At 73.2% G+C, this 56,649-nt stretch carries 49 protein-coding genes (2 of these 49 running past the window's edge); 22 read left to right on the top strand and 27 right to left on the bottom strand.

Annotated elements, in window-relative coordinates:
- The 3 genes from ACIPXM_RS28695 to ACIPXM_RS28685 all read right to left on the bottom strand — a co-directional run.
- Nucleotides 1-1,294: the 5' portion of a CDP-glycerol glycerophosphotransferase family protein gene (locus ACIPXM_RS28695; protein ID WP_401661202.1), read on the bottom strand. 2,453 nt of this gene lie to the left of the window's left edge; the window shows 1,294 of its 3,747 coding nt (coding positions 1-1,294); it begins with the start codon at nt 1,292-1,294; its stop codon lies off the left edge, out of view.
- A 239-nt stretch (nt 1,295-1,533) separates the two neighbouring features.
- Nucleotides 1,534-2,268 carry a response regulator gene (locus ACIPXM_RS28690; protein WP_401661199.1) on the bottom strand — a complete coding sequence of 245 codons (735 nt, stop codon included), beginning with the start codon at nt 2,266-2,268 and terminating at the stop codon, nt 1,534-1,536.
- Nucleotides 2,268-3,425, bottom strand: a complete 1,158-nt coding sequence (locus ACIPXM_RS28685) for a sensor histidine kinase (protein WP_401661197.1) — start codon at nt 3,423-3,425, stop codon at nt 2,268-2,270. The genes ACIPXM_RS28690 and ACIPXM_RS28685 overlap by 1 nt, the downstream gene beginning before the upstream one ends.
- A gap of 258 nt (nt 3,426-3,683) precedes the next feature.
- On the opposite strand from ACIPXM_RS28685, the gene ACIPXM_RS28680 reads away from it, so the two are divergent.
- On the top strand, nt 3,684-5,261 hold the full coding sequence (locus tag ACIPXM_RS28680) for an alpha/beta hydrolase (protein WP_401661194.1): 1,578 nt from the start codon (nt 3,684-3,686) through the stop codon (nt 5,259-5,261).
- Nucleotides 5,262-5,345: 84 nt separating this feature from the next.
- Here ACIPXM_RS28680 and ACIPXM_RS28675 read toward each other — a convergent pair whose 3' ends face one another.
- From ACIPXM_RS28675 to ACIPXM_RS28665, 3 genes are all read right to left on the bottom strand, one after another.
- Nucleotides 5,346-6,380: an NAD-dependent epimerase/dehydratase family protein gene (locus ACIPXM_RS28675; RefSeq protein WP_401661191.1), complete on the bottom strand. Its 1,035-nt coding sequence runs from the start codon at nt 6,378-6,380 to the stop codon at nt 5,346-5,348.
- A gap of 127 nt (nt 6,381-6,507) precedes the next feature.
- Nucleotides 6,508-7,371, bottom strand: a complete 864-nt coding sequence (locus tag ACIPXM_RS28670) for an inositol monophosphatase family protein (protein WP_401661188.1) — start codon at nt 7,369-7,371, stop codon at nt 6,508-6,510.
- Between the two features lie 23 nt (nt 7,372-7,394).
- Nucleotides 7,395-8,114: a lysophospholipid acyltransferase family protein gene (locus ACIPXM_RS28665; protein WP_401661186.1), complete on the bottom strand. Its 720-nt coding sequence runs from the start codon at nt 8,112-8,114 to the stop codon at nt 7,395-7,397.
- A 125-nt stretch (nt 8,115-8,239) separates the two neighbouring features.
- On the opposite strand from ACIPXM_RS28665, the gene ACIPXM_RS28660 reads away from it, so the two are divergent.
- A complete protein-coding gene (locus ACIPXM_RS28660) occupies nt 8,240-9,280 on the top strand; it encodes a DUF3048 domain-containing protein (RefSeq protein ID WP_401661183.1) in 1,041 nt (346 codons plus the stop codon).
- Between the two features lie 48 nt (nt 9,281-9,328).
- On the opposite strand, the gene ACIPXM_RS28655 is transcribed toward ACIPXM_RS28660, so the two are convergent.
- From ACIPXM_RS28655 to ACIPXM_RS28635, 5 genes are all read right to left on the bottom strand, one after another.
- Nucleotides 9,329-9,541 (bottom strand): hypothetical protein, encoded by a 213-nt coding sequence (locus tag ACIPXM_RS28655; protein ID WP_401661457.1) that lies wholly within the window; start codon nt 9,539-9,541, stop codon nt 9,329-9,331.
- 105 nt (nt 9,542-9,646) lie between these two features.
- The gene (locus ACIPXM_RS28650) at nt 9,647-10,597 is read right to left on the bottom strand and encodes a cytochrome c oxidase assembly protein (RefSeq protein ID WP_401661180.1); all 951 of its coding nucleotides are present in this window, start codon (nt 10,595-10,597) and stop codon (nt 9,647-9,649) included.
- 113 nt (nt 10,598-10,710) lie between these two features.
- Nucleotides 10,711-11,739 (bottom strand): 6-phosphofructokinase, encoded by a 1,029-nt coding sequence (locus ACIPXM_RS28645; RefSeq protein WP_401661177.1) that lies wholly within the window; start codon nt 11,737-11,739, stop codon nt 10,711-10,713.
- Nucleotides 11,740-11,966: 227 nt separating this feature from the next.
- Complete coding sequence (locus tag ACIPXM_RS28640; protein ID WP_401661175.1) at nt 11,967-12,695, bottom strand: type 1 glutamine amidotransferase; 729 nt, start codon at nt 12,693-12,695, stop codon at nt 11,967-11,969.
- 34 nt (nt 12,696-12,729) lie between these two features.
- Nucleotides 12,730-13,977 (bottom strand): MurT ligase domain-containing protein, encoded by a 1,248-nt coding sequence (locus ACIPXM_RS28635; protein ID WP_401661172.1) that lies wholly within the window; start codon nt 13,975-13,977, stop codon nt 12,730-12,732.
- Between the two features lie 114 nt (nt 13,978-14,091).
- Here ACIPXM_RS28635 and def point away from each other — a divergent pair, with 114 nt between their 5' ends.
- Nucleotides 14,092-14,652, top strand: coding sequence for a peptide deformylase (gene def / locus ACIPXM_RS28630; RefSeq protein ID WP_401661170.1), 561 nt, complete (start codon nt 14,092-14,094; stop codon nt 14,650-14,652).
- Between the two features lie 35 nt (nt 14,653-14,687).
- Here def and ACIPXM_RS28625 read toward each other — a convergent pair whose 3' ends face one another.
- Nucleotides 14,688-15,338 carry a TetR family transcriptional regulator gene (locus tag ACIPXM_RS28625; RefSeq protein WP_401661167.1) on the bottom strand — a complete coding sequence of 217 codons (651 nt, stop codon included), beginning with the start codon at nt 15,336-15,338 and terminating at the stop codon, nt 14,688-14,690.
- A gap of 163 nt (nt 15,339-15,501) precedes the next feature.
- Between ACIPXM_RS28625 and ACIPXM_RS28620 the strand changes: the two genes are divergently transcribed.
- Nucleotides 15,502-16,737, top strand: coding sequence for an acyl-CoA dehydrogenase family protein (locus ACIPXM_RS28620; RefSeq protein WP_401661164.1), 1,236 nt, complete (start codon nt 15,502-15,504; stop codon nt 16,735-16,737).
- A 116-nt stretch (nt 16,738-16,853) separates the two neighbouring features.
- Nucleotides 16,854-18,251, top strand: coding sequence for a cytochrome P450 (locus ACIPXM_RS28615; RefSeq protein WP_401661162.1), 1,398 nt, complete (start codon nt 16,854-16,856; stop codon nt 18,249-18,251).
- A gap of 72 nt (nt 18,252-18,323) precedes the next feature.
- Here ACIPXM_RS28615 and ACIPXM_RS28610 read toward each other — a convergent pair whose 3' ends face one another.
- Both ACIPXM_RS28610 and ACIPXM_RS28605 read right to left on the bottom strand, forming a co-directional pair.
- Nucleotides 18,324-19,106 (bottom strand): putative protein N(5)-glutamine methyltransferase, encoded by a 783-nt coding sequence (locus ACIPXM_RS28610; protein ID WP_401661159.1) that lies wholly within the window; start codon nt 19,104-19,106, stop codon nt 18,324-18,326.
- The gene (locus tag ACIPXM_RS28605) at nt 19,099-19,581 is read right to left on the bottom strand and encodes a glutathione peroxidase (protein ID WP_401661157.1); all 483 of its coding nucleotides are present in this window, start codon (nt 19,579-19,581) and stop codon (nt 19,099-19,101) included. Before ACIPXM_RS28605 ends, ACIPXM_RS28610 begins: the two co-directional genes overlap by 8 nt.
- A 38-nt stretch (nt 19,582-19,619) precedes the next feature.
- Between ACIPXM_RS28605 and ACIPXM_RS28600 the strand changes: the two genes are divergently transcribed.
- Entirely contained in the window at nt 19,620-19,850 is a 231-nt protein-coding gene (locus ACIPXM_RS28600) for a DUF6011 domain-containing protein (protein ID WP_401661154.1), read from the top strand.
- Here ACIPXM_RS28600 and ACIPXM_RS28595 read toward each other — a convergent pair.
- Together ACIPXM_RS28595 and ACIPXM_RS28590 are read right to left on the bottom strand one after the other, a co-directional pair.
- Nucleotides 19,847-20,710: an acyl-CoA thioesterase gene (locus ACIPXM_RS28595; RefSeq protein ID WP_401661152.1), complete on the bottom strand. Its 864-nt coding sequence runs from the start codon at nt 20,708-20,710 to the stop codon at nt 19,847-19,849. The two genes, ACIPXM_RS28600 and ACIPXM_RS28595, sit on opposite strands and share 4 nt — an antisense overlap.
- Nucleotides 20,711-20,773: 63 nt before the next feature.
- Complete coding sequence (locus ACIPXM_RS28590) at nt 20,774-23,347, bottom strand: DEAD/DEAH box helicase (protein WP_401661150.1); 2,574 nt, start codon at nt 23,345-23,347, stop codon at nt 20,774-20,776.
- Between the two features lie 95 nt (nt 23,348-23,442).
- Between ACIPXM_RS28590 and ACIPXM_RS28585 the strand changes: the two genes are divergently transcribed.
- A complete protein-coding gene (locus ACIPXM_RS28585; protein ID WP_401661148.1) occupies nt 23,443-24,234 on the top strand; it encodes a metal-dependent hydrolase in 792 nt (263 codons plus the stop codon).
- 83 nt (nt 24,235-24,317) lie between these two features.
- Here the strand turns inward: ACIPXM_RS28585 and ACIPXM_RS28580 are convergent, their stop codons facing one another.
- Nucleotides 24,318-26,099 carry an ABC transporter ATP-binding protein gene (locus tag ACIPXM_RS28580; RefSeq protein ID WP_401661147.1) on the bottom strand — a complete coding sequence of 594 codons (1,782 nt, stop codon included), beginning with the start codon at nt 26,097-26,099 and terminating at the stop codon, nt 24,318-24,320.
- Nucleotides 26,096-28,084, bottom strand: a complete 1,989-nt coding sequence (locus ACIPXM_RS28575; protein ID WP_401661144.1) for an ABC transporter transmembrane domain-containing protein — start codon at nt 28,082-28,084, stop codon at nt 26,096-26,098. Before ACIPXM_RS28575 ends, ACIPXM_RS28580 begins: the two co-directional genes overlap by 4 nt.
- A 230-nt stretch (nt 28,085-28,314) precedes the next feature.
- Here ACIPXM_RS28575 and ACIPXM_RS28570 point away from each other — a divergent pair, with 230 nt between their 5' ends.
- Entirely contained in the window at nt 28,315-29,244 is a 930-nt protein-coding gene (locus ACIPXM_RS28570; RefSeq protein ID WP_401661141.1) for a hypothetical protein, read from the top strand.
- A gap of 64 nt (nt 29,245-29,308) precedes the next feature.
- Here ACIPXM_RS28570 and ACIPXM_RS28565 read toward each other — a convergent pair whose 3' ends face one another.
- Nucleotides 29,309-32,233 carry an FAD-binding and (Fe-S)-binding domain-containing protein gene (locus tag ACIPXM_RS28565; protein WP_401661139.1) on the bottom strand — a complete coding sequence of 975 codons (2,925 nt, stop codon included), beginning with the start codon at nt 32,231-32,233 and terminating at the stop codon, nt 29,309-29,311.
- Between the two features lie 64 nt (nt 32,234-32,297).
- Entirely contained in the window at nt 32,298-32,768 is a 471-nt protein-coding gene (locus ACIPXM_RS28560) for a MarR family winged helix-turn-helix transcriptional regulator (protein WP_401661137.1), read from the bottom strand.
- Between the two features lie 232 nt (nt 32,769-33,000).
- Here ACIPXM_RS28560 and ACIPXM_RS28555 point away from each other — a divergent pair, with 232 nt between their 5' ends.
- Together ACIPXM_RS28555 and mltG are read left to right on the top strand one after the other, a co-directional pair.
- Nucleotides 33,001-34,836: an ABC transporter ATP-binding protein gene (locus tag ACIPXM_RS28555; protein WP_401661135.1), complete on the top strand. Its 1,836-nt coding sequence runs from the start codon at nt 33,001-33,003 to the stop codon at nt 34,834-34,836.
- Between the two features lie 323 nt (nt 34,837-35,159).
- On the top strand, nt 35,160-36,029 hold the full coding sequence (gene mltG / locus ACIPXM_RS28550) for an endolytic transglycosylase MltG (RefSeq protein ID WP_401661132.1): 870 nt from the start codon (nt 35,160-35,162) through the stop codon (nt 36,027-36,029).
- Here mltG and ACIPXM_RS28545 read toward each other — a convergent pair.
- Nucleotides 35,992-37,104, bottom strand: coding sequence for an FAD-dependent oxidoreductase (locus ACIPXM_RS28545; RefSeq protein ID WP_401661129.1), 1,113 nt, complete (start codon nt 37,102-37,104; stop codon nt 35,992-35,994). The two genes, mltG and ACIPXM_RS28545, sit on opposite strands and share 38 nt — an antisense overlap.
- Before the next feature lie 99 nt (nt 37,105-37,203).
- On the opposite strand from ACIPXM_RS28545, the gene ACIPXM_RS28540 reads away from it, so the two are divergent.
- Complete coding sequence (locus ACIPXM_RS28540) at nt 37,204-37,620, top strand: YjbQ family protein (RefSeq protein ID WP_401661126.1); 417 nt, start codon at nt 37,204-37,206, stop codon at nt 37,618-37,620.
- Between the two features lie 216 nt (nt 37,621-37,836).
- Nucleotides 37,837-38,307, top strand: a complete 471-nt coding sequence (locus ACIPXM_RS28535; RefSeq protein ID WP_401661123.1) for a DedA family protein — start codon at nt 37,837-37,839, stop codon at nt 38,305-38,307.
- A gap of 81 nt (nt 38,308-38,388) precedes the next feature.
- Here ACIPXM_RS28535 and ACIPXM_RS28530 read toward each other — a convergent pair whose 3' ends face one another.
- The 4 genes from ACIPXM_RS28530 to ACIPXM_RS28515 all read right to left on the bottom strand — a co-directional run bounded on the left by ACIPXM_RS28530 (nt 38,389) and on the right by ACIPXM_RS28515 (nt 42,903).
- The gene (locus tag ACIPXM_RS28530) at nt 38,389-40,035 is read right to left on the bottom strand and encodes a DEAD/DEAH box helicase (protein ID WP_401661120.1); all 1,647 of its coding nucleotides are present in this window, start codon (nt 40,033-40,035) and stop codon (nt 38,389-38,391) included.
- An 88-nt stretch (nt 40,036-40,123) separates the two neighbouring features.
- On the bottom strand, nt 40,124-40,327 hold the full coding sequence (locus ACIPXM_RS28525; RefSeq protein WP_007502648.1) for a cold-shock protein: 204 nt from the start codon (nt 40,325-40,327) through the stop codon (nt 40,124-40,126).
- A 210-nt stretch (nt 40,328-40,537) separates the two neighbouring features.
- Entirely contained in the window at nt 40,538-41,566 is a 1,029-nt protein-coding gene (locus ACIPXM_RS28520; RefSeq protein WP_401661441.1) for a TolB family protein, read from the bottom strand.
- A 14-nt stretch (nt 41,567-41,580) separates the two neighbouring features.
- Nucleotides 41,581-42,903, bottom strand: coding sequence for an MFS transporter (locus ACIPXM_RS28515; RefSeq protein ID WP_401661117.1), 1,323 nt, complete (start codon nt 42,901-42,903; stop codon nt 41,581-41,583).
- Nucleotides 42,904-43,520: 617 nt separating this feature from the next.
- Between ACIPXM_RS28515 and ACIPXM_RS28510 the strand changes: the two genes are divergently transcribed.
- From ACIPXM_RS28510 to ACIPXM_RS28470, 9 genes are all read left to right on the top strand, one after another.
- On the top strand, nt 43,521-44,747 hold the full coding sequence (locus ACIPXM_RS28510) for a hypothetical protein (protein ID WP_401661115.1): 1,227 nt from the start codon (nt 43,521-43,523) through the stop codon (nt 44,745-44,747).
- Nucleotides 44,744-45,535, top strand: coding sequence for a WecB/TagA/CpsF family glycosyltransferase (locus tag ACIPXM_RS28505; RefSeq protein ID WP_401661112.1), 792 nt, complete (start codon nt 44,744-44,746; stop codon nt 45,533-45,535). The genes ACIPXM_RS28510 and ACIPXM_RS28505 overlap by 4 nt, the downstream gene beginning before the upstream one ends.
- A complete protein-coding gene (locus tag ACIPXM_RS28500; RefSeq protein ID WP_401661109.1) occupies nt 45,535-46,791 on the top strand; it encodes a nucleotide sugar dehydrogenase in 1,257 nt (418 codons plus the stop codon). Before ACIPXM_RS28505 ends, ACIPXM_RS28500 begins: the two co-directional genes overlap by 1 nt.
- 4 nt (nt 46,792-46,795) lie before the next feature.
- Complete coding sequence (gene wecB, locus ACIPXM_RS28495; RefSeq protein ID WP_401661107.1) at nt 46,796-47,917, top strand: non-hydrolyzing UDP-N-acetylglucosamine 2-epimerase; 1,122 nt, start codon at nt 46,796-46,798, stop codon at nt 47,915-47,917.
- Nucleotides 47,918-48,066: 149 nt separating this feature from the next.
- Nucleotides 48,067-48,981, top strand: coding sequence for a chain length determinant protein (locus tag ACIPXM_RS28490; protein ID WP_401661104.1), 915 nt, complete (start codon nt 48,067-48,069; stop codon nt 48,979-48,981).
- Nucleotides 48,982-48,996: 15 nt separating this feature from the next.
- On the top strand, nt 48,997-50,577 hold the full coding sequence (locus ACIPXM_RS28485; RefSeq protein ID WP_401661101.1) for a lipopolysaccharide biosynthesis protein: 1,581 nt from the start codon (nt 48,997-48,999) through the stop codon (nt 50,575-50,577).
- Nucleotides 50,578-50,623: 46 nt separating this feature from the next.
- Entirely contained in the window at nt 50,624-51,760 is a 1,137-nt protein-coding gene (locus tag ACIPXM_RS28480; protein ID WP_401661098.1) for a hypothetical protein, read from the top strand.
- 134 nt (nt 51,761-51,894) lie between these two features.
- Nucleotides 51,895-52,557 carry a class I SAM-dependent methyltransferase gene (locus ACIPXM_RS28475; protein ID WP_401661095.1) on the top strand — a complete coding sequence of 221 codons (663 nt, stop codon included), beginning with the start codon at nt 51,895-51,897 and terminating at the stop codon, nt 52,555-52,557.
- 12 nt (nt 52,558-52,569) lie between these two features.
- On the top strand, nt 52,570-53,361 hold the full coding sequence (locus tag ACIPXM_RS28470; RefSeq protein WP_401661093.1) for a glycosyltransferase family 2 protein: 792 nt from the start codon (nt 52,570-52,572) through the stop codon (nt 53,359-53,361).
- On the opposite strand, the gene ACIPXM_RS28465 is transcribed toward ACIPXM_RS28470, so the two are convergent.
- Both ACIPXM_RS28465 and ACIPXM_RS28460 read right to left on the bottom strand, forming a co-directional pair.
- Nucleotides 53,340-54,275 (bottom strand): glycosyltransferase family 2 protein, encoded by a 936-nt coding sequence (locus ACIPXM_RS28465; RefSeq protein WP_401661438.1) that lies wholly within the window; start codon nt 54,273-54,275, stop codon nt 53,340-53,342. The genes ACIPXM_RS28470 and ACIPXM_RS28465 overlap by 22 nt on opposite strands.
- A 41-nt stretch (nt 54,276-54,316) precedes the next feature.
- Nucleotides 54,317-56,344: an O-antigen ligase family protein gene (locus ACIPXM_RS28460; RefSeq protein WP_401661090.1), complete on the bottom strand. Its 2,028-nt coding sequence runs from the start codon at nt 56,342-56,344 to the stop codon at nt 54,317-54,319.
- Between the two features lie 68 nt (nt 56,345-56,412).
- On the opposite strand from ACIPXM_RS28460, the gene ACIPXM_RS28455 reads away from it, so the two are divergent.
- Nucleotides 56,413-56,649: the beginning of a Wzz/FepE/Etk N-terminal domain-containing protein gene (locus tag ACIPXM_RS28455; RefSeq protein WP_401661087.1), read on the top strand. Its footprint extends 474 nt past the window's final position; the window shows 237 of its 711 coding nt (coding positions 1-237); its start codon is at nt 56,413-56,415; its stop codon lies beyond the right edge, outside the window.

Below are 56,649 nucleotides of genomic sequence, written 5' to 3'. Positions count from 1 at the left end.
CCGGGGCGTACGTCGTCCTGGCCCGCTGCACCATGATCCGCGAGGACAGCTTCTTGTTGCGGAGCGCGACCGCCTTGACGGTGTGCCGCCGCTTCGAGACGTCCAGATTGCGGATGTACGCGCGGCCCGAGAGCCGCAGTTTTCCGTCCTCCCAGACCGCCGAGGTCAGCGAACCGCGCATCGAGAACTCCTCGCGCAGCCGGGAGGCGTCGCGCGGGACCCCGACCGAGCGGTCGCCCAGGTAGGGGTGGTCGAGGTGACGGCGGAACCGGCGGCGGACCGGCACAGGACCGCGGTTGTCCCGCTCCCACCGGACCAGGTCGAGGAGTTCGGCCAGCTTGCCCGCCCGTACCAGGTGCCACTTGACGCGATCGGCGGCGCGCAGCCCGTCGATCACGTCCGGCGCCGCCTCGTCGACGAACGCGTTGGCCTGCGCCATGAACAGGGCACGGCACTCGTCGTCCGCCTCCGGCAGGGCCTTGAGGTGGATCATGAGGTCGGAGCCGAGCACCGCCCGGTCGTAGCGGCGCTTGTGGTCGGCGTACTCGGCCCCCTGCCCGCCGAGGAACCGGCTCACCTCGCGCACCGCGGTGAAGCGGTCGCGCACATTGGTCAGCGAGTGGTTGAGCTGGGTGATGGACGGGGCGGCGCCCCCGTCCCGGCGGCGCCAGAAGTAGACCGGGGTGGCGACCACGTCCACCGCCTCCGCGCGGTGGTGGGCGTAGAGGTTGACCCAGATGTCCTCGTAGAGCACGCCCTCCGGGTAGCTGATCCGGTGCCGGTCCCAGAAGGACCGCCGGAACACCTTGTTCCACACCGTCCTGTCGTAGATCAGGTCGTGCTTGCGGGTGATGTGGGTGCGCCGCCGGTCACGGCGCAGCACGGGGTGGTGGAGGTCCGAGGCCCACGACGTGTGCGAGTTCATCATCCGGACGTTCCCGGAGGCGAAGTCGGATCCGGTCTCCCTGAGCGTGCCGATCAGGAGCTCGTAGGCGTGGTCCGGGACGAGGTCGTCGCCGTCCGCGAACGCGAGGAACTCGGCGTCCGGGTCCGCCGCGCGCAGCCCGGTGTTCCGGGCGTGGCCGGGACCGTGCGCCTGCTGCCGGACGAGCCGGAAGCGCGGGTCCTCGCGGCAGAACTCGGCCGCGAGCCGCGCGCTGCCGTCGGTCGAGCCGTCGTCGACGAGGACGGCCTCGAAGTCCTCGAAGCTCTGCGCCGCGAGGGACTCCAGACAGGCGGTGAGGTACTGCTCCACGTTCTGGAACGGCACGACGATGCTGAGCTGCGGGGACATCGGGTCAGGCTCCTTCGACCCCCTGGTCGCTTCGGGGCGGCGCCTGTGCGGGCCGCCGTCAGGGGCACCGTCTCGACGTTAGGGAGCCGGAAGCCGACCGTGTGTGGACGGATGTCGACGCGGTGTGGACCGGAAGCGTCAACGGGTCCCGGGGCGTGCGGCCCGTCCGGGCGGGTCGTACGGCCCCGCCCGGAGGGCCGGACGTCCCGGATCGGACATCCGCGCGAAGCCGGCGGCGGTCAGCCGTCGCCGAGTCCGGCCCGGTGCGCGTAGAGCGCCGCCTGTGCCCGGTTGTCCAGGTCCAGCTTGGCGAGCAGCCGTGACACGTACGTCCGTACGGTGGTCTCGGCGAGGTGGAGTTCGGCCGCGATGTCCCGGTTGGACCTGCCCTGCCCGAGCCGGACCAGGATCTCCCGCTCCCGGGCGCTCAGCGAGGCGGTGGCGGTGGTGGCGGAGCCGGGACCGGGCGGCGCGGGAGCGGCCGTGTAGGCGCGTTCGATGAGGGCGCGCATGAGCTCGGGCGCCAGGACCGGGTCACCCTCGTGGACGGTGCGGACGGCCGAGATCAACTGGGCCGGTCTGCTGCCCTTGAGCAGGAAGCCGTCCGCGCCCGCCCGCATCGCCCGCTCCAGGTTCCGCTCGTCCCCGAAGGTGGTCACGACGAGGATCCGGGGCCGCGGGGTGAGGGCGCGCAGCCGGGGGATCGCGGCGTGCCCGTCGGCGCGCGGCATGTGGAGGTCGAGGATCACGACGTCGGGGAGCAGGGCGCGCGCCACGGCCACGGCCTCGTTGCCGTCCGCGGCCTCCCCGGCCACCACGATGTCGTCCGCCGAACCGAGGATCACGGAGAGCCCCGCCCGTACGAGCTGTTCGTCGTCGGCCAGCAGTACCCGGATCCGAACGGCCGGGACGGTGGCGGAGGGGCCGGTCGGGCCGGTCGGGCGGGCCGGGTCTGCCGGGTCGCTCGGGTGCATCACGCGTCCTTGGGGAGATCGGCCTCGACGAGGAAACCGCCGTCGTGGGTGGGGCCGAAACGCACGGTGCCGCCGAGGAGGCGGGCCCGCTCCTGCAGGCCCGCGAGTCCGAGGCCGGTGCCGGGGACGAGCCGGTCGGCGGGCCGCGCCGGGGGATCGTTGCGCACCCGCAGGCGCAGCCGCTCGCCGTCCACCCGCACGCGCACCTCGACGGCGGCGCCGGGCGCGTACTTGACCGCGTTCGTCACGGCCTCCTGGGCGATCCGGTAGGCGGCGAGCCGCGTTCCCCGCCCGGCCCGCGCGAGGGTGTCGGCGGCCCCGGTGGCATCCACCGCCGTACCCAACGCCGCCACCCTGTCGACCAGTTCGCGCAGGTCGGCGCTGGCGGCCGTCGACGGATCGGGCTGCTCACCGGACGCGCCCTCACGGAGCACCGCGTACCACGCCCGGATGTCGTCCAGGGTGCTCTGGGCCGTGTCCTGCAGGTCGACCGCGGCCCGCCGGGTCTCCTCGTCCCTGGCGCTCACCTCCAGAGCGCCCGCCCGCAGCATCATCAGCGTCACGCCGTGTGCCACCGTGTCGTGCAACTCCCGCTGAATCAGGGCACGTTCGCGGGCGGCGGCCTGGTCGGCCCGCAGTTCCGCGTTGCGCAGCAGCAGGTCACGTCGGCCGGCCGTCGTGTGCAGGGCGTTGCCGAGGAGGCCGGGCAGCCAGACCACGGTCGCGACAAGGAGCGGGACGTCGATCGGCAGGAGTCCGCCCGCCAGCCGGTTCACGAGCACCAGGCCCGCGCTCGCCCCCACGAGCCAGGGCACCCAGCCCCGTGCGGAGTTCCGGGTGACGATGAGGCAGGCGTAGGCCAGTACGGCGCTGTTCGCGGAGACGAAGGTCGCGGCCAGGGCGAGCGGGATGAGCAGCGGACGCGGCACGCGCAGGGTGGCGACCAGCGCGATGGCCGCCAGTTGGACCACCAGGTCGAACGGCACGGGGAGGGGTGCCGGGTCCGCCTCAGGACCCCAGCGGCTGAGAGCCGCGAGGACCGCCCATCCGGCCATGACGAGCCCGAGTCCCCGGGTCACCGCGGTCTGCCGGTCCGACGGCGGGAAGACCCGGACCCGGAGGTCCCGGTAGCGGGACCTGGAACCGAGTGTGATCACATTCAGCATCATATAGATCGATATGTCTGTTCAGGGTGATTCATTCCGCCGGTCACGCACCCCGGCCCGCGTCGGACCATGTCGCGCGCACCCACCGGGGGTTCACCGCTGAGCGGTACTCAGGTCACCGGTTATTGGTTCGGTAAAGAAACACGTGTACGCCCTTTTACCCGTGGCCCCGTTGACGAAAGGATCCCCCGGACAGTCCACGCCTTGGCGCTGCCACGGGGGCGGCGCCCACTTTGGGGGAGGGACCACTTGCGACGTACAGCGGTGTTCGGCTCGGCCGGCACTCTGATAACGGGCACGCTGATAGCCACGGCGCTCGCCACTCCGGCGGCGAGCGCCCACAGCCGACACGACCGGGACGACGAGGCCCGTGGCGCGGCGGTGGCCGCCGCCCGGGCCGAGAAGGCCGGGATCGACTGGCAGGACTGCCCCGCCGACTGGGGGCTCGAGAAGCCCATCCAGTGCGGCTGGGTCACCGTCCCGGTCGACTACGCCCGTCCGTACGGCAAGCAGATCAAGATCGCCGTCGACCGCGCCCTGGCCACCGGCACGCCCGCCGAGAAGCAGGGCTCGCTCGTCTACAACCCCGGCGGCCCCGGCGGCTCCGGGCTCCGCTTCCCGCGCCGGGTGACCACCGGCAACAAGATCTGGGCGAACGCGGCCAAGGCGTACGACTTCGTGGGCTTCGACCCGCGCGGCGTCGGCCACTCCGCGCCCATCTCCTGCGTCGACCCGACCGACTTCGTGCGCGGGCCGAAGCTCGACCCGGTGCCGGACACCGAGGCCGACAAGCGCGCCCAGCGCAAGCTGGCCGCCGAGTACGCCGCGGGCTGCGCCGAGAAGAGCGGCGACCTGCTGCCCTACATGACGACCCGCAACACCGCCCGCGACCTCGACGTCGTCCGGGCCGCGCTCGGCGAGAAGAAGCTCAACTTCGTCGGCGTCTCCTACGGCACCTACCTCGGCGCCGTCTACGGCACCCTGTACCCGGACCACGTCCGCCGCATGGTGGTCGACAGCGTGGTCAACCCGGCGAAGAGCAACATCTGGTACCAGGCCAACCTGGAGCAGGACATCGCCTTCGAGGGCCGCCTCAAGGACTGGATGAACTGGGTCGCCGAGCACGACGACACCTACCACCTGGGCAAGACCTACGGTGAGGTCAACCAGCAGTGGGTGACCCTGCGCGCCGCCGCCAAGAAGAACCCCCTCGGTGGCAAGGTCGGCCCGGCCGAGCTCATCGGCTTCTTCCAGAGCGCCCCGTACTACGACTCCTCGTGGGCCCCGGTCGCCGAGGCGTGGAGCGCCTACGCCGCCGGTGACCCGCAGCCGCTGATCGACGGCGCCGCCGCCGACCTCACCGACACGGCGGGCAACATCGCGTCGGAGAACGGCAACGCCGTCTACACCGCCGTCGAGTGCGCCGACGCGCCCTGGCCGACGGACTGGAAGACCTGGAACCGGGACAACTCCCGGCTCCACGAGAAGTACCCGTTCATGACCTGGGCCAACGCCTGGATGAACCTGCCCTGCGCCACCTGGTCCGCGCCGCGCCAGCGGCCGACCGAGGTGAAGACGGGCAAGGGCCTCCCGCCGGTGCTCATCGTCCAGTCCGAGCGGGACGCGGCGACGCCGTACGCGGGCGCCGTCGAGCTGCACAAGCGCTTCAAGGGTTCGCGTCTGATCACCGAGAAGAACGCCGGTTCGCACGGTGTCACCAACCTGGCGAACTCCTGCATCAACCCCAAGGTGGAGACCTACCTGCTCACCGGCAAGGTCGACAGCCGTGACGTGACGTGCGAGCCGCACGCCGCGCCGCAGCCGTAACACCCCGCAGCACCCGCACAACGGCACAGGGAGGGGCGGTCGCCGCACGGCGACCGCCCCTTCGCGCGTCGGCGCGTCCGTGGGTCAGCGCGCCGCCAGCCAGGCGTCCTCGGCCGCGTAGTCGAAGAAGTCCACCCCGTACCGCACCAGACCGGGGAAGGCGTCCCGCCAGTCCCGCTCCGCCACCGTCGCCGCCAGGAACTCGATCGTGCCGGGCAGCGACTCCGCGTACCCGACCACCGCCCGGTAGCCCAGCTCCCGCTCCGCCGCCGTCATGTCGCAGACCATCGGGCGGGGCGTCGTCCACGGCGTGTAGCCGACCATGTCGTCCCCGGGCGGCCCGTCGAACAGGACCGTCTCGCTGGTCACGCCCATCGCCGCGTCGATCGCCGCGCCGATCTCGGCCACCGAAGGCGCCTGCGGATCGGCCGCGTTGAGCACCCGGGTCCCGGGCCGCGCGGCGGCGAGCCGGACCAGCTCCGCCAGATTGTCGACATGGACGGGGTGGAACACCGACCGCCCGCCCTCCGCCAGGATCCGCACAGGCCGCCCGTCCAGGGCCCGCTTCACGAACCACAGCTCGCGCGGACCGGGACTGTACGGGCCGTGCACGGCCGTCGCCCGCAGCAGGGTGGTCGGCAGGGACTCGCCCGCCGCCACCAACTCCCGTTCGAGCGCCACCTTGCGGGTGCTGTACGAGCTGTCACCGGGTGCCACCGTGCCGAGGGTCTCCGGGATCGGCAGCGGATAGTCCGGGAAGCCGTCCGGCTCGTCCTGGGTGTCGAAGTTACGGCCCTGGGCGTCCTGGTACACGGCGGCACTGGAGATCACCACCGCCGACCCGATCCGGTCCGCCAGGCCCCGCAACTGCCGTCCGTGGCCCTCGTGGTACGCCACGACGTCCACCAGCACATCGGTGCCCGCCCCGAGCGCGCGGCCGAGCGCCCCCTCCTCGTCACGGTCCACCGCCACCGACCGGACCTCCACCGGCCATGCCTCGTCCCGGCCGCCCCGGCGCGAGGCGGCGGTCACCTCCCAGCCGTCCGCGACGAGCGCCCGCACGGCCGCCCGCCCCACCTGTCCCGTAGCTCCCAGCACGAACGCGTTTCCCTTGGTCATGGCCGAGACGCTACGGGCCGGACGCCGGGCCGCCCAGAGCCGTTCGCCCTGCGCGGATCCGCTCAGGGCGTGTCCGCCGGTGGCTGAATCCGTTCCTGCCCCCCGGGCCCCGGCCGTCAGCCGCCGCTCACCCCCGGCGCGACCGGATCAGCTCCATCAGCTTCGCGTGCGTCGCCGCGTCCGCCGCGACCACCAGGCCCTCGCCGCCGCCCTCAGGTCCGAGCGGGGCGCCGTCGATCCCGGTCACCACGCACCCGGCCGCCCGGCACAGCGCGATCCCGGCGGCGAAGTGCACACTGCCCGTCAGATCGCCGCCGTCGGTGACGTAGGCGGCCCGCTTCCCCGCCGCCACCCAGGCCACCGCGAGCGTCGTCGACACCACCCGGGGCCGGAACCCGGCCACGAAGCCGGGGTGGGCCAGCAGGTCGACGGCCCGGAACCCGGGCGCGTGCGGGAACGGCGGATCGAGGTTCACGTCCACCAGCGCGCTGTCCGCCGTCGGCGCCAGCGGGGTGTCCGCCCCGGCCCGCCGCACCCAGGCGCCGCCGCCGTCGGTGTGGAACACCTCGTCCTCGAACGGGTCGGCCACCGCCGCCGCCCCGCCGCGCAGGGCCACGTTGACCGCCACCAGCCTGCTGCCCACCGCGAAGTTGAGCGTCCCGCAGAGCGGATCGACCAGCCAGGTCCGGCCCGCGTCGGCCGCGCCCCGCCGCCCGCCCTCCTCGCCGTGCACCGCGTCGCCGGGCCGGGCCGCCCGCAGCACCGCGAGGATCGCCTCCTCGGCCGCCACGTCGGCATCGGTGGCGAAGTCCCCCGCGCCCTTGTCGATCCGGGCCGTCACCCGCCCGTACCGGGCCCGCACCGCCCGCGCCCCGGCCAGCGCGGCGGTGACCGCCACCGCCGAGTCAGAGTCCGAGTCCGACTCCGAGGCCACGCGCCCGTCCGTACCGGTCAGTTCGTCGAGCGGCTCCGCACCGCTGATGTCGATCATGACGGGCACCCTACCGAGGGGCCCTACCGGGCGGCCGGGCCGTCCCCGCCCCCGCCGCGCCGGGCCGCCGCCTCCGCCGCCTTCACCTCGGCCGCGTACGCGTCCACGTACTCCTGCCCGGACAGCCGCATGATCGCGTACATGATCTCGTCGGTGACCGCCCGCACCACCGCCTTCTCGCCCGCCATGCCGTCGTAGCGGGAGAAGTCGAGCGGCTCGCCGAACCGCACGGTGACCCGCCGCACCCGGGGCACCACCCGCCCCGGCGGCTGGATCTCGAAGGTGCCGACCATCGCGCACGGCACCACCGGCACGCCCGCCCGCAGCGCCATCACCGCGACCCCGACCTTCCCCTTGTAGAGGCGGCCGTCGTGCGAGCGGGTGCCCTCCGGATAGATGCCGAGGAGCTCGCCGCGCCCGAGCACGCCCAGACCCTCCCGGATCGCGGCCTGCCCGGCCTCCTTGCCCGACCGGTCCACCGGGATCTGGCCCGCGCTGCGGAAGAACGCCGCCGTCAGCCGTCCCTTGAGGCCGGGCCCGGTGAAGTACTCCTGCTTCGCCAGGAAGGTGATCCGGCGGCTCAGCACCACCGGCATCAGGAAATGGTCCGAGAACGAGAGGTGGTTCCCGGCCACGATCGCCGCACCCTCCTCGGGGATGTGCTCCACCCCCGCCACCCGCGGCCGGAACAGCAGCCTGAGCAGCGGACCGAGGAGCACGTACTTCAGCACCTGGTAGAACAACCGACTACCCCCGTCCCTCGCACGAACAGAGCCACGCGGGAGCCCCCGCGAAGTTCCGCGAAGTCCCGCGCACCCTTTGTAACCAAGGCGGGGCGCGTGGTCCACTGGTGGGGAGGAGCGGGACCATGACAGGCGCGCGCGGGCACAGGCGTCCCGGCGCAGCCGCCACCGCCGTACTGTGCGCCGTGACGGCCGCCGGTCTGTACGGCTGCTCCGGCCCGGGCCCGTCGGAGCCCTCGCCGCACTCGACGCCCACCCCCGCGCCCGCCACCCCGCTCCCGACCGCGCCTGCGGCCGGTGTCTCCCCGCTCACCGGACTGCCCGCGCGCCCCGCCCCGGTGCTCGCGGTGAAGATCGACAACGTGCCCGCGGCCCGCCCGCACACCGGACTGACCGCCGCCGACCTCGTCTACGTCGAGCAGGTCGAGTCCGGCCAGACCCGGCTGATGGCCGTCTACTCCTCCCGGCTGCCGGACAGCGTCGGACCGGTGCGCAGCGCCCGCGAGTCCGACCTCGAACTCCTGCGGCAGTTCGACGCGCCCGTGCTGGCCTTCTCCGGTGCCCAGAGCGCCCTGACACCGATCCTGGAGGCCGCGCCGCCGCACCTGGTCGACGAGGGCGGCACCCCCGCCGCCTTCCGCCGCGACCCGGGCCGGTCCGCCCCGCACAACCTGTATCTGCGCCCCGGGGCCGCGCTCGCCGCCGCGCCCGGCGCGAGCCTGGTCAAGGACATCGGCTTCCGGTTCGGCCCGCTGCCACCGACCGCCGGCACCGGCACCGCCACCGGACCGGACGACGGCACCCCGGTCAACAGCCGCACCGTCCGCTTCCCGGCCGCCCGCTACACCTTCACCTGGGCACCCGCCGACCGCGCCTGGCACGTCACCATGGACGGCCGCCCCGACGGGCCGCTCGCCCCGGCCACCGTGGTGGTCCAGCACGTCACGATCCGGCCCTCGCGCTTCCACGACGTGCTCGGCGCCGTCTCCCCGTACACCGAGACCGTCGGCTCCGGCACCGCCGAGGTGCTGCGCGACGGGCGCGCCCACCCGGCCCGCTGGAGCAGACCGGACGCGAACGCGGGCACCGTCTTCACCACCCCGGCGGGCGCGCCGCTGACCTTCGCGCCGGGACAGGTCTGGGTGCTGCTCACCGGGACGCCATGACGGTACGGGCCGGGGCCCGCCGCCGCGAGCAGGACCGTACGGCAGGCGCTACGGCTGTGGCCCCGGGCGGCGCGGCCGTACCGGACGCCTGACCTGCTCGGCGCCCGCGTCCGCCGCGGCCATGCCGAGGGTGGCCACCCCCAGCACCATCCAGCCGAACCAGAGCCAGCCGCTGCTGCCGAGCGCCACCGTGTACGTGGTGGTCAGCACCAGGGCCGCGAAAGTGATCGCACCCATGGTCTTCGTGGGACCGGACATCATCGCTCCGCCCTCCTCCCCGACCATGGTCACCCCGGGGAGGGGGCGCGCGCCAGACTTCGGACGCCCCGGGCGTGCGCCGCCCTCGGGAGCTCCTGCCGCCGGAAGCTACTGCCCGCGGGCCTGGAGCGAGGCGAGGTAGGCGTTGTACGCCTCCAGCTCCTTGTCGCCGTCCCGGTCCGCGGCCCGGTCCTTGCGGACCGCCTGCCGCTGCTCGGAGTGGTACCACTGGTAGACCAGCGCGATCAGCACAAGGACCGACGGGATCTCGCTGAACGCCCACGCGATGCCGCCCGCCGCGTGCTGGTCGTCGAGCGGATTGATGCCGAGGGACGCGGGCGGATTGGCGTACACCTTCACCAGCGGCTCGCTCGCCATCATCATCGCGATGCCGAAGAAGGCGTGGAACGGCATCCCGGCGAACAGCTCCAGCATCCGCATCACATAGCCGGGCCGGTGCGGGCCCGGGTCGACGCCCATGATCGGCCAGAAGAAGACCAGGCCGACCGCGAGGAAGTGCAGCATCATCGCGATGTGGCCGGTCCGCGATCCCATCAGGAAGTCGAAGAGCGGCGTGAAGTAGAGCCCGTAGAGGCTCGCGATGAACATCGAGAGGGTGAACGCCGGATGCGTGACGATCCGCATGTACCGGCTGTGCAGCAGCTTCAGGAGCAGCTCGCGCGGCCCGAGCGAACCCCGCCCGGCCACCGGCAGCGCCCGCAGCGCCAGCGTCACCGGCGCGCCGAGCAGCAGCAGGATCGGCGACAGCATCGAGATGATCATGTGCTGCACCATGTGCACGCTGAACATGACCATGCCGTAGTCGTTGAGCTTGGTGCACATCACCAGGGCGATCGAGAGCACGCCCACCGTGAAGAACACCGTCCGGCTCACCGGCCAGGAGTCCCCGCGCCGCCGCAGCCGCGCCACGCCCCACCCGTACAGGCCGAGCGCGGCGACACAGCCGATCAGGAAGAACAGGTCGGGGGAGAACTCCAGCCCCCGCCCCAGCGTGAACGGCGGCAGATCCATGTTCATGCCGTGCCCGCTGTGATCCATGCGTCTACTCCTGCGGCCCGATTCGCGCTTCTTGTCCGCACCAGACTAGAACCGCCCCCGTTCGCGTTCGCGACCGGGGGCGGTTCCAGGGGCTTCCGGGACGCCGTCGGACCTCAGAGGACGTTCTCGGCCTCGGCGTAGCGGTCCGCCGGGACCGTCTTCAGCTGCTCGACCGCCTCGGCCAGCGGGACCAGTTCGATGTCGGTGCCGCGCAGCGCGGTCAGCATCCCGAAGTCGCCCCGGTGCGCCGCCTCCACCGCGTGCCAGCCGAAGCGGGTGGCGAGCACCCGGTCGTACGCGGTCGGCGTGCCGCCGCGCTGGACGTGCCCCAGGATCACCGGGCGTGCCTCCTTGCCGAGGCGCCGCTCCAGCTCGACGGAGAGCTGGTTGGCCACGCCGGTGAAGCGCTCGTGGCCGTAGATGTCGGTGCCCGCGGTCTTGAAGTCGAAGGTGGTGCCCTCGCGCGGCTTGGCGCCCTCGGCGACCACCACGATCGCGAAGCGCTTGCCGTCCTCGAAGCGGGCGCCGACCCGGGCGGTCAGCTCGTCGATGTCGAAGGGCCGCTCCGGCACCACGATGGCGTGCGCGCCGGCCGCCATGCCGGAGTGCAGCGCGATCCAGCCGGTGTGCCGGCCCATGACCTCGACGACCAGGCAGCGCTGGTGGGACTCGGCGGTGGTCTTCAGCCGGTCCAGGGCCTCGGTCGCCACCGTCACGGCGGTGTCGAAGCCGAAGGTGACGTCGGTCGACGCGATGTCGTTGTCGATGGTCTTCGGGACGCCGACGATCGGCAGCCCGGCCTCGGAGAGCAGATGGGCCGCCTTCAGGGTGCCCTCGCCGCCGATCGGGATGATCGCGTCGATGCCCAGGTCGGCGACGTGGCCGCGGGCCCGCTCGACCCCGCCGACCAGATGGGCGGGCTGGACCCGGGAGGACCCGAGGACGGTGCCGCCGCGGGCGAGGATGCCGCTCACCGCGTCCAGGTCGAGCTTGCGGTAGTCGGCCTCCAGCAGACCCCGCCACCCGTCGTGGAAACCGATGACCTCGTCACCGTGGTCGACGACGGCGCGGTGCACGACGGAGCGGATGACGGCGTTCAGACCGGGGCAGTCTCCGCCGGAGGTGAGCACACCAATGCGCATAGCCCAAAAACCTTTGCAACGTGGGCCGACTCCCGGACCACGTCGTCCGGCTGGATCCCCGTCACCCTATCGGTGCAGGGTGGCGGGGCCGAACCGGATGTCCGCACAATGGACAACGTACGTTCGTACAGCAGATGTTGTCCGGGCGTGCGGAGCGCCCTGTTCCGGCACCCGGCGGCAAGCCCCGGGCGCCGGACGGCGCGTCAGGCAGTGCGTCAGGCGGTGCGTCAGGCGGGCTGGGTGGCCGCCGCGATGCGCTCGGCGCGCAGCGCCTCGTACCAGCGGTCGTCCGTCGGCGGCAGCGCGTTGACGTCGAGCGCCAGCTTCAGCATCAGGTCCGCGACCTGCGGGTTGCGGGCCATCACGGGACCGTGCATGTAGGTGCCGAACACGGTGTCGTTGTACGCGCCCTCGGTGCCGTCGCCGGTGCCGTTGCCGTTGCCGAACACGGTCCGGGCGAACGGGCGGGCGGTCGGGCCGAGCTGGGTGATGCCCTGGTGGTTCTCGAACCCGGTGAGCTGCGGCAGGCCGAGGTGCGGGTCGATGTCGGCCAGCACGTCGCCGACGCACCGCTCGCCCTCGCCGCGCACGGTCGTCACGTCGAGCAGGCCGAGGCCGGGCTCGCGGGCGCCGAGGTCGTTGATGAACTCGTGGCCGAGGATCTGGTAGCCCGCGCACACCGAGAAGATGATCGCGCCGTTGGCCGCCGCCCGGCTGAGTCCGCCGTCGCGGCGCAGCCGCTCGGCCGCGAGCCGCTGCGGCCGGTCCTCGCCGCCGCCGATCAGATAGATGTCGCCGGAGGTCGGCACCGGCTGGTCGCTGCGCACGTCGAGCCGCTCGACGCTGAGCCCGCGCTGCCGGGCGCGGCGCTCGACGACGAGGACGTTGCCCTGGTCGCCGTAGGTGCTGAGGAGGTCCGGGTAGACCCAGACCACCCGCAGACTGCTGTCACTCATGCTGCGTGTCCTTCTGCGAGTCGTGGCGGGGCCGTCAGTTGCCGACACGGCGGCGAACGTCCTGGAAGGCGGTGTAGTTGGCGATCAGCTCGATCTGCCCGGGCGGGGCGACCGTGACGGCCTCGTCGAGCGTGTCGCAGACCCGGAAGTCGACACCCGCGACCTCGAGGCGCACCGCCAGGTCCAGCCTGCGGTCGCCGATCACCATGATCGGGTGCCCGGCGAGCCTGCCGTAGTCGACGTCCCACAGCCACGAGGTGTCCGTGCCGTCGGCGCCGCGCGCGTTGACCGACAGGATCACCGGCGTCGGCGGACGCTCGATCAGGGAAAACGTTTCGAGCCAGCCCGCCGGGTTCTTCGCGAGCAGCAGGCGCAGCTCACGGCCCTGGAAGGACACCACGTCATAGCGCCCGGCGACCGCCTGCACCTGGTACATGCGCTCAAGGGCGACCTGCGGCGGCACCCCGAACACGGCGGCGACGGCGGCCGAGGTGGCGGCGTTGGCCTTGTTGGCGCGGCCGGGCAGCTGGAGCCGGATCGGCCAGGCCGAGCCGTGCGGGTCGAGCACGTGGTCGCCGCTCAGCGCCCAGCTCGGCGCGGGGCGGCGGAAGCCGCACTCGCCGCAGAACCAGTCCTCGCCGGGCCGCTGCAGCACACCGCCGCAGGCCGGGCAGGACCAGGCGTCGTCCTTCCACTCCTGGCCGACCGCCACCCACACCACGTTGGGGGAGGAGGAGGCGGCCCACACGATCAGCGGGTCGTCGGCGTTGGCGACGACCACGGCCTTCGAGCCGCTGAGGCCCTCGCGCCACTTCTCGGCGAGCATCCGGGTCTCGGCGGCGCGGTCGAGCTGGTCGCGCGAGAGGTTCAGCAGCGCGATGACCTTCGGCGTGGTGTCACGGGCGACCCCGGCGAGGTACTTCTCGTCGACCTCGATGACCCCGAACTTGGCGTCCGAGCCACCGGCCAGCGCCGAGGTGATGCCCGCGGGCATGTTGGCGCCGAGCGCGTTCGACACGACAGGACCGCTGGCCCGCAGGGCCTCGGCGATCAGCCGGGTCGTCGTGGTCTTGCCGTTGGTCGCCGACACGAGGACGACGTCCAGGTGCTGCGCGAGCCGCCCCAGCAGATCGGGGTCCAGCTTGAGCGCGACCCGCCCGCCGATCACCGATCCGCTGCCGCGGCCCGCTGCCCGCGACACGGCGGCGGCGGCCTTGCCCGCCGTCACGGCAAGCTTGGCGCGCGCCGACAGCGGCTCTGGATTAGCGGCGTTCCCTGACATCGTCCTTGTTCCTCCTTGCGTCGGTCCGTGCTCAGCCTATCGAGATCCGGCCAGCAGCCCGAACCGCGGCACCGCCGACCGGGGTGGCCGCCCTCTGAACGTACCCTTGCGCCCATGCGAAACCGCCCGATCCCCGGCAGTTCCGGCCACGTCCGAGCGATGACCCTGCTCGGCGACCCGGTGCTGCACAGCCCCTGCGCGCCCGTCACCGATTTCGGCCCCGGCCTGGCCCGGCTCGTCGAGGACATGTTCGCCACCATGTACGCGGCGAACGGCGTCGGCCTGGCCGCGAACCAGGTGGGCGAGGGGCTGCGGGTGTTCGTGTACGACTGCCCGGACGACGAGGACGTCCGGCACCTGGGCCATGTGGTGAACCCGCGTCTCGTCGAGGCGGACGGCGAGGTCTTCCCGGGGCCCGAGGGCTGTCTCTCGCTGCCCGGTCTCGAGGCGCCGACGCCGCGCTTCGACCACGCGGTGGTCGAGGGGGTGCGCGTCGACGGCACCCCGGTGCGGATCGAGGGCACCGGGTTCTTCGCCCGCTGCCTCCAGCACGAGTGCGACCACCTGGCGGGTGGCGTGTACGCCGATCATGTGACGGGCCGGGCGCGCCGCAAGCTCCTGCGGGCGATCCGGAAGGAGCCGTGGGGGAGCGGCGTCGGGGTGCTCGAAGGCTGAGCGGGGGCGGCCGCGGTACGGCGCGGTGCGCGCGGTCAGAAGCCCGGCCCGTCCGCGCGGTCCGGGGCCTGGGCGAGCCTGCCCCACAGCACGTCCGCCAGGCTGCGCACCAACTCGGCGCGTGAGCAGGGGCGTTCGCCGAGCCACCAGTCGCCCGCCGCGTGCATCATGCCGACGATGCCGTGGCCCCAGATCCGGGCCTGTGCCTCGCCGCCGGGGCCGAGGTCGATCCGCTCGGCGATGACCTGGCCCAGCTCCTCGCCCATCCGCCGGAGCAGCGGCGCGGAGTGCCGGCCGACGTCGAAGCCCTGCTCGGTCTGCTGGGACTCCTCGGCCGGGTGCATCAGGAAGCGGTAGACCTGGGGCATCGCCTCGATGGAGGCGAGATAGGTGTCGAGGGTCGCCTCCACCCGGCGGCGCCGGTCGGCGGGCGCGTCGAGCGCGGCCCGCAGCGCCGCGAGCAGGGCGTCGGTGTGCCGGGTGGCGAGGGCGCGGTAGAGGCCGCCCTTGTCGCCGAAGTGCCGGTAGAGGATCGGCTTGGTGATCCCGGCCTCGGCGGCGATGGCGTTCATCGACGCCTTCGGCCCGTCCCTGAGCACCACGCGGTCCGCCGCCTCCAGCAGTTCCCGGCGCCGTTGGTCGGCCGGCTTCTGCTGGTCGGTGGTGGTCCGGTGTGTGGTGTCCATAAGCGTGTCTCCCCGCCCGTACGAATTCCTGAGGCTGTCGCAACGTAACACCCGAACGGCACTCGGTGCCGATCGGCCGGAACCGCTTCGCTGCTGGTTGACAGCCTCTACCCGTCGGTAACAGACTTCGGTTACCGCAAGTAACATACCGCCGGGAGGGACCATGGCCGAGTTCACGTTCGAGCTCAACGACGACCAGAAGCAGGTGCGCGACTGGCTCCACGGCTTCGCCGCCGATGTGATGCGCCCCGCGGCCGCCGAGTGGGATGAGCGTGAGGAGACTCCCTGGCCGATCATCCAGGAAGCCGCCAAGCTCGGAATCTACTCCCTCGACTTCTACGCGCAGCAGTTCTTCGACCCCACCGGTCTCGGCGTGCCGATGACCATGGAGGAACTGTTCTGGGGCGACGCGGGCATCGCCCTGTCGATCGTCGGCACCGGACTCGCCGCCGTCGGCGTGCTCGCCAACGGCACCGAGGAGCAGATCGGCACCTGGGTCCCGCAGATGTACGGCGACGCCGCCGACGTCAAGGTCGCCGCCTTCTGCTCCTCCGAGCCCGACGCGGGCTCCGACGTCGCCTCCATGCGCACCCGGGCCGTCTACGACGAGGCCAAGGACGAGTGGGTGATCAACGGCACCAAGACCTGGGCGACCAACGGCGGCATCGCCAACGTCCACGTCGTCGTCGCCGTCGTCGACCCCGAGCTCGGCTCCAAGGGCCACGCCTCCTTCATCGTCCCGCCGCACACCCCCGGCCTCTCCCAGGGCCAGAAGTTCCAGAAGCACGGCATCCGCGCCTCGCACACCGCCGAGGTCGTCCTGGAGAACGTCCGGGTCCCCGGCCACTGCCTGCTCGGCGGCAAGGAGAAGCTGGACGAGCGCCTCGCCCGCGCCCGCGAGCGCGCCAGGTCCGCCGCCGGCAAGGGCGAGCGGGTCAAGAACGCCGCCATGGCCACCTTCGAGGCATCCCGCCCGGCCGTCGGCGCGATGGCCGTCGGCACCGCCCGCGCCGCCTACGAGGTCGCCCTCGACTACGCCAAGACCCGCGAGCAGTTCGGCCGCCCGATCATCGACAACCAGGGCGTCGCCTTCCAGCTCGCCGACATGCGCACCCAGATCGACGCGGCCCGGCTGCTCGTCTGGCGCGCCTCCTGGATGGCGACCGCGGGCCGCCCCTTCACCGCGGCCGAGGGCTCGATGTCCAAGCTGTACGCCTCCGAGGTCGCCAAGAAGGTCACCGGACAGGCCATCCAGATCCTCGGCGGCAACGGCTACACCCGCGAGTACCCGGTCGAGCGGATGCACCGCGACGCCGCCATCTACACCATCTTCGAGGGCACCAGCGAGATCCAGCGCCTGGTCATCGCCCGCACCCTGTCGGGCATGCCGATCCGCTGACCCCGCGCGCGGTCTGACGCCGGTTCAGGTCCGCGTGCGGGTGCACCCCCACGCGGACCGCGGACTACGGCAGAATCGAACAGGCCGACGACGCGCACGAGGGGGACAACGGCACGATGGCGACGACCACCACGCACGACACGAGCGACACCAAGGAACCGAGGGACGTACCCGAGCTCACCGGCCTGCCGGTGATCGGCTCGCTGCTCGACCTCAAGAACGACTCGCTCGGCACCTTCCTGAAGGCGTGCCAGGACCACGGCGACGTCGTCCGGATCACCGCAGGACCGCCCGGGATACGGGCCACCGTCCACGCGGTCTTCTCCGCCGAGGGCGCCCAGCAGGTCCTGGCCACCGAGGCGGCCAACTTCCGCAAGGAGAACGCCTTCTACGAGGAGATCCGGCAGTCCTTCGGCAACGGCCTGCTGACCAGCCAGGACGACGACTACCTCAGGCAACGGCGGCTCGTGCAGCCGCTGTTCACCCGCCGGACCGTCGACACCTACGCCGCCGCCGTGGCCACCGAGGTCACCGCCGTCACCGACGGCTGGCGGGAGCGCGGCGAGGAGACCGTCGACGTCCTCCACGAGATGACCGGATTCGCCCTGCGGGCCGTCGCCCGCATCCTGTTCGGCACCGACGTCGAGACCGCCGTCGGCGTGGTGGAACGCTGCTTCCCGGTGCTCGGCGGGTACGTCGCCCAGCGCGGCTACTCGCCCCGCAACCCGCCCCGCTCCTGGCCGCTGCCCGCGAACCGGCGGGCCGCCGCCGCGACCGAGGAGCTGTACGCGGTCTGCGACCGGATCATCGCCGAACGGCGTGCCGCGGGCCCGGAGGCCGAGCCCCGCACCCCGGACCTGCTGAGCCTGCTCATCGCCGCGGGCGACGAGGGCGGCGGCTTCGACCCGGCCGAACTGCGCGAGCAGGTCCTGGTGTTCCTGCTCGCCGGGCACGAGACCACCGCCACCTCGCTGGGCTTCGCGCTCCACCTGCTGGCCCGCCACCCCGAGCAGCAGGCCCGCGCCCAGGAGGAGGTCGACCGGGTCCTCGCGGGCCGGGTCCCCGACGCCGCCGACCTCGACGCCCTGCCGTACCTCACCCAGGTCCTCAAGGAGGCCATGCGCCTCTACCCGGCGGCCCCGGCCATCGGCCGCCGCGCGGTCGAGGAGGCCGTGGTCGACGGACACCGCATCCCGGCGGGCGCCGACGTCATCGTCGCCCCCTGGGTCACCCACCGGCACCCGCGCTACTGGCCGGACCCGGAGCGCTTCGACCCGGACCGCTTCACCCCCGAGGCCGAGGCCGCCCGCCCCCGCTACGCCTGGTACCCCTTCGGCGGCGGCCCGCGCGCCTGCATAGGCCAGCACTTCTCGATGCTGGAGTCGGTGATCGCGCTCGCGATGGTCCTCCAGCGGTACGGCCTTCAGGCCGTGGACACCGAGGTACGGCTCGGCTCCGCGATCACGCTCCAGGCGCTGAGCCCGGCCCGGTGCCGGCTGGTGGCACGCGACTGAGCGGCCGGCGGGGCCGGGCGCGGACCGTTCGTGGTCCGCGCGCGGCCCGGCGGGTCCGTCCCCCGACGCCCGTCAGCCGCGCCGCGCCACCAGGACCGTCGCGTACCACTCCGGGTCCCGCAGCACCTCGGCCGGCAGACCGTGCGCGGTGACCACCGCCACCGCGCGCTCCGCCTGCCGTTCGCTCGTCTCCACGAGCAGCCGCCCGCCCGGCGCCAGCCAGCCGCGGGCGTCCGCGGCCACCCGCCGCAGCACGTCGAGACCGTCCGCGCCGCCGTCCAGGGCGGCCAGCGGCTCGTGCTCGCGGGCCTCGGCCGGCAGCAGGGCGACCTCGGCGCTCGGTACGTAGGGGACGTTCGCCACCAGCACGTCGACCCGGCCGCGCAGCCCGTCCGGCAGCGCGGCGAACAGGTCGCCCTCGTGGACCGCGCCGCCGCGCGGCACCACATTGCGGCGGGCGCAGCGCACCGCCGCCGGATCGATGTCCGAGGCGTGCACCTCGGCCGACGGCACCGCGTCGAGCAGCACGGCCGCCGCCGCGCCCGTACCGCAGCACAGGTCGACACAGACGGCGCCCGGGCGGGCCAGCGCGACCGCGCGGCCGATCAGGAACTCCGTACGCCTGCGCGGTACGAACACCCCCGGGTCGACCTCGACCCGCAGGCCCGCGAACTCGGCCCGGCCCACCACGTGTTCCAGCGGCAGACCGGAGGCCCGCCGCTCGATCATCGCGTCGAGCTGCGCGGGCCCGGCCGCGGCCGCGTGCAGCAGCCGCGCCTCCTCCTCGGCGAAGACGCAGCCCGCGGCACGCAGCCGCGAGACGACCGAGGAAGGAACGACCGAGGGGTCAGACAAGCTTCGCCTCGATGGCCGCGACCAGCTCCGGCGCGTCCGGCTCGGTGCGCGGACGGAACCGGGTGACCTCGCCGTCCCGGCCGACCAGGAACTTCTCGAAGTTCCACTGCACGTCACCGGCCTCGCCCTCGGCGTCCGCGACCTGGGTCAGCTCCGCGTACAGCGGGTGCCGGTCGGCGCCGTTCACGTCGGTCTTCGCGAGCAGCGGGAAGGACACGCCGTACGTCGTCGAGCAGAAGGTCCGGATCTCCTCCGCGCTGCCCGGCTCCTGGCCCGCGAACTGGTTGCACGGCACGCCGAGCACGGTGAGGCCGCGCTCCCCGTACTCCTGCTGGAGCTTCTCCAGGCCCGCGTACTGCGGGGTGAGACCGCACTTCGAGGCCACGTTCACGACCAGGACGGCCTTGTCGCGGTAGTCGGCGAGGGAGACCGGCTCGCCGGTCAGGGTCTGCAGCGGGATCTCGAACAGGCTCATGGAACGCTCCTCATCGGAAAATAGGGTTTGATCTCACCATGGGTGACGAACCACTGGCAATCGACCTCGACGCGGCCCCGGAGCCGGCCGCGCCGCGCCCCGTCCGGTGCGGGCTGTGCGGCCGCCCGCTGACCGGTGCCGCCTCGCGCCGCACCGGCCTCGGCCCGTCCTGCGACGCCAAACTCCACCCGCCGGGCCCGGAGATCAGGACCCGGCGCCACGAGGTCGCCCAGGACCCCCTGCCGGGCATCGAGGCCCTCGACGTCTAGAGCTTGCGGAACAGGCCCTCCTGGACCACCGACACCAGCAGCTGCCCGTCCCGGTCGTAGATCCGCCCCCGGGCCAGCCCCCGCCCGCCGGTCGCGATCGGCGACTCCTGGTCGTACAGGAACCATTCGTCGGCCCGGAACGGCCGGTGGAACCACATCGCGTGATCCAGGCTCGCGAGGTCGAAGCCGCGCGGCCCCCACAGCGGCTCCACCGGGATCCGCACCGCGTCGAGCAGCGTCATGTCCGACGCGTACGTCAGCGCGCAGGTGTGCACCAGCGGGTCGTCGCCCAGCGGGCCCACCGCCCGCATCCACACCGCGCTGCGCGGGTCCGCCCCGGTGACCTCCTCCTTGGTCCAGCGCAGCCGGTCCACGTACCGGATGTCGAAGGGCTGGCGGCGGGCCATCCGCTCCAGCGCCTCCGGCAGCGCGCCCAGGTGGTCGCGGATCTCGTCCGCCAGGTTCGGCAGGCTCTCCGGGTCGCCCAGGTGCCGGGGCGGCAGCTGGTGCTCGAAGGCGCCCTCCTCCGGCAGATGGAAGGAGGCCGTCAGATTGAAGATCGTCCGGCCTTCCTGGACCGCCGTCACCCGCCGGGTGGTGAACGACCGGCCGTCGCGCACCCGCTCCACCTGGTAGACGATCGGCACGCCGGGCCGCCCCGGCCGCAGGAAGTACGCGTGCAGCGAGTGCACCGGACGCTCCTCGTCGACCGTCCGCCCGGCCGCCACCAGGGCCTGCCCGGCGACCTGGCCGCCGAAGACCCGCTGGAGCGACTCCTGCGGGCTGCGGCCCCGGAAGATGTTCACCTCGATCCGCTCCAGGTCGAGCAGATCCACCAGTCTCTCGGCGGGGTTGGTCACCTCTGTGCTCCTTCGGGGAAAAGCGTGGGGCGGGCGGCGGGAAGGCCCGGGGGAGTGGGGGGACTACAGCTGCCCGACCGAGGTCACGCGGACGACCGCCCGGCCCTCCTCGTCCGAGGCCGCCAGGTCCACCTCCGCGCCGATGCCCCAGTCATGGTCGCCGTTCGGGTCGGCGAAGGTCTGCCGGACGCGCCAGACGCCGTGCGCCGGGTCCTCCTCGATCGCGAGCAGCTTCGGGCCGCGCGCGTCGGGACCCGTACCGAGGTCGTCGTACTCGTCCCAGTACGCGTCCATCGCCTCGCCCCAGCGGTCCGCGTCCCAGCCGGACTCGCCGTCCAGCTCGCCGAGCTCGTCCACGTGGTCGAGCGCCGCCAGCTCCACCCGCCGGAACATCGCGTTGCGCACCAGCACCCGGAACGCCCGCGCGTTCGCCGTGACCGGCTTGACCTGGTCGGCCTTCTCCTGCGCCTGCTCCGCCGTCTCCACGTCCGGATTGGCCAGCTGCTCCCACTCGTCGAGCAGCGAGGAGTCGACCTGCCGCACCATCTCGCCCAGCCAGGCGATCAGGTCCTCCAGGTCCTCCGTCTTCAGATCGTCCGGGATGGTGTGGTCGAGCGCCTTGTACGCGCTCGCCAGATAGCGCAGCACGATGCCCTCGGTCCGCGCCAGCTCGTACACCGAGGTGAACTCGGTGAAGGTCAGGGCCCGTTCGTACATGTCACGGATGACCGACTTCGGCGACACCGGGTGGTCGCCGACCCACGGGTGCGACGTGCGGTAGACGTTGTACGCGTGCCAGAGCAGCTCCTCCAGCGGCTTCGGGTACGAGACCTCCTGGAGCCGCTCCATCCGCTCCTCGTACTCGACGCCGTCCGCCTTCATCGCGCCGACCGCCTCGCCGCGCGCCTTGTTCTGCTGCGCGCCGAGGATCTGCCGGGGGTCGTCCAGCGTCGACTCCACCACCGACACCATGTCCAGGGCGTACGACGGCGACTCCGGGTCGAGCAGGTCGAACGCGGCCAGCGCGAACGTCGACAGCGGCTGGTTCAGCGCGAAGTCCTGCTGGAGGTCGACCGTCAGCCGGATGGTCCGGCCCTCGGCGTCCGGGGTGTCCAGCTGCTCCACCACACCGCCGTCGAGCAGCGAGCGGTAGATCGCGATGGCCCGCCGGATGTGCCGCAGCTGGTTCTTGCGCGACTCGTGGTTGTCCTCCAGGAGCTTGCGCATGGCCTCGAAGGCGTTGCCCGGGCGGGCGATCACCGACAGGAGCATGGTGTGGGTGACCCGGAAACGCGAGGTCAGCGGCTCCGGATCGGAGCCGATCAGCTTCTCGTAGGTGCTCTCGGTCCAGCCGACGAAGCCCTCGGGGGCCTTCTTGCGGACCACCTTGCGGCGCTTCTTCGGGTCGTCGCCCGCCTTCGCGAGCGCCTTCTCGTTCTCGATGACGTGCTCGGGCGCCTGCGCCACGACATAGCCCGCCGTGTCGAAGCCGGCCCGCCCGGCGCGGCCCGCGATCTGGTGGAACTCCCGGGCCCGCAGCGTCCGCACCCGGTTGCCGTCGTACTTGGTGAGCGCGGTGAACAGCACCGTGCGGATCGGCACGTTGACCCCGACGCCGAGGGTGTCGGTGCCGCAGATCACCTTCAGCAGACCCGCCTGCGCCAGCTTCTCCACCAGCCGCCGGTACTTCGGCAGCATGCCCGCGTGGTGCACGCCGATGCCGTGCCGGACGTAACGCGACAGGTTCTTGCCGAACTTGGTGGTGAAGCGGAAGTTGCCGATCAGCTCGGCGATCGCGTCCTTCTCCTCGCGCGTGCACATGTTGATGCTCATCAGCGACTGCGCCCGCTCCACCGCCTGCGCCTGGGTGAAGTGCACGATGTAGACCGGCGCCTGCTTGGTCGACAGGAGCTCGGTCAGCGTCTCGGTGATCGGCGTCAGCTCGTACTCGTACGACAGCGGCACCGGCCGGGTCGCCGAACGGACCACCGCGGTCGGCTGCCCGGTCCGCCGGGTCAGGTCCTTCTCGAACATCGACATGTCGCCGAGCGTCGCCGACATCAGCACGAACTGCGCCTGCGGCAGTTCGAGGATCGGGATCTGCCAGGCCCAGCCGCGGTCCGGCTCCGCGTAGAAGTGGAACTCGTCCATGACGACCTGGCCGACGTCGGCGTTCTTCCCGTCCCGCAGCGCGATGGAGGCCAGCACCTCCGCCGTGCAGCAGATGATCGGGGCGTCGGCGTTCACCGAGGCGTCGCCGGTGAGCATGCCGACGTTCTCGGTGCCGAACATCTTGCACAGGTCGAAGAACTTCTCCGACACCAGCGCCTTGATCGGCGCGGTGTAGAAGGTGACCTGGTCATTGGCCAGCGCCGCGAAGTGCGCCCCCGCCGCGACCAGCGACTTTCCCGAGCCGGTGGGAGTGGAAAGGATCACGTTCGCGCCGGAGACGACCTCGATCAGCGCCTCTTCCTGGGCCGGGTAGAGCGTGATGCCCCGGTCCTCCGCCCAAGAGGAGAACGCCTCGAAGAGGGCGTCGGGGTCGGCGGTCGGCGGCAGCTGATCGATAAGGGTCACGCCCCCATCTTGCCTGGATTCCGTCCGGATGAGGGAACCGGCCGACCCGACGAAGATCACGGACGGTAGGCTGGCCCGTCGACCGGTGGCACGCCCGGTCGGCCGACCGGGCGTCAACTGGGCACCGGCGCACGAGGAATGGGGCGGGAACGACCATGATGGGACCGGCGCACTCGCTGTCCGGAGCGGCGGCCTGGCTGGGGGTCGGAGCGGCGGCCGCGGCCCTCGACCATCCGATGCCGTGGCCGGTTCTCGTCGTCGGCGCGCTCATCTGCGCGGGCGCCGCCCTCGCCCCCGACCTCGACCACAAGGCGGCGACCATCTCGCGCGCCTTCGGCCCGGTCTCCCGGGGCCTGTGCGAGATCGTCGACAAGCTCTCGTACGCCGTCTACAAGGCCACCCGCTCCTCCGCCGACCCGCGCAGGTCCGGCGGCCACCGCACGCTCACCCACACCTGGGTGTGGGCGGTCCTGATCGGCGCGGGCTGCTCGGTCGCCGCCGTCACCGGCGGGCGCTGGGCGGTCCTCGGGATCCTCTTCGTGCACCTGGTGCTCGCGGTCGAGGGCCTGCTCTGGCGGGCCGCCCGGATGTCCAGCGACGTGCTGGTCTGGCTGCTCGGCGCGACCAGCGCCTGGATCCTCGCCGGGGTCCTGGACCAGCCGGGCAACGGCGCCGGCTGGCTGTTCACCGAGCCCGGCCAGGAGTACCTGTGGCTGGGCCTGCCGGTGGTCCTGGGCGCCCTGGTGCACGACATCGGCGACGCCCTGACCGTCTCCGGCTGCCCGGTCCTGTGGCCCATCCCGATCGGCCGCAAGCGCTGGTACCCGATCGGCCCGCCGAAGCCGCTGCGCTTCCGGGCGGGCAGCTGGGTGGAGCTGAAGGTCCTGATGCCGGTGTTCATGCTGCTCGGCGGGGTGGGCGGGGCCTCGGCCCTCGGCTTCCTGTAGCGCCGTCCAGAGGCCGTGTTCGCGGTTGTACGGGAAAGGGCCGCCCCGGTCGATCCGGGGCGGCCCCTTCGCGTACGGGCGGCCTAACCGTGCCAGGAGCGCCACAGGGCCGCGTAGGCGCCGTCCGCCGCGACCAGCTCGTCGTGGCTGCCCAGCTCGCTGATCCGGCCCTGCTCGACGACCGCGATCAGATCGGCGTCGTGCGCGGTGTGCAGCCGGTGCGCGATCGCCACCACCGTGCGCCCGTCCAGGACCCGGGCCAGCGAGCGCTCCAGGTGCCGGGCCGCGCGCGGGTCGAGCAGCGACGTCGCCTCGTCCAGGACCAGGGTGTGCGGGTCGGCCAGGACGAGCCGGGCAAGGGCCACCTGCTGGGCCTGCGCCGGGGTGAGCGCCTGCCCGCCCGAGCCGACCTCGGTGTCCAGGCCCTCGTCGAGCCCGCGCGCCCAGCCCTCGGCGTCGACCGCCGCGAGCGCCGTCCACAGCTCGGCGTCCTCGGCGCCCGCCCGGGCCAGCCGCAGATTGTCGCGGAGGCTGCCGACGAACACATGGTGCTCCTGGTTCACCAGGGCCACATGCTCGCGGACCCGCTCGGCGGGCATCTCGGCCAGCTCGGCCGCGCCGAGGGTGACCGAGCCGGTGCGCGGCGCGTAGATGCCCGCGAGCAGCCGCCCGAGGGTCGACTTGCCCGCGCCGGACGGGCCGACCAGGGCCAGCCGGGTGCCGGGCGCCACGTCGAGCGACACCCGGTGCAGTACGTCGACGCCCGCCCGGTAGCCGAACCGCACCTCGTCGGCGCGGACCGTCCGGCCCTCGGGCCGCACCGCCCCGTCGCCCGCCTCCGGCTCGATCTCCCGGACGCCGACCAGCCGGGCCAGCGACACCTGGGCGACCTGGAGCTCGTCGTACCAGCGCAGGATGATCCCGATCGGGTCCACCAGCATCTGCGCGAGCAGCGCCCCGGTGGTCAGCTGCCCGATGTCCAGCCAGCCCTGGAAGACGAACACACCGCCGATGAGCAGCAACGCCGTGATCACCAGGGTGTGGGTGAAGGTGACCACCGGGAACAGCACCGAGCGCAGGAACAGCGTGTAGCGCTCCCAGGCCGTCCACTCCTTGATCCGCCGGTTCGACAGCTCGATCCGGCCCGCGCCGAGCCGGTGCGCCTCGACCGTGCGGCCCGCGTCGACGGTCTCCGCGAGGACGGCGGCGACCGCCGCGTACCCGGCGGCCTCCGAACGGTAGGCGGCCGGGGCGCGCCGGAAGTACCAGCGGCAGCCGACGATCAGCAGCGGGGCGGCGACCACCAGAGCGAGCGCCAGCGGGGGAGCGGTGATCGCGATGCCCGCGATCAGCAGCCCCGCCCAGACCACGCCGATCACCAGCTGCGGCACGGCCTCGCGCATGGCGTTGGCGAGCCGGTCGATGTCGGTGGTGATCCGGGAGAGCAGATCGCCGGTCCCGGCCCGCTCCAGGACGCCCGGCGGCAGCGCCACCGACCGCACCAGGAAGTCCTCGCGCAGATCGGCCAGCATCTCCTCGCCGAGCGCCGCGCCGCGCAGCCGTACCATCCGGGTGAACAGCGTCTGGACCAGCAGCGCGACGGCGAACAGCGCCGCCGTGCGTTCCAGATGGAGCTCGCGGGCCCCGGCGGTCAGGTCGTCGACGACCGAGCCGAGCAGATAGGGCCCGGCCATCGAAGCGACCACGGCGATCGCGTTGACCGCGACCAGGGCCACGAAGGCCCGCCGGTGGCGGCTCAGGAGCTCCCTGACGTACGCCTTGACGGTGGCCGCCGTGCCCACCGGCAGGGTGGTCGCGGACCGGGGTGCCGCCGGGTCGTACGCGGGTGGCGCCACGCCGATCATGCCGATTCTCCTTCGAGCTGTTCTTCCAGGTGCCGCAGTTCGGCGTCGAGCGCGGCCGGGGTGCGGGGAGCGGTCCCGGTGCCGTCCTCGGGGCCCGTGCCGTCCTCGGGGCCCGTGCCGTCCTCGGGGCCCGTGCCGTCCTCGGGGCCCGTGCCGTCCTCGGGGCCCGTGCCGTGCTCGGGGCCCGTGCCGTGCTCGGGGTCCGCGCCGGACTCGGGCTCGGTCTCGCGGGTCACCACCGCCCGGTAGCGCGGCTCGTCGGCCAGCAGCGCCCGGTGGGTGCCGACGGCGACCGCGCTGCCGCCCTCGACCAGGACGACCCGGTCGGCGAGGTCGAGCAGCAGCGGCGACGAGGCGAGCACCACGGTGGTGCGGCCCGCCCGGAGCCGCTTGATCCCGGCGGCGACCCGGGCCTCGGTGTGCGAGTCGACCGCCGAGGTCGGCTCGTCGAGTACCAGCACCTCCGGGTCGGTGACCAGGGAACGGGCAAGGGCGAGGCGCTGGCGCTGGCCGCCGGACAGCGACCGCCCGCGCTCGGTGATCCGGGTCCGCATCGGGTCGCCCTCGGTGCCCACGCTCGCCTGCGCGAGCGCGTCCAGGACGTCGTCGCACTGGGCGGCCGCCAGCGCGTCCTCGGCCGGGACCTTCCCGGAGGAGGGCACGTCGAGCAGCTGCCGCAGGGTGCCGGACAGCAGCACCGGGTCCTTGTCCTGGACCAGGACGGCCGTACGGGCCGTGCCGAGCGGCAGCCCGTCCAGGGCCACCCCGCCGAGCAGCACCGAGGCGTGCGCCTCGTCCGGCTCCGCCGGATGCCCGCCGAACCGGTCCGCGAGCCGCCCGGCCAGGTCCGGGTCCCCGCACACCACGGCGGTGAACAGCCCCGCCGGGGCCCGCACCTCGGTCACCGGGTCGTACAGGTCACCGCTCGGCGGCGCGAGGTCCGGCCCGGCAGGCTCCGTGCGCGCGGCCGTCTCCCCGACCGGCACGGTGGTCCGGGACAGGCTCAGCACCCGGGCCGCGCGGCGCGCGGAAGGCTTCGAGAAGGAGTACGCCATGGCGATCTCCTCGAAGGTGCGCAGCGGATGGTTCGTCAGCGCCACCGCGCCGTACACGGTGACGAGTTCACCGACCGAGATCCGGCCGTCGAGGGCCAGGTGCGCCCCGTACACCACCACGGTGACGAGCAGCAGACCGGGAAGGAGCACCTGGATCGCGGCGATCAGCGCCCACATCCGGGCGCTGTGCACGGCGGCCTCGCGGACCTCCTGGGAGGCGGTCCGGTAGCGGCCGAGGAACAGCTCCTCGCCGCCGATGCCGCGCAGCACCCGCAGGCCCGCGACGGTGTCGGAGGCCAGCTCGGTGGCCCGGCCCGCCTTCGCGCGCTGCTCGTCGGCGCGCTTGGTGGCGCGCGGCAGCAGCGGCAGCGCGGCGAGCGCCAGGACGGGCGCGGCGACGGCCACCACCCAGCCGAGGTCGGGCTGGTAGAGCACCAGGCCCACACAGACCGCGACCAGCGCCACGGCGGACGCCGCGAACCGGGAGGCCGCCTCGACGAACCAGCCGATCTTCTCGACGTCGCCGGTTGACACGGCCACCACCTCACCGGCCGCGACCCGGCGGGTCAGCACCGCGCCGAGCTCGGCGGTCTTGCGCGAGAGCAGTTGCTGGACGCGGGCGGCGGCGGTGATCCAGTTGGTGACGGCGACCCGGTGGACCATCAGGTCGCCGATCGCGATGGCCAGTCCGCAGCCCGCGAGGACCCCGATGCCGAGGCCGAGGCGGCCGCCGTCACGGTCCACGACCGCCTGGACGGCGAGGCCCACGCCGAGCGGCAGCCCGGCGATGCCGAACTGCAGCAGCAGGCCCCAGAGCAGACATTTCAGCTGTCCGCCGAGCTGGTTGCGGCCGAGCCAGAGGAGGAACCGGGAGCCTGAGCGGACATCCGGCACTCCTGGGTCGGCATACGGTAGATCGCGAATCTGCATGGCGCCCCAAGCTCCGGACCCGCCGTCGTCGGCCGGTCCCCTGACATCTCGAACCGGTCAAGGCTCGCTCCGTACGCCGTCCGACGGCAACCGGTTTTCCGTGCGGGGCCCACCGGCCGGCTTTCGCGAACACCCTCCCGACCGGCGCTTTCCCTGAGACGATCACCGTTCCGCCACCGCTCGAACACATGACCGTGGCGGTGGCGTCAGGACACGAGGAGGGGACACGAGTGTCGAGCAGAAGCAGCGAGTCCATGGAGTCCGGGGCGGGGCGTTCGCGGGTGCGCCGCACCTCCCTGGTGGTGGCGGGCGCGGGCCTGGTGACGGCGGCGGTGCTCGTCGCGGCCGGGACCGGGCTCGCCGGGCAGGGGCCGGGGTTCGGCGTGGCGGCGGCCACGGCCGAGGACACCGTGGGCGTGTCGGAGGGCGGCATCGGCGGCGGTGAGACCACCGGCGGCGAGGTCGGCGGAGCCGACGCCGGAGCCGACGGCGGCGGCACGGTCGGTGTGACGTCCGGGGGGACCTCGGGGGAGACGGTCAGCGGCAGCGGCAGCGGCGGCGCGGCGGGCGGTTCGTCGCCGACGCCGACCCCCGTGCCCTCGCCCAGCGGCCCGGGCGGCGGCGCCGTCAGCGGCGGAGTGATCGGCGGTCCTTCGACGGGACCGACCGATCCGCCCGTGCCGACCGATGAGCCCACCCCGGAGCCGACCGCGCAGCCCTCGCCAGGACCGCAGCCGCCGTCCGGTCAGTCCTGCTGGTCCTGGACCGACAACCGGCCGGTGAACGGCACCTTCCTCGCGCTGGTCCCGGCCGGCACCCTGCCGACCGGGAACAAGGCGACGCTGGTCGAGCTGCGGTTCACCGCGAAGGCCGTCGGCGACAGCTGGGTCGACGACCGGATCGTCACCCGGTTCGCCGCCACCGGCGGTGCCTGGAGCACCGCGCGCCCGGTGCCGGTGGAGCTGCGGCAGGACGGTCTGGAGACCTTCCGGCCGGTCGTCGACGGCCTCGCGCTGAAGATGCCGGAGATCACCGTCAACTCCGTCGACTGCTGGAACACCACCGTGACCGGCCTCGGCGGCTACCTCACCTACGGCGGCCCCGGCGGCAACGGCGGCGTCGAGGTGCGGGTCCCGGTGACCTGGCAGCGCCAGCGCTGACCCACGGACCGGGGGCGGGGACCGGCGACGCCCCCTGCCCCCGGCCTGATCCGAAAGGGACCCCCTAAGGCCGGGTCGCCCGTTCCAGCGCCAGCAGTGCCGAGTGGTACGAGCGCCCGGTGGCCCGGTCCATGCCCACCTCGCACATCCGGTTCGCCGACAGATGCGCGTCGAAGGGCCGGGCGGTGACCTCCGCCGCCTCCCGGGCCGTCGCCGAGGCGGTCAGCTCCGGATGCAGCATCCCCCGGTCGCCCGCGAACGCGCAGCAGCCCGCGTCGAGCGGCACCACGACCTCCTCCGCGCACGCCCCGGCCAGCTCGGTCAGCTTGTCCTCGTCGCCCAGGTGCCGCATCGAGCAGGTCGGATGGACCACCGCGGAGCCGACCTTGCGGCGCACGTCGAGCCGGGGGAGCAGTTCGTCGGCGGCCCACACCAGCGAGTCGACGACGGTCAGTTCCCCGTGCAGCTCCCGGTTGTCGGCGGTGAGGTACGGCACCACCTCGTCGGCGATGCCGAGCGTGCACGAGGAGGCGTCGACCACCAGCGGCAGCCGCCCGCCGGCCGTCCAGCCCCAGGCGGCCTCCACGATCCGGTTGGCCATCACCTCGTTGCCGCTCACATAGCCCTTGGAGTGCCAGATGGTGGCGCAGCAGGTGCCCGCCACGTCGTCCGGGATCCACACCGGCCGCCCGGCCCGCGCCGACAGCGCCACCACCGCCTCCGGCAGCGAGGGCCCGGCCGTCCCGGCCGGATTGCCGAAGATGCGGTTGACGCAGGCCGGGTAGTAGACGGCGACGGCGGCCGGACGGTGGGTGCGGGGGAGCCGCCGCGGGCCCGCGCCGGGGATCTGCGGCAGCCACTCCGGCACCAGGTCGGGCCGCACCGCCTTGCGGGCCAGGCCGGTCACCGACTCCAGGAAGCCGTCGCCCAGCCGGCTCGCGGCCGCCACCGCGAGCCGTGCGGCGGCCTCCACGGCCCGGAAGTCCTTCGCGGCCCGCGCGGCGATCCGCTCCTCGCGCGGTGAGTGCCGTGCGTGCCGGAACTCCTTCATCAGGGCGCCGGTGTCGATGCCGACCGGGCAGGCCAGCTTGCAGGTGGAGTCACCGGCGCAGGTGTCGACGGCGTCGTACCCGTACGCCTCCAGGAGCCCGGTCTCCACCGGGGATCCGTCGGCCTGCCGCATCATCTCCCGGCGCAGCACGATCCGTTGGCGCGGGGTGGTGGTCAGGTCGTGGCTGGGGCAGGTGGGTTCGCAGAAGCCGCACTCGATGCACGGGTCGGCGATCGGCTCCACCGCCGGGATGGTCTTCAGGCCGCGCAGATGCGCCTGCGGGTCGCGGTCCAGGACGATCCGGGGTGCGAGCACCCCGTCCGGGTCGATGATCTCCTTGGTGCGCCACATCAGTCCGGTCGCCTTGGGGCCCCATTCGAGCTCCAGGAAGGGCGCGATGTTGCGGCCGGTGGCGTGTTCGGCCTTCAGGGCGCCGTCGAAGCGTTCCACGGTCAGCTTGCAGAAGGCGTCCATGAAGCGCGCGTAGCGCTCGACGTCGGCCGGGTCGGCGGCGTCGAAGGCCAGCAGGAAGTGCAGGTTGCCGTGGGCGGCGTGCCCGGCGACGGCCGCGTCGAAGCCGTGCCGGTCCTGGAGTTCGAGGAGTTCGGCGCAGGCGTCGGCGAGCCGCTCCGGCGGCACCGCGAAGTCCTCGGTGATCAGGGTGGTGCCGGACGGACGGGAGCCGCCGACCGCCGTCACGAACGCCTTGCGGGCCTTCCAGTACCCGGCGATGGTCCGCTGGTCGCGGGTGAACGTGTTGTCGGCCGAGGCCACCGGGGCGACCAGGTCGAGCTCCGCGAGGACGCCCGCGGCGGCCGCCTCGTACGCCTCCTGCCCGGCCTCGTCCGGCGCCCGGAACTCCACGAGCAGCGCCGCCGTCTCCTTGGGCAGCTCCGCCCAGTCGGCGGGCACCCCGGGCACGCTCACCGAGGCGCGCAGGGTGTTGCCGTCCATCAGCTCGACGGCGAGCGCGCCCGCCTCGTTGAAGCGGGGCACGGCGGCCGCGGCGGCGGGCAGCGAGGGGAAGAAGAGCAGCGCGGTGGAGACCTTCCGGTCGAGCGGCAGGGTGTCGAAGACGGTCTCCGCGATGAAGCCGAAGGTGCCTTCGGAGCCCACCATCAGACCGCGCAGGATCTCCACCGGGGTGGCCCCGTCGAGGAAGGCGTCGAGCCGGTAGCCGTTGGTGTTCTTGATGGCGTACTTGGCGCGGATCCGCGCGGTCAGCTCCGGGTCCGCCTCGATCTCGGCCTTGATGCCGAGCAGCCCGGCGCACAGCCGGGGCTCGGCGCGCGCCAGCTCCTCGTCGGCCGCCGGGTCGGCGGTGTCGACGACGGTGCCGCTGGGCAGCACGAAGGTGAGCGAGGCGAGCGTGCGGTAGGAGTTGCGGGTGGTGCCCGCGGTCATTCCCGAGGCGTTGTTGGCGACCACCCCGCCGAGGGTGCAGGCGATGGCGCTCGCCGGGTCGGGGCCGAGCACCCGGCCGTACGGCGCGAGCGCCGCGTTGGCCCGCACCACCGTGGTGCCGGGCCGGATCCTGGCCCGGGCGCCCCCGTCGAGGACCTCCACGCCCACCCAGTGGCGGCGCACGTCGACCAGGATGTCCTCGCCCTGCGCCTGCCCGTTGAGGCTGGTCCCGGCGGCCCGGAACACCACCTCGCGGCCCTTGCCGTGCGCGTACGACAGGACGGCGGACACGTCGTCGATGTCCTCGGCCACCACGACCACCTGCGGCATGAAGCGGTAGGGGCTGGCGTCGGAGGCGTAGCGCACCAGGTCGGAGACGCCGGAGAGGACCTTCTCCGGGCCGAGCAGCGCCACCAGCTCCTCACGCAGATGCTTGGGGGTGCCGCGGGCCTGCAGATCCGGCAGCCGGTCGGGCGCCCCCGTCCGCTTCGTACCGGCGCGCAGGGCCTGCGGATTCGGTTCGAGTACGGGCATGGCGAGCGCTCCCCTCCGGCGCGAGCCCGCCCCGCGACCGGCCGCCGGGACCGGCCGCCGGGGGTCAGCAGCCGCGCTCCACCCCCTGGTCGACCAGGGCGGACAACAGGTCGCCGAGCACCTCGCGCTGTGCGACGGTCAGTGGGGCAAGGATGTCCTCTGCGGCCGCGCGGCGCGCGCTGCGCAGCTCCCTCAGCGTGTCGCGCCCGGCGTCGGTGAGCTCGACGCGGACCACCCGGCGGTTGGTCGGATCGGGCACCCGGCGCACCCGCCCGGACTCCTCCAGGGCGTCCACGAGGCTGGTGACGGCGCGCGGGACGACCTCCAGCCGGGCCGCCAGATCGGCCATCCGGGGCGGCTCGGGGTGGTGCGCCACCGTGCGCAGCAGCCGGGACTGCGCCGGGGTGATGCCGACCGGCTCCAGATGGTGCTTCTGGATGCGGTGCAGGCGGCGGGTCAGCCGGAGCAGCTGTTCGGCGAGGAGGCCGTCGGGGTCGGGCGTACCGGGAAATGCGGGGGCGGCCGGGGTGCTCATGCGGGAACAATATCAGGACCATGTTCATTGTGAGTATAGGTAACAATGAGCTATGCTCCGATGGAGCCGATCGTGGCGCGCCCTGTCCGGCGCCCGCCCCGGCTCCCCGGACCTCCAGGCCACGATCTTCCAGGCCGCGAGGTCCCGGCCACGACGTTCCGGCCGGGCCCCGCACGGCCTTCATAGGGGCCCCAGGGCCCCCGTCCCATCCCCTCACGCCTCTAGGAGGCACATGCGTCCGCACGACGAGTCCACCTGGACACCTCCCGCCCGTGACTCCAGAAGCCCCCAGGAGCCCGCCCAGCTGCGGCGCATCCTCGGGCTCTTCCGCCCCTACCGGGGGCGGCTCGCGGTGGTCGGCCTGCTCGTGGCCGCCTCCTCGCTGGTCTCAGTCGCCTCGCCCTTCCTCCTCCGGGAGATCCTCGACACCGCGATCCCGCAGGGGCGCACCGGGCTGCTCAGCCTGCTCGCGCTCGGCATGATCGTCACCGCCGTGGTCTCCGGGGTCTTCGGCGTGCTCCAGACCCTCATCTCCACCACCGTCGGCCAGCGCGTCATGCACGACCTGCGCACCGCGGTCTACGCCCAGCTCCAGCGCATGCCGCTGGCCTTCTTCACCCGCACCCGCACCGGCGAGGTCCAGTCCCGGATCGCCAACGACATCGGCGGCATGCAGGCGACGGTCACCTCCACCGCCACCTCCCTGGTCTCCAACCTCACCGCCGTGATCGCCACCGTCGTCGCCATGCTGGCGCTGGACTGGCGGCTCACCGTGGTCTCGCTGCTGCTCCTGCCGGTCTTCGTCGCGATCAGCCGCCGGGTCGGCCGCGAGCGCAAGGCGATCACCACCCGCCGCCAGAAGCAGATGGCCACCATGGCCGCCACCGTCACCGAATCGCTCTCGGTCAGCGGCATCCTGCTCGGCCGCACCATGGGCCGCGCCGACTCGCTGACGAAGTCCTTCGCCGAGGAGTCCGAGCGGCTCGTCGACCTCGAAGTGCGCTCCAACATGGCCGGGCGCTGGCGGATGTCCACCATCGGCATCGTCATGGCCGCCATGCCCGCGCTGCTCTACTGGGCGGCCGGACTCGCCCAGCAGTCCGGCGGCCCGGCGATCTCGCTCGGCACCCTGGTCGCCTTCGTCTCGCTCCAGCAGGGCCTGTTCCGGCCCACCGTGAGCCTGCTGTCGACCGGCGTCCAGATCCAGACCTCGCTCGCGCTGTTCCAGCGCATCTTCGAATACCTCGACCTGCCCGTCGACATCACCGAACCCGACGAGCCGGTCCGGCTGCCCCGGGCGGCCGGCGAGGTCACCTTCGAGAAGGTCACCTTCCGGTACGACCCCGAGGGCCAGGACCGCCCCACCCTCGACGCCGTCGACCTCACCGTCCCGGCCGGCGGCAGCCTCGCCGTGGTCGGCCCCACCGGCTCCGGCAAGTCCACCCTCAGCTATCTGGTGCCCCGGCTCTACGACGTCACCGAGGGCCGGGTGCTGCTCGACGGGACCGACGTCCGCGACCTCGACTTCGACAGCCTCGCCCGGGCCGTCGGCGTGGTCTCCCAGGAGACCTACCTGTTCCACGCCTCCGTCGCCGACAACCTGCGCTTCGCCAAGCCCGACGCCACCGACCAGGAGATCGAGGCCGCCGCCCGCGCCGCCCAGATCCACGACCACATCGCCTCGCTGCCCGACGGCTACGACACCCTCGTCGGCGAGCGCGGCTACCGCTTCTCGGGCGGCGAGAAGCAGCGCCTCGCCATCGCCCGCACCATCCTGCGCGACCCGCCGGTGCTCATCCTCGACGAGGCCACCAGCGCGCTCGACACCCGGACCGAACACGCCGTCCAGCAGGCCATCGACGCCCTCTCCGCCGGACGCACCACCATCACCATCGCCCACCGGCTCTCCACCGTCCGCGACGCCGACCAGATCGTGGTCCTCGATGCCGGCCGGATCGCCGAGCGCGGCACCCACCAGGAGCTGCTCGACCAGGACGGGCGGTACGCCGCCCTGGTCCGCCGGGACGAACACGCGAACGTGGGAGCGGTTGTTCCCCAGAACGTGTGATCGTTCCGGAATCCATTGCCCAACTCCCGTACGGAGACGGATGCTTACGGAGCGCGAACGAAGGGCTGCAGACCGCGATCGCGCACGTCCCACAGCACGTACCGCATGAGGAGAAGCACCACCATGAACATCGTCACCAACCTGCTCGCCGGCGTCCTCCACTTCCTGGGCTGGCTCGTCTGACCCACCCGCCACAGCAGGAAAGCGGCGCCGCGGGTCCCCCGTCCCAGGGGACCGGCGGCGCCGCCGTGCGTACGCCTGCCGTGCGTACACCGCCTGTGCGGCTCCCCGATTTCGGGCAGGACCCGGGTTAGCGTGCGCCCATGACGCACCGGACCTGGCGGCCCGCGCCACCGCGCCGCCGCTCCCGGCTCACCCGACGCGGCAGGATCGTCCTGCTCGCGGGCGCCCTGCTCACCGTCGCCACCGCCGTCACCGTGCCCCTGCTGCTGCTCGGCCAGGACGCCGACCGGCCCGCGCCCGAGAAACAGCGCACCCTGCTCATCCCGGAGGGCTGGCGCGGCGGCGAGGTGTACGCGGCCGTCGACCGCTCCCTCGGACTGCCCGCCGGCACCACCCGCAAGGCCGCCGGAGCCCCCGCCACCGGCCTGCCGCTGCCCGCCGCCGCCGCGGGCAACCCCGAGGGCTACCTCTTCCCCGCCACCTACCCGGTCACGAAGGCCAGCACCCCGCAGAGCCTGCTCCGCTACATGGTCGACACCGCGGGCAAGCGCTTCGGCGGCCGGACCATCGCCGAGGGCGCGCGCGGCCACGGCCTCAGCCTCCACCAGCTGGTCATCGTCGCCAGCATCGTCCAGGCCGAGGCCGACACCCCCGAGGACATGAGCCGGGTGGCCCGGGTCGTCTACAACCGGCTCGCCCAGGGCATGCCGCTGCAGATGGACTCCACCATCAACTACGCCCTGGGCCGCGACACCGTCGACACCACCCACCAGGACACCCGCATCGACAGCCCCTACAACACCTACGAGCGGCGCGGCCTGCCCCCGTCACCCATCGGCAACCCCGGCGACCAGGCGATGGGCGCGGCCGTCGCCCCCGCCAAGGGCGACTGGCTCTACTTCGTCACCGTCCGGCACGGCGACACCCGCTTCACCGCGGACTACACCGAGCACCAGGCGAACGTCGCCGACTTCAACGAACTGCGACGGGCTGCGGCCGGGCGCTCCTGAGCAGCCGCCGGATCTCCCCGGCGGCGGCCCGCCCGGCCCGGTTGGCGCCGATGGTCGAGGCCGAAGGCCCGTACCCGACGAGATGGACCCGGGGGTCCTGGACCGCCCTGGTGCCCTCGACCCGGATGCCACCGCCGGGCTCGCGCAGCCGCAGCGGCGCGAGGTGGTCGATCGCCGCGCGGAAACCGGTCGCCCACAGGATCACGTCGGCGTCGACGGTCCGCCCGTCGTCCCAGGCCACCCCGGTCGGGGTGATCCGGTCGAACATCGGCAGCCGGTCGAGCACCCCACTGGCACGCGCGGCGCGCACGGCGTCGTTCAGCGGCAGCCCGGTCACCGACACCACACTGCGCGGCGGCAGCCCCTGCCGTACCCGCTCCTCCACCAGCGCGACCGCGGCCCGCCCCTCGACCTCGCCGAACGGGCCCTCGCGGAACACCGGTTCGCGCCGGGTGACCCAGGTGGTCGCGGCGGCGACCTCGGCGATCTCCATCAGGTGCTGGGTCCCCGACGCCCCGCCGCCGACGACGATCACCCGCTGCCCGGCGAACGCCTCGGGCCCCGGATAGCGGGCGGTGTGCAGCTGCCGCCCCCGGAACGTCTCCTGCCCGGGATACCGAGGCCAGAAGGGCCGGTCCCAGGTCCCGGTGGCGTTGACCACCGCACGGGCGGCGTACACCCCCTCGGACGTCTCCACGAGCAGCCGCCCCGTCGGACCCTCCGGTCCCTCCCGCACCGCGGTGACCTCCACCGGCCGGTGCACCCGCAGTTCGAAGGTCTCCTCGTAGTCGGCGAAGTACTCCCCGATCACCTCCGCCGACGGCCGCCCCGGATCGGCCCCCACCAGTTCCTTCCCGGGCAGCGCGTGCATCCCGTGCACCTTCCCGTACGTGAGCGACGGCCACCGGAACTGCCACGCGCCACCCGGCCGCGGCGCGTGGTCGAGCACCACCACGTCCCGGTCCGGCAGGTACCCCAGCCGCCGCAGGTGATAGGCGGCGGAGAGCCCGGCCTGCCCGGCCCCGATGACCACCACGTCGATGTCCCGCGCCGCACGCGCCCCGAATTCGTTCACGATTCCACCAACCGCGCCGCCCGCCGGGATCTTCCCGGGCCCGCGCGGCCCGCGCGGCGCGGCCGGGCGGCCGGGTGGCGGGCGCGGCAGGATGGCCCCATGGCCTTCACCAGCACCGTGCTCAGCCTCACCACCGGCTCCACCGAGACCGTCACCGACCTCACCCGGCACTGCGAGGAGTTCCTGGCCCGCGCGGCCGAGGACCGCGACGGCCTGCTCAACCTGTTCGTGCCGCACGCCACCGCCGGACTCGCGGTCCTGGAGACCGGCGCGGGCAGCGACGACGACCTCCTCGCCGCCCTCCACCACCTGCTCCCCGCCGACGACCGCTGGCAGCACCGCCACGGCTCCCCGGGCCACGGCCGCGACCACGTCCTCCCGGCGATCGTCCCCCCGCACGCCACCCTGCCGGTCCTGGGCGGCCGCCTGGTGCTCGGGACCTGGCAGTCGGTCTGCCTGGTCGACACCAACAAGGACAACCCGCGGCGCGAGGTGCGGCTCAGCTTCCTCGGGTAGCCCGCCGGGCTTTCCTGGGTACTTCTGGAGGTGGACGAGGGCCCATCGGCCGCATACACCGTAAGCGCGTTCGGTTAGGGTGGCCTCAGTCGGGTGGGCGCGCAGACGACGGAACGGGCAGAGGCAGACCACAAGTGAGTGACACAGACCGGGCTGGTGCCCGCCGCGGGGCGAGGCGAGGGAAGGGCGCCGGACCGGCGTCCGGGGCGGGGCGACGTGGGTAAGGTCGCGCTCACCGCCCTCACGCTGTACGTCATCGTGCTGCTCCGCGCGGGCGGGACCTTCGCCGTCGGCTGGCTCGCCGGTGCGGGAGCCCGGCGCAGCAGGCTCGGCGGGCGGATCTCGTCGGAGAAGTTCCAGCGCGTCGAGCGGGCCATCCAGCGCTGGGGCGCCCCCGTGGTGGCCGTCTCGTTCCTGACCGTCGGCTTCCAGACCGCCGCCAACTTCCTCGCGGGCACCATGCGGATGCCGCTGACCCGCTACCTCCCCGCCCTCTTCATCGGCGGCGCCGCCTGGGCCCTGGTCTACGCGACCGTCGGCATCGGCGTCCTGAAGATGATCGGGGACCTGTTCGCCCAGCGGACGGCGTACGGCGTGACGGCGGTCGTCGTCCTCGTGCTCGCCGTCGCCGCCGTCGTGGTGTACCGCAGGCGCCGGGGCGCCGCCGCCGAGCCCGCCGAGAGCTGAGCGCGCAGGCACAGCACACGCACGAAGAGGACGGCCCACGACATCCGTCGTGGGCCGTCCTCTTCGCGTCTGCGTGTCGGGTCAGTTCGCCGGGTTGCGGCGGCCGCCGCCCCGGCGGCCCGCGCCGCCCGCGGAGCCCGCACCGGAACCGGCGCCCGCGCCGCGCGCCCGGCCCCCGCCGCTCGCCGCGCCGCCGCCGCCGGTGGCCGTCCGACGGCCGGAACCGCGGTTGCCGCCCGTCGCCGCGGAGCCCGCCGCGGTGCCGGCACCGGCCGCGCCGGAACCGCCCGGACGGCGACGGCGGGCCGAGCCCGCGCCCGTACCGGAGGACTGCTCCGCGCCCGTGCCCGTACCGCCGCCACCGCTCCTGCGGCGACGGTTCGGGCGCTTGCCCGGCTCCTTCGCCTGCGGCTGCGGCTGCGGGACGTCGATGACCACCGGCACGCCGGAGGGCTCGCGGGCGCCGGTCAGGCTGGTCAGCTCGGCGTCGGTCGACTTCACCCGGGCGGTACGGGGGCTGATGCCCGCGTCCGACATCAGCCGGGTGACCTCGCGCTTCTGCTCGGGCAGGACCAGGGTGACCACGCTGCCGGAGCTGCCGGCCCGGGCGGTGCGGCCGCCGCGGTGCAGGTAGTCCTTGTGGTCGGTCGGCGGGTCGACGTTCACGACCAGGTCGAGGTCGTCGACGTGTATGCCACGGGCCGCGACGTTCGTCGCGACCAGGGCCGTGACCTGGCCGTTCTTGAACTGCTCCAGGGTCCGATTGCGCTGCGGCTGGCTGCGCCCGCCGTGCAGCGCGGCGGCGCGGACGCCGACCGAGAGCAGTCGTTTGGCGAGCCGGTCGGCGGCCCGCTTGGTGTCGAGGAAGAGGATGACCCGGCCGTCGCGGGCCGCGATCCGGGTGGTGACCTCGCGCTTGTCGGTCACGTCCAGGACGTGCAGCACATGGTGCTCCATCGTGGTCACCGCACCCGCGGACGGGTCGACGGAGTGCACGACGGGGTCGCTGAGGAAGTCCCGCACCAGGCGGTCGACGTTGGCGTCCAGGGTGGCCGAGAACAGCATCCGCTGGCCGTCCGGACGCGCCTGCCGGATCAGCTTGGTGACCTGCGGCAGGAAGCCCATGTCGGTCATCTGGTCGGCCTCGTCGAGGACGGTGATGGCGACGTCGTCGAGTCGCACGTCACCGCGCTCCACCAGGTCGTTCAGCCGGCCGGGGGTCGCCACCAGGACCTCGGCGCCGCGCGCCATGGTGTTCGCCTGCTTGTTCAGGGAGAGACCGCCGACGACGGTCGCCATCCGCAGGTGCACGGCGGTGGCGTACGGGGCCAGCGCGTCGGTCACCTGCTGGGCGAGCTCCCGGGTGGGGACCAGGACGAGCGCGAGCGGCGCCTTGGCGGCGGCCCGCTTGCCCGCCGTACGGGCGAGCAGCGCCAGGCCGAAGGCGAGGGTCTTGCCGGAACCGGTGCGGCCGCGGCCGAGCAGGTCGCGCCCCGCGATCGAGTTCGGCAGCGTCGCGGCCTGGATGGGGAACGGGGTCGTGACACCTTGCGCCGTGAGGGTCTTGAGCAGTGCCGCGGGCAGGTCCATGCCCTCGAACTCCTCGATGGCGGGGAGTGCGGGCGTCCTGGTCTCGGGCAGCCGGAATTCCCGGGGCGACGACGCGGTGGGGGCGGACGACGAGGCGCGACGATTCGATTTCTGGGGCTTCTGGGGCCTGCGGGACATTCGGTGGACAGCCTTCCTCAAAACAGCGCAAACCGGGGTCCGCACCATGACGGTGCGAACCCCGGTGAGTGGATACGCGTCCCGGCGATCAGGCGGGGACGATGTTCTCCGCCTGCGGGCCCTTCTGGCCCTGCGTGACGTCGAAGGAGACCCGCTGGCCCTCCTGGAGCTCACGGAAGCCCTGGGTGGCGATGTTCGAGTAGTGGGCGAAGACGTCCGGGCCGCCGCCGTCCTGCTCGATGAAGCCGAAGCCCTTTTCCGAGTTGAACCACTTCACGGTTCCCTGCGCCATTGCAAACTCCTTTTGTAGGCAGAGGCCCCATCCGGAGATGCCGGAAAACAAAAGTGCGCCTGATGAGCAATCCGTCAGGCGCACATAGGTTCATGGGTACCACAACTGCAACTTGATCAGCGTAGCACACTGAGGCGGTCGGCGCTCGCTGAAGGTCACGGACGGTCGCGGAAGGTCAGCGCCGGGCGGTCGGTCGGCGGTCGGTGGGCGTCAGCGCTTCGCGGGCGGCGGCGCCTGGGCGTCCTGGAGGAGGAGGGCCGGGGCGCCGGTGCCGTCGGCGGGCACCGTCCAGACGTCCTCCGAGTGGGGCCGGGTGTCCGCGGGCAGCGCGTACGCCAGGGTGCGGTCGTCCAGCCAGACGGCCTGATCGTCGACGCTACGGCGTTCCGTGAGCGGGGTGGACTTCAGCGTGCGCAGGTCCATCACGTGCTCGCGCCAGAGCGCGGTCCTGCCCAGGACCCGCTTCTTGTACGCGACGCGGGTCCCGTCCGGGGACAGCGAAGGGCACTCGACGTTCCGGGCGAGCGTGGTCACGCTGCGGGCCCTGACCGAGCCGCGCACCAGGTACGTCTGCTCGCCGGTGGCCAGGGTGGCGTAGAAGGTGTCGTCGTCCGGCGCGAAGGTCACGCCCCAGAAATTGACGTCCTGGTTCCGGTACGACCGGCCGTCCAGGGTGATCGCGAACTCCTCCAGGTTCGCGGCCAGCTTCCAGTCCCGGGTGTCGAGGATCGCCGTGCGGGTGGAGAAGAAGGCGGAGCCGTACGACTCGCCCTTCACGAACACCGTCCAGGCGGCCAGCCGGCCGCTGGGGGAGACCCGGGCCCGGCTCGGGATCCCGGCGAGCGGATAGCTCTTCAGGGTCCGCAGCTCCGCGTCGAGGATCTGCGCGCGGTACGCCGGGCGGCCGAGGACCTTCGTCTCCTGGAGGCACACCCCGGTCCCGGCGGCCGCGTGGAAGCGGACGCAGCTCACGTCGGACGCGGTCCGGACGGCGCCCGTCGCGCCCTTCGCCGGGACCGACACCAGCCGGTCGCGCTGCGGTCCCGCCGCGGTGTTGCGGAACACCAGCCGCCCCGGCCGGTCGAGGTCCACCGCCCCGGCGGCGAACGCGGGACCGCCCGGCCGCGGCCGGTTCTCCTCGTCGGCCCGGTCGGCGGCGGACAGCACCGACCAGGCGCCGACGCCGCCGAGCAGCAGCACGCCGACGGCGAGGATCAGCAGACGGCGCACCGGGGTCAGGGTGGTGAACGGGCTCAACGCGGGTCTCCGAGGGGCGTGGGGCGCAGGGCGACACCCGCCGCGAGGGCGCAGCAGGCGAGACCGGCGGCGGCCGCGGCGAGCGCGGGGCCGTCGCCCCACGCGGCCCACGCGGCGCCGAAGGCCAGCGAACAGCAGAACCGGGCGAGCGCCTGGCCGGTGCCCACCAGGGCGATGCCGCTGGCCCGCAGCCGCTCCGGCACCACCGCGCCGACGGCCGCGGGCAGCACCCCGTCGGTGGCGGCGTAGAAGGTGCCGTGCAGGAGCAGTACGAGGTACGGCAGCGCGGGGGTGGCCGGGGCCCACAGGAGCAGGGCGTAGCCGAGGAGCAGACAGGCGTGCCCGGCGAGGAACACGGTGCGGCGCCCGATCCGGTCGGCGAGGCGGCCGAGCGGCAGCGCGAGCAGCAGGAAGACGGTGGCGGTGCCGAGCGGGAGCAGCGGGAACAGCTGCTCGTCGACGCCGGTGCGCCGCTGCACCAGCAGGTACAGGAACGCGTCGCTGACCGTGGTGAGGCCGAGCAGCACAGCGCAGACGAAGAGCAGCCGGAGCCGCCGGGCGCGCAGCAGGCCGAAGGCCGCCCGCAGATCCGTCTTCGCGGGACCGGCCGCGGCCGCCGTCCCTTCCGCGCCCTGCGCGTCCGTCGCGCGCGGCGCCGGGACCGGGACCGGGGCCGGAGCCGCCTGGCGCCCGCCCGGTACGAACAGGAACAGGACGAGCACCCCGAGCGCGGCCACGCAGGCGCTGACCGCGAACACCGCGTCGTACCCCCCGGCCGCCACCCCGAGGATCAGGAAGGCGGCCATCGGGCCGAGCAGCGCCCCGGTGGTGTCCATCGCCCGGTGCACCCCGAACGCCCGCCCCTGCCGGTCCGGCGGCGCGGACAGCGAGATCAGCGCGTCGCGCGGGGCGGTGCGCAGGCCCTTGCCCACCCGGTCCAGGGCGAGCGCGGTGCCGAGCGCGCCCAGGTTGTGCACCAGGAGCAGCGGTTTGACCAGCGCGGCCAGGCCGTAGCCGACGCCCGCCACCAGCTTGTGGTTGCGCACCCGGTCGGCGAGATGGCCGCCGGTGAGCTGCACCAGGGCGCTGACCCCGTTCTGCACCCCGTCGAGCATCCCGAACCCCAGTGGACTCATGCCGAGGCCGAGGACCAGGTAGAGCGGCAGGACCGCGGTGACCATCTCGGTCGAGACGTCGGTGATGAGGCTGACCGTGCCGAGCGCGAGCACGGTGGGGGACACCGCCCGGACCGTGCCGCGGACGCGGTCGGCGGTCGTGGCGGTCGTCCCGTGCGGTGAGGAGCGGTCGGCGAGGTACACGTGAAGACCCCAACTGCTGCGGAAACGGGCGCAACTGGGTCGGACGCGCGGCACGCGTCGGACCCGGCGGATGCTTCGGAGCGGAAGATCGCGAGGTCACTGTAACCCCCGGACGACGTCGGAACGACGGGATCGGGACGGCTTCGCGTCCGCTTGCCACCAATTCCGCGAAAGGCGCCATCGTCACCGTGTTGTGCGCCTATCTTCCCGTTGTACGCTGCGAGTTGAGCACAACGTTCGCGCTGTGCCCAGGGGGTGTCAGTGGGGGGTTCCACCGGCGGGAGGCCGAGGCGACGTCGTCTCGAAGCCGACTGTCTTCATCGGCATGCTCAGGTGTGCCGTTCGTCATGTCCGAGGCCCTGCGACCGGGCCCGACCGCGCTCAAGTGCGCCCGTGGACAGGGGATCCACCGGGCGGACACGTCCGCGCGCCCACCCCCCCGCACGTCCGACGCCCCGCATCCGACAGCTGACACCTCGCACCACAACGGCCCGCCGACAACGGGCCGTTCAGCCAGCCCGATCCGGACCAGCCGACCTGGTCCGGGAACCGACCCGAGGGGGGTGGGTGTGTCCGATCGTCCTGCCAACACACCCGACATTCCACGCAGTTCACGGATGACGGCACTCGCCGCGGCGGACCGGCCGCTGCACGACCTCGCCGCCCGGCTGCTCGACGTGGCCGAGCGGGGACTCCCGCGGATGCTCCTGGCCGACGGGACCGGCTTCGTCTTCACCCGCGCCACCGCCGCCGACCGGCCATCCGCCGACGGCGGTTGGCCCCTTGAGCAGCGCGGATTCAGCGTCCGGTACGCGGCGATCACCGCACTCGGCGCCCGCTTCCTGCCCCTGGACCGGCAGCGCGCGGTGCTCGGCGGCCACACCGCCGAGGAGTTCACCGGGCTGCTCGTCGAGCGGCTGCCCGGGGTGCGCAACCTCGGCGACGCCGCCCTGATCGCCTGGGCCGCCGCCGAGACCCGCCACCCCAAGCTCTCCGACGCCCTCGACCGGGTCGCCGTGCTCGACCCGCCGGGCCGCCCCCAGTACACCGTCGAGGCCGCCTGGGTGCTGTCCGCGCTCGCCGCCGCCCGCCCCCAGCTCGACGTGGAGCAGCGGCTCGCCGCCGCCCGCGACCGGCTGCTCGCCGCCCGGATCGGCGGCGGACCGCTGTTCCCGCACGCCACCGGGCCCGGCCTGAACCCCTGGTACCGGGCGCACATCGGCTGCTTCGCCGACCAGACGTACCCGCTGCAGGCCCTGGCCCGTACCCACGCGAGCGGCGACGACCCGGCCGCGCTGGCCGCCGCCGACGCCTGCGCCACCCGGATCTGCGCCCTCCAGGGCGACGGCGGCCAGTGGTGGTGGCACTACGACGCCCGCCGCGGCACCCTCGTCGAGGGCTACCCGGTCTACAGCGTGCACCAGCACGCGATGGCCCCCACCGCGCTGCTCGACCTCGCCGAGGCGGGCGGCACCGACTTCGGCGAGCCGGTCAGGCGCGGCCTGCGCTGGATGACCGAGGTGCCCGAGCTCGCCGCCGCGGGCGCGGCCGAGCCGATGATCCTCGACGAGCTCGGGGTGACCTGGCGCAAGGTGTACCGCGGCGACCCGAAGAAGGCCGTGCGCGCCGCCCGTGGCATCGGCACCCGGCTGGTGCCGGGGCTCCGGCTCGGCCCGCTGGACGCCGTGTTCCGGCCGACCGCCGTGGACCGGGAGTGCCGGCCGTACGAGTTCGGCTGGATGCTGCACGCCTGGCTCGGCACCCTCACCGGGACCGCCACCGGGGCGGACGCCGACGCGGGCGCGAACGAGAGCGCCGACGAGGGGGAGGGCGCGGAGAGATGACGACACGTCAGAATCTGTTCGGGGTGACCCTCGACGCCCTCACCATGGACCAGACGGTCGACCGCTGCCTGGCCGCCGTCCGGCAGGGCGAACGCCTGGAGATAGGCGTCGTCAACGCCGCCAAGCTGGTCAACATGCGCCGCGACCCCGCCCTCGCGCGGGCCGTCTCCGGCTGCGACCTGGTGCTCGCCGACGGCCAGGCCGTGGTCTGGGCCGGGAAGCTGCTGCGCCGCCCGCTGCCCGAACGGGTCGCCGGGATCGACCTGTTCATGCGGCTGCTCGCCGCCTCCGAACAGGCCGGCCACTCCGTCTACTTCCTCGGCGCCAAGCAGCCGGTCCTGGACGAGATGCTCCGCCGCGTCGCCGTCCGCTTCCCCGGCCTGCGCGTCGCGGGCGCCCGCAACGGCTACTTCGCAGACGACGAGCAGCCCGCCATCGCCGACGCCATCGCCGCCAGCGGCGCCGACCTGCTCTTCCTCGGCATGACCTCGCCGAAGAAGGAGATCTTCACCGCGGGCTACGGGGAACGCTCGAAGGTCGCCCTCGTGCACGGCGTCGGCGGCTCCTTCGACATCCTCGCCGGGATCACCCGGCGCGCCCCCGAGCGCTGGCAGCGGCTCGGCCTGGAATGGCTCTACCGCGCCCTCCAGGAACCGCGCAGGCTCGGCCGCCGCTACCTCACCACCAATGTCTCCTTCGCCCTGATGACGGGCCGGGAGCTGCTGCGCCGTACCCCGCCGATGGCCACCGCCGGCGGCCACCCGTCCACCGCGAGCAGGGAGTCTTGATGCGCGTCGTCGTCGTTGGACAGGGCTACGTCGGGCTGCCGCTCGCCGTCCGGGCCGCCGAGACCGGCCACGAGGTCATCGGGTACGACGTGGACGCCGAGCGGGTCAAGAGCCTCGCCGCCGGGGAGTCGTACGTCGAGGACGTCACCGGCGAACGCATCCGCGCCGTCACCGAGTCCGGGCACTACCGGGCCAGTGACGCGGTGCGCGACCTCGGCGGCTTCGACATCGCCGTGGTCACCGTGCCCACCCCGCTGCACGAGGGCACCCCCGACCTGCGCTACATCGAGGAGTCGGCCCGCACCCTGGCCCGCTATCTGCGGCCGGGCGCCACCGTCGTCCTGGAGTCCACCACCTACCCCGGCACCACCCAGGAACTCTTCGGCCCGCTCCTGGAGGAAGGCTCGGGCCTCACCGCCGGAGCCGACTTCCACCTCGGCTACAGCCCCGAGCGGATCGACCCGGGCAACCCGGTGTGGGGCTTCAAGGAGACCCCCAAGGTGGTCTCCGGGGTCGACGAGGCGTCGCTGCGGGCCGTGCGGACCTTCTACGACGGGCTCGTCGACACCACCGTGCCGGTCGGCTCGCCCAAGGAGGCCGAGCTCGCGAAACTCCTGGAGAACACCTTCCGGCACGTCAACATCGCCCTGGTGAACGAGATAGCGATGTTCGCCCGGCACCTCGACATCGACGTGTGGCAGGCCATCGACGCCGCCTCCAGCAAGCCCTTCGGCTTCATGCGCTTCACCCCCGGACCCGGCGTCGGCGGCCACTGCCTGCCCATCGACCCGTCCTACCTGTCCTGGCGGGTGCAGCGCGAACTCGGCCAGAGCTTCCGCTTCGTGGAGCTCGCCAACGACATCAACAACCACATGCCCGACTACGTCACCCGCCGCCTGGTCAGCGCCTTCAACACCCGCAAGCGGGCCGTCAACGGCTCCCGGATCCTGCTGCTCGGCCTCGCCTACAAGAAGAACACCGGCGACGCCCGCGAATCGCCCGCGCTGCGCATCTCCCAGCTGCTGCTCGACATGGGCGCCGAGGTCCGCGCCGCCGACCCGCACGTGGTCGAGGGCCACCAGGTCGACACCCGGCTCGTCCGGGTCGAACTGACCGAGGCCGAACTCGCCGCCGCCGACGCGGTGGTGCTCATCACCGACCACGACGCCTTCGACTACGCGCTGGTCGAGGCCCACGCCGACTACGTCCTGGACTGCCGCCGCAAGCTCGACGGTCCCCGGATCGAGGTGCTCTAACCCGATGGCCGCCACCACCCCCATGCGCATCCTGTGCGTCGCGGGCGCCCGCCCCAACTACATGAAGATCAAACCCGTGTTGGACGCCCTGGAGGCCCAGGGCGCCGACACCGTCCTGGTGCACACCGGCCAGCACTACGACCCGGCCATGAACGACGTCTTCTTCCACGACCTCGGACTGCGCCCGCCGGACCACTTCCTCGGCGTCGGCTCCGGCAGCCACGCCGTGCAGACCGGCAAGGTGATGGCCGCCTTCGAACCGCTCGTCGGCGAACTCGCCCCGGACGTCGTGGTGGTGGTCGGCGACGTCAACTCCACCCTGGCCTGCGCCCTGGTCACCGCCAAGGCGGGACCGCTGCTCGCGCACGTCGAGGCGGGCCTGCGCAGCCACGACTGGACCATGCCGGAGGAGGTCAACCGGCTCGCCACCGACCGGGTCAGCGACTACCTCCTCGCCCCCTCCGACGACGCCGCCGACAACCTGCGCGCCGAGGGCTACCACGCCGACCAGATCCACGTGGTCGGCAACGTCATGATCGACACGCTGTTCGCCAACCTGGACCGCGCCAAGGACTCCGGCACCCTCGCCGGACTCGGCCTCACCCCCGGCGGCTACGGCCTGGTCACCCTGCACCGCCCCGCCAACGTCGACGACCCCGAGATCCTCGCCGGACTCCTCAAGGCGCTCGGCGAGGTCGCCGGACACTGCCCGCTGGTGCTCCCCGTGCACCCGAGGGCCGCCGCCCGGATCGACGCCCTCGGCGTCCCCGGCGGCATCCGGCTGATCCCGCCCGCCGGATACCTGGACTTCATCGCGCTCCAGGCCGGGGCCAGGATCGTGCTCACCGACTCCGGCGGCGTCCAGGAGGAGACCACCGCCCTCGGGGTGCCGTGCGTCACCCTCCGGGACAACACCGAACGCCCGATCACCGTCGAACAGGGCACCAACGTCCTGGCCGGCCGTGACCCCGAGCGGATCGTCCGCACCGCCCTCCGGCTCCTGGAGCACCCGCCGCCGCCGCGCCGCCCCGCACTCTGGGACGGGCACGCGGGGGAGCGGATCGCCCGGGTGCTCCTGGACGGCGGCACGGCGGCCACCCGCCCGAGGCCCACCGACCACCGTTGACCCACCGGCACCGGCTGCCGTCAACTGCCGTTCACCACCGCACGTGGTGATCGCGAAGGGCTCACGTCCTGGCGCGATCCCACCTATTCTCATCTGCGGTACGGCAGTTGAGCAGCCGCGTCGCCAGGGGGCGCGCAAGGGGGAATGCCATGGACCTCGCAGAGATCTTCCGGGTCATGTGCCGGCGGTGGTACGTCCTGCTGCCGGGGCTGCTGCTCACCGCAGGACTTGTCGTCGGCGCGTGGCTGCTCGTGCCCGTGTCGTACGAGTCGCAGAGCACCGTCGCGATGCTGAACTCCCGCAAGGGCGCGGCGGCGGACGGAAATCCCTTCCTCAGCATGGAGCCCTCGCTCACCGGCATGGCCGACAGCCTCGCCCGCAACATCAACTCGGACGCCGCCAAGGCCGAGTTGAAGACCCGGGGCCTCGACGAGACCTACGAGGCGAAGATCGCCGACAACGCCCAGGGACCGCTGCTCTGGCTCACCGTGAAGGGTGAGGACAGCGCCGAGGTCCTGAAGGGGAACAAGACGCTGATGGCGTTCACCGCCGAACGGCTCAAGGACCTCCAGGCCGACCAGTCGGTGGCGCCCGAGGCGATGATCCGGATCACCACCATCGTCCCGCCGCAGGACCCGCAGGCCCAGCTCAAGTCCAAGATCCAGTACCTGGTGATGGCGGCGGGCCTCGGCCTGGTGCTCAGCCTCGTCGCCACCTTCTTCGCCGAGGCCCGCCGCCGCGCCGCGGACCGGGCCGGGGCGGCGGCGGAAGCCGCCCGTACCGCGGTCACGGAACCGGAGACCGGACCAGGGCCCGGAGCGGAGACCGGACCCGGGCCCGGCGCCGTACGGGCCGGCGGCCGCCACCGCCAGGACCGGGACGGGGCCGGGAGCGACCGCGCCGGGCAGGAGCCCGCGGCGGACGACGAGGCCGCCCGCCCGCAGCCCGAGCACGCCGACCACGCCGTCCCGGGACAGCCCGTCGACCAGCCCACCGTCCAACTCCCCGTGCTGCCCGTCGCCGAGCGCCGCCCCTCCAAGCGCCCGCCGTCCTGGGCCAAATGACGGAGCCGTCCACCCATGGCGAACGAAGCCCCCCAGACCACCACCGGTACGGCCGGTCCCACCGGTCCCACCGGTAGCCCCGGCACCAGCGGCACCCCCGCACCGGACCTCGGCAGCAAGGTCCGCTCCGCCACCCGCTGGAGCCTCGTCAACACCATGGTGATGCGGCTCGGCAACTTCGCCACCGGCATCGTCCTGGTCCGCTACGTCCTCGACCCCGCCGCCTGGGGCGTCTACGGCGTCGCCCAGACCGTCCTCATGGTCCTGCTCTCCGCCAACGAACTCGGCGTCACCCTCGCCGTGGTCCGCTGGGAGGGCGACGTCCGCCGCTTCGCGCCCACCGTGCTCACCCTCGGCGCGCTCTCCAGCGGACTCCTGTACGCGACGCTGTTCGCCGCCGCACCGGCCGTCGCCGGACTCCTCGGCGCGCCCGAGGCCACCGCCGTGCTCCGGGTGATGTGCCTCTGCCTGATCCTCGACGGCCTCGCCCAGGTCCCGGCCGGGGTGCTCACCCGCGAGTTCCGGCAGGGCCGCCGGATGATCGTCGACGCCCTCAACTTCGTCGTCAGCACCGGCGTCACCCTCGCCCTCGCCCTCCAGGGCTGGGGCGCCATGAGCTTCGCCTGCGGCGCCGTCGCGGGCAACGTGGTCGCGCTCGCGGGCTGCGCCCTCGCCGCCCCCGGGATGCTGCGCTTCGGCTGGAACGCCGAACAGGCCAGGGCGCTCCTCCGGTTCGGGGTGCCGCTGGCCGGCGCCAGCCTGCTGTCGCTCGCCGTGGTCAACGCCGACGCGATGATCGTCGGCGCGGTCCTCGGCCATGTCGCCCTCGGCTACTACATGCTCGCCTTCAACATGGCGGGCTGGCCGGTCCGGGTGATCTCCGAGACCGCCCGCCGGGTCTCCTTCGCCGGGTTCTCCCGGCTCGCCGACACCCCGAAGGCCCTCTCCGACGGCTTCGCCCGCGCGCTTGGCGCCCTGATGACCGCCACCGTCCCCGCCTGCGTCCTGCTCGGCGCGCTCGCCGGACCCCTGGTGGAACTCGTGTACGGGGCCCGCTGGCGGCCCGCCGCCGAGGCGCTGCCCTGGCTGATGGCCCTCGGCCTGGCCAGGATCGCCGCCGAGCTCACGTACGACTGCCTGGTCGCGATCGGACGACGGCGCTCGCTGCTGCTCATCCAGGCGCTGTGGCTGGTCACCCTGGTGCCGGTGCTCGTGCTCGCCGCCCGCGCCGGGGGCATCGAGACCGTCGCCGCCGGACACGTCCTCGTCGCGGGCGCGGTCGTGCTGCCCGTCTTCCTGGTCGCGCTGCGCCGCGGCGGCATCGCCGTGCGCGCACTGCTGCGGGTCTGCGTCCGGCCGGTGCTCGGCGGGCTCGTCATGGGCGTCGTCCTGGTGCTGCTGCGCCAGCGCCTCGGCGAGGGCGTCGGCGCGCTGTCCGCCACGAGTGTCATCGGCCTCGTGGCGTACGCCGTGTGCGCGCTGCCCGCCCGCACACTGGTGCGCGGCGCGCTCGCCCGGCGCCGCCGGACCCCGGAGCCGGCCGTCCCCTCCTTACCGGCACAGAAGCGGCCGGCCGAGCCGGCCCGTGAGCGATGAGGTGAGTCCCCTGGCCCGACACGGCCGCCGTCGTAGAACCCTCCGCGTGGCGCTGCTCGCCGCCGTCCTGCTGTTCGCCCTGTTCACCTTCACCGGGCTCGGACAGAAGGCGCTCTGCCTCGGCGGCGGAGCACTCTGCGACTCCCGGGCCATCACGGCGCCCGGACCCGATCTGACGTCCCCGCCGCCCTCGGCGGCCATCGCGCCCGGCACCCCTGCGGCCACCACCCCGGGCACCCCCACGCCCGGCGCGAGCACCACCGGCACCCCCAGCGCCCGCCCCGGCACCGCCACCGGCAAGCCGCCCGCGAAGCCCGCCCGGCCCGGCACCGGCGACGCCAAGCCGCCCGCCCCCAGGAACTGCGCGAGCCCACGCGCCTGCGGCTACCCCGACGCGAGCACCACCGGGCCCCGGGTCGCCACCCTCACCCCGCAGTCCACCGGCAACGCCTCCATCCGCACCGACGGCACCGTCATCCGCGGCTGGGACATCAAGGGCTCGCTCGACATCTACGCCAACAACGTCACCGTGATCGACAGCCGGGTCACCTCCACCAACTGGTGGGGCATCAACCTGCGCCCCGGCTACCACGGCCTGCGGATCCTCCACACCACCATCACCACCCTGCCGGGCAAGGGCCCCAACAACGGCGGCGCCGACTACGCCGTCTCCAACATGGGCACCAGCTCGATCGAGATCGGGTACTGCGACATCTCGGTCTTCGGCGACGCCCTGTCCATGGGCCAGGGCTACATCCACGACAACTACGTCCACGACATCACGCCGTTCCGCAACCTGGACGGCGAGTGGCAGCACACCAACGCCGTCATCAGCAACGGCGGCGGCAAGGGCAAGCTGATCATCCGGCACAACACCCTGCTCAACCCGACCCCGGTCGAGCAGGGCGCCTCCGCCTCCATCGGCCTGTTCGCCGACAGCGCCCCGGTCACCGGGACGATCGTCGACGACAACTGGCTGGCGGGCGGCTCGTACGCGCTCTACGCGGGCGCCAAGAACTCCTCGGGCATCGAGGTCACCGACAACGTCTTCTCGACCGAGTACTTCACCTTCAGCGGCCACTACGGGGCGGTCGCCCACTGGGACCCCAAGGGGAAGGGCAACATCTGGCGCGGGAACCGGATGACCGACGGCACCCCGGTGGTCCCGGCGCCCGAGGGATAGCCCGCCGCCGTGGGCGCGAACCACGCCGAACGGGAAAGTGCGAGACGGCGTTCCGGGCATCCGCCAGCTAAATCCCCTCATCAGCCACTAAGTTGGAGCCCACAACTCCTCTCGTACCCCTGGTGGTTGATGCGATGTCCGGCCTCCGTGCCCTCCGCAACCGTTTCGTCGACGCGCCCGACTCACTCGGCGAACGCTTCCGCGCGGCCCGTTGGGAGCGCTTCCGGTCCTGCTTCCCGCGCATCGAGGAGATGCGGGTGGTGGACCTCGGCGGCACCGCCGAGAACTGGCTGCGCTCCCCGCACCGCCCCCGGCACCTGCACCTGGTGAACCTGGAGGCGCACCCCGCCGAACTGCCCGACTGGATCACCGCCGAGGTCGCCGACGTCACCGACCCCGGCATCCCGGACTCCCTCGGCACCTTCGACCTGGTGGTCTCCAACTCGACCATCGAGCACGTCGGCGGCCCGAGCCAGCGGCGCCGCTTCGTCACCGCCATCGAGAAGCTGGCGCCCCGCCACTGGGTGCAGACCCCGTACCGCTACTTCCCGGTCGAACCGCACTTCGTCGCCCCCGGGTTCCAGTTCCTGCCGCTCGCCGCGCAGGTCAAGCTGATCCGGCACTGGCCGCTCACCCACAGCCGCCCGGGCACCCCCGAGGAGGCGATGGACGCGGTGGTCAACATCGAGCTGCTCACCCGGGCCGAGATGAGCTACCTCTTCCCGCGCTCCGTCATCCTCAGCGAGCGGGTGGCCGGACTCACCAAGTCCCTCACCGCCGTCCGCACCCAGGCGTAGGGCCGCCGCCGGATGCGCCGGGTGCTGCGGGCCCCCTGGGAGCTGCTGAAGCGCCGCTTCGGCTGGCTCGTCCTGTACGAGCTGCGCAACAAGGTCCTGCTCGCGCCGAGCGCCCGGCGGCTCGGCCGGATCGAGGACGCCGAGACGGCCCGCCTCGCCCGGCGGCTCGGGCGCGCCCCGGCCGCCCGGGTCGCGACCGTCATCGCCACCCACAAACGGCCCGAGGCGCTGCTGCGGGCCGTCGGGTCCGCGCTCGGCCAGACCGTCCGGGACCAGGTGGTCATCGTCGTCGACGACGGCGCGGGCCTGCCCGAACTCCCGGCCGACCCCCGGCTGTTCGCGGTCTCCCTGAGCCGCAACACCGGGGTCGCCGGGGTGGTCCGCAACGTCGGCATCCGGCTCAGCTCCTCGCCGTACGTCGCCTTCCTCGACGACGACAACCTCTGGGAGCCCGACCACCTCGCCGAGGCGCTCGCCGCCCTGGAGGCGCCCGGCGGCCCCGACGCCGTCTACACGGCGCTGCGCCGGGTCCGGCCCGACGGCACCGACATGGACGTCCTCTCGGTCTCCTTCGACCGCCGCCGCGCCGCCCACCAGGCATTCCTGGACACCAACGCCTTCGTCGCCCGCCGCACCCCCGCGCTGCGCTTCAGCCGCCTCCACCGCACCCCGAAGGTCCTCCCGCGCGAGGACTGGGAACTCATCCGCCGCTACGCCCGCCGCCACCGCGTCGCCCACCTGCCCCGGCCGACGGTCCGGTACCTGGTGAACCCGGGGAGCTTCTACACCGCCTGGCGGGACTGACCGCCCTCCCCGCGCGGCACCTCCGAGCGGCCGAGCAGGGCCGAGACCGCCGCGCGGGCCGGCGGGCGGCCCAGGGCCGCCCGGGACAGTTCGCGGAGCAGCACCGCGCCCCGGAAGGCCGCCGTCGCCGCCAGGCCGTGGCGGCGGCGGTAGAGGCGGACCCGGTTGACGCAGAGCAGCGACCACAGCCCGGGGGAGACCCGGGAGTCGCCGCCCAGGTGGACGGCCTGCGCGGCCGGTTCGAGGCGGGTGCGCAGGCCCAGGTCGCGGGCGCGCAGGCAGTACTCGGTCTCCTCCGAGTAGAGGAAGAAGGACTCGTCCCAGGGCCCGCACGCCGTCACGCACCGCGCGGACAGCGCCATCAGGGCGCCGGTCGCCCAGTCGGCGACCGTCCGGCCGGTGTAGGCCGCGGGGGCCGTGACCAGCTCGCTGAGGCCGGGGAAGCGGCCCGCGCGGCGGTTGCCGATGACGGCCTCGCCGAGCGCCCGGCCCACGCCGGACTCCCGGCGCAGCGAGTGCACCAGGGCGCCGTCCTCCTCGTACAGGAGCGGGACGGTGATGCCGACCCGGCCGCCCTCCGGCAGTGGGGTGTCGAGCGCCTCGACCAGGGTCGCGGCGCAGCCGTCGGCCATCCGGATGTCCGGGTTGCAGATCAGCACCGCCCGGAAGCCCTCCGGCCAGGAACCGGCGGCCCGCAGGGCGGCGTTGACGCCGAAGGCGTAGCCGCCGTTGCGGCCGGTCTCCACCACGGTGGCGTCCGGGGCCAGTTCACGCACCACGGCCACCGTGTCGTCGGCGGACGCGTTGTCCGCGACCACGAGGCGCCAGTCCAGGCCCTTCATCCCGGCGGGCAGCGACTCCAGGAAGCCGGGCAGCACGGCCGCGCTGTTCCAGGTCACCACGACCACCGCCACCGGTGCCGTCGGTCGATGTGTCGTCTGATGTGTCTGATGCGTCAACGGATCTCCACGAGACGGGACGGGGCGGCGGTACGGGGCTCCCGCGGGGGAGCCGGGGCGGGCTCGGCCGCTTCCCGCTGCACGAAGCCGAGACAGCTGCCGCCGAGCCCGAGCAGCAGGAAGAACACCCCCGCGAACATCGGGAAGCTGAGGGTGTCGAAGGTCGCGCCGATGACCATGGCCACCATCGCGGAGGCGAAGAACGCCTGCCCCAGCTCGCGGTCCGACTCGGTACGGGCGAGCCGCCGGACCGCCCCGCCGTTGTGCACCCCGGCGAGCCCGAGCAGCAGCAGACAGGCCACGCCGAGCGCGCCGAGCTCGGCGAGGGTCAGCAGATACTGGTTGTCGGTGAAGAAGTACCGCTCCGGCGTGAACGTGCCGAAGCCGCGCCCGAACACCGGATCCTGCAGGAAGTACTCATAGATCTTCGGGTACTTGATGGTCCTCGCCTGGGTGCTGCTGTCCGCGTTGTTCAGACTGCCCGAGAACAGGCCCGTGATGGTGCCGATCAAGCCCGGCACGAGCACCTTGAACACCGCCACCGAGCCGAACAGGATCCCGATCGCCGTCCAGCGCCGCTGCGGCTTCCAGCGCGGCACCATCACCAGGACCACCACGACCACACCGATGATCGACGTACGGGACACCGTCAGCGGCAGCCCGCCGCCGAGCAGCACCACCGGCGCCCACCGCTTGAACTTCGACAGATACGCGCGCGCGGGGTCGAAGGCGTGCCAGATCGCGAACGGCAGCAGGATCGCCAGCATCCCGCTGAACTCCAGCGGATGCGCGGTCAGCGACCGCGGCCGGGTGAACGAGCCCCGGTCGAGCACCGCGACGCTCGCCACACTGGAGTTGAGGCCCGGGATGCGCAGCATGTCGGCGACATTGGTGCCGGTGAAGAAGTCGTACATGCCGAGCGCCGCCACCACCGAACCCATCACCACCAGCCGCCGCAGCAGCACGTTCAGCCGCTCCCGGTCCTGGATCCCGGCCGTCGCGAGCACCACCAGCGACACCCACACCAGGAGCACGATCAGCCCCCGGTCGGCGGCCAGGATCTCCTTCTGCGAACTGATCCGGTCCTGGTTGGCGATGTACGACATCAGCACGACCACCGAGACCACCAGGATCACCGTGCGCATCGACCGGGTGCGGGGCGCGGGCGCGATCCGGCCGGCGCACCAGGTCGCCAGGTACCAGAAGAGACCGAGCAGCGCGAACACGTTCGCCGGGGTGCCCGCGCCGCCGAGCGCGGGCAGCGCCAGGTTCGACGGCAGGAACAGCGCGAGCCCCAGATAGCCGGTGAGCACGTCGACCGCGTCGAGCGGCCGGGTCAGCAGCCGCCGCAGCCGCCGCGCGCCCGGCTTCGGCACCGGGGGAGTGTCGAGCAGCCCCGGCAGGCCCCGGGACCGGCGCCGGGCCGACGCCCAGGTCTCCACCACGAACGCCAGCAGGAAGCCGCCCGCGACCCCGAACACGATCACCGCCGCGACCTTCTGATAGCGGGACTTGGGCTGCGACACCGGCTTCTGCGGCGGCACGATCCGCGCCGACTGCACGTAGTAGCCGTCCGGCACCCGGGCCTGCTCCTGAAGGTCCTGCAACTGCTCGGCGGCGAAGTCGGTCAGCCTGCGGGTCTCCGCGAGCACCAGCTCCGGATCGCTGCCCTTCACGGTCAGCGTCAGCAGCGGCCCCTCCGCCTGCGCGGCGAAGTCCACCCCGTACTCGTCGGTGACCCCGTGCGCGCGCAGCACCTCCACCGTCTCCGCCGACTGCAGCGCCCGGATCAGCACATCGGCAGTGCCGATCAGCGAACCACTCGCGTAGGCGAGGGTGTTGCCGTAGCTCGGCGCGGGCTTCGCCACCCGGGCGGAGTTCAGCAGCGCCAGCTGGCTCTGCGACTCGTACGCCACCGGCACGGTCGTGTACAGATAGCCGCCCGCGAACAGACTGAGCAGCGTGATCGGCACCATCACGTACCAACGCCTGCCCAGGACACGGAAGATCTCGGCGATGCTCACGAACGCTCCCCCGGTTCGGCCCGTTGCTGCCAGTATCGGTGGTGATGGAACCACAACCGGAGAGAGACGTGCTGACTGCCGAGGGGCTCACGCCCGAAGGACTCACCCGCGTGCTGCTGCGCCGCTGGTACGTCCTGCTGCTCACCGCGCTCGTCACGGCCGCCGCCTGCTACCCGGCGCTGCGGCCGCCGCCGCGCTACCAGAGCTCCGCCGTGCTCGTGGTGAAGCCGCCGCGCACCGACAACCAGCCCAACCAGCTGACCAATCTGCAGCCTTCGCTGGCGATGGTCTCCTTCGCCGTCGTG

The sequence above is a fragment of the Streptomyces sp. NPDC090025 genome (assembly GCF_044748125.1).
Lineage (GTDB): Bacteria > Actinomycetota > Actinomycetes > Streptomycetales > Streptomycetaceae > Streptomyces.
Note: the sequence above shows the minus strand (reverse complement) of the source record. Positions and strands in the feature narration are given on the sequence as shown.

Excerpts from the sequence above, each read along its gene's own strand:
- ACIPXM_RS28655 (WP_401661457.1), bottom strand. The coding sequence starts at position 9,541 with ATGATGTCCGGTCCCACGAAGACCATGGGTGCGATCACTTTCGCGGCC.
- ACIPXM_RS28510 (WP_401661115.1), top strand. The coding sequence starts at position 43,521 with ATGACGGCACTCGCCGCGGCGGACCGGCCGCTGCACGACCTCGCCGCC.
- wecB (WP_401661107.1), top strand. The coding sequence starts at position 46,796 with ATGGCCGCCACCACCCCCATGCGCATCCTGTGCGTCGCGGGCGCCCGC.
- ACIPXM_RS28650 (WP_401661180.1), bottom strand. The coding sequence starts at position 10,597 with ATGGATCACAGCGGGCACGGCATGAACATGGATCTGCCGCCGTTCACG.
- ACIPXM_RS28670 (WP_401661188.1), bottom strand. The coding sequence starts at position 7,371 with ATGATCGACATCAGCGGTGCGGAGCCGCTCGACGAACTGACCGGTACG.
- ACIPXM_RS28505 (WP_401661112.1), top strand. The coding sequence starts at position 44,744 with ATGACGACACGTCAGAATCTGTTCGGGGTGACCCTCGACGCCCTCACC.
- ACIPXM_RS28485 (WP_401661101.1), top strand. The coding sequence starts at position 48,997 with ATGGCGAACGAAGCCCCCCAGACCACCACCGGTACGGCCGGTCCCACC.
- ACIPXM_RS28475 (WP_401661095.1), top strand. The coding sequence starts at position 51,895 with ATGTCCGGCCTCCGTGCCCTCCGCAACCGTTTCGTCGACGCGCCCGAC.
- ACIPXM_RS28635 (WP_401661172.1), bottom strand. The coding sequence starts at position 13,977 with ATGTCAGGGAACGCCGCTAATCCAGAGCCGCTGTCGGCGCGCGCCAAG.
- ACIPXM_RS28675 (WP_401661191.1), bottom strand. The coding sequence starts at position 6,380 with ATGACCAAGGGAAACGCGTTCGTGCTGGGAGCTACGGGACAGGTGGGG.
- ACIPXM_RS28565 (WP_401661139.1), bottom strand. The coding sequence starts at position 32,233 with ATGCCCGTACTCGAACCGAATCCGCAGGCCCTGCGCGCCGGTACGAAG.
- ACIPXM_RS28575 (WP_401661144.1), bottom strand. The coding sequence starts at position 28,084 with ATGCAGATTCGCGATCTACCGTATGCCGACCCAGGAGTGCCGGATGTC.
- ACIPXM_RS28470 (WP_401661093.1), top strand. The coding sequence starts at position 52,570 with ATGCGCCGGGTGCTGCGGGCCCCCTGGGAGCTGCTGAAGCGCCGCTTC.
- ACIPXM_RS28585 (WP_401661148.1), top strand. The coding sequence starts at position 23,443 with ATGATGGGACCGGCGCACTCGCTGTCCGGAGCGGCGGCCTGGCTGGGG.
- ACIPXM_RS28490 (WP_401661104.1), top strand. The coding sequence starts at position 48,067 with ATGGACCTCGCAGAGATCTTCCGGGTCATGTGCCGGCGGTGGTACGTC.
- ACIPXM_RS28600 (WP_401661154.1), top strand. The coding sequence starts at position 19,620 with ATGGGTGACGAACCACTGGCAATCGACCTCGACGCGGCCCCGGAGCCG.
- ACIPXM_RS28660 (WP_401661183.1), top strand. The coding sequence starts at position 8,240 with ATGACAGGCGCGCGCGGGCACAGGCGTCCCGGCGCAGCCGCCACCGCC.
- ACIPXM_RS28625 (WP_401661167.1), bottom strand. The coding sequence starts at position 15,338 with ATGGACACCACACACCGGACCACCACCGACCAGCAGAAGCCGGCCGAC.
- ACIPXM_RS28615 (WP_401661162.1), top strand. The coding sequence starts at position 16,854 with ATGGCGACGACCACCACGCACGACACGAGCGACACCAAGGAACCGAGG.
- mltG (WP_401661132.1), top strand. The coding sequence starts at position 35,160 with ATGACGCACCGGACCTGGCGGCCCGCGCCACCGCGCCGCCGCTCCCGG.
- ACIPXM_RS28500 (WP_401661109.1), top strand. The coding sequence starts at position 45,535 with ATGCGCGTCGTCGTCGTTGGACAGGGCTACGTCGGGCTGCCGCTCGCC.
- ACIPXM_RS28640 (WP_401661175.1), bottom strand. The coding sequence starts at position 12,695 with ATGAGTGACAGCAGTCTGCGGGTGGTCTGGGTCTACCCGGACCTCCTC.
- ACIPXM_RS28540 (WP_401661126.1), top strand. The coding sequence starts at position 37,204 with ATGGCCTTCACCAGCACCGTGCTCAGCCTCACCACCGGCTCCACCGAG.
- ACIPXM_RS28580 (WP_401661147.1), bottom strand. The coding sequence starts at position 26,099 with ATGATCGGCGTGGCGCCACCCGCGTACGACCCGGCGGCACCCCGGTCC.
- ACIPXM_RS28645 (WP_401661177.1), bottom strand. The coding sequence starts at position 11,739 with ATGCGCATTGGTGTGCTCACCTCCGGCGGAGACTGCCCCGGTCTGAAC.
- ACIPXM_RS28620 (WP_401661164.1), top strand. The coding sequence starts at position 15,502 with ATGGCCGAGTTCACGTTCGAGCTCAACGACGACCAGAAGCAGGTGCGC.
- ACIPXM_RS28605 (WP_401661157.1), bottom strand. The coding sequence starts at position 19,581 with ATGAGCCTGTTCGAGATCCCGCTGCAGACCCTGACCGGCGAGCCGGTC.
- ACIPXM_RS28560 (WP_401661137.1), bottom strand. The coding sequence starts at position 32,768 with ATGAGCACCCCGGCCGCCCCCGCATTTCCCGGTACGCCCGACCCCGAC.
- ACIPXM_RS28555 (WP_401661135.1), top strand. The coding sequence starts at position 33,001 with ATGCGTCCGCACGACGAGTCCACCTGGACACCTCCCGCCCGTGACTCC.
- ACIPXM_RS28530 (WP_401661120.1), bottom strand. The coding sequence starts at position 40,035 with ATGTCCCGCAGGCCCCAGAAGCCCCAGAAATCGAATCGTCGCGCCTCG.
- ACIPXM_RS28525 (WP_007502648.1), bottom strand. The coding sequence starts at position 40,327 with ATGGCGCAGGGAACCGTGAAGTGGTTCAACTCGGAAAAGGGCTTCGGC.
- ACIPXM_RS28690 (WP_401661199.1), bottom strand. The coding sequence starts at position 2,268 with ATGCACCCGAGCGACCCGGCAGACCCGGCCCGCCCGACCGGCCCGACC.
- def (WP_401661170.1), top strand. The coding sequence starts at position 14,092 with ATGCGAAACCGCCCGATCCCCGGCAGTTCCGGCCACGTCCGAGCGATG.